We start from the raw sequence: 57,671 nt of genomic DNA on the forward strand, positions 1-57,671 counted from the left end.
TATCAATTCCAATTCCTTTGAAATTAGCGATCGCTTGTGGGTGAAAAATCATCTTGACCCTGATGAGGAAAAACTACGGGTTTCAAGTTAGACGAGGTTTACTCAAGGTTTTTGGTTTTATTTTCATATTCCGCAGTTATTTTTCTGCGCATTTTTACTAAATATTCTGAATATTCCAGAGATAATTTATATTTGCTATTTTCTAGTTCTTGATTGTATAGAAATACTGAATAGCTATTAAATTTATACTCGATTTCAAATACCTGATTACTCCAAGAATAGTCAGGAAATATTGTCTTGAAATTAACAATTATACTTTTATCAAAGTCTGCTTTTTTTTGTTTGTTAGCAATGGAAGAACGATATTTAATAAAGAAATCTTTAAAAAAATAAATTAATTTAGCAATTATACTTTTCCCATTAGCCTGGGAACCAATAATAATATTTATTTTTGATAAATTAAGTTCAATTTCATTGAGGTTTAAAAAGTTTTTTACTAATAGTTTTTCCATAAAATAACTGTTGCGTTGTATAGTACACGAGTATTATACATTTATAAACCAACAATATATTTTACATGATAATTTAACTCTTTTGAATAAAAAGTTAGTTTTGGATTTTTATACCGAACAATTAAATAAATACTCAAAAATACTCGTCAGATCAATTAATAAGTTGTGATTTATCAAATAAGTATGCTAGGACAATTCAAAGTACGTTAATAAATATTTTGAATTATGTATAAATAAAATAATTTTATACAAAGACATAAAATGTTTAAGCTTTTACACCTTTGTATAAAATTTTTATCCCTTCAGACAGCAATATCTAAATAATTCCAAACACCGAACCGACAGTAGACTTGATTGAATCTCTCGCATCTTTTAAAGTCTGGGCAATCGGATGTTTGGTTTGTAAAAACACCCTAGCACAATTGCGTCCCGGCATCCCAGAAATTGAACCACCGGGATGTGTTCCCGCACCAGTTAAAAATAGATTATCAATAGGTGTTTTGTAGTTGGCTATTTCTGGTAATGGACGGAAAAATACCATTTGATCTAAAGACATATCAACGTGGTAATAATTCCCCTTGTAAGCACCTAATCTTTCTCCTAATTCTGCTGGGCTTTCTACACGCCGAGCAATAATTGAATTTTTCACATTTGGTGCATAGGTTGCTAACTTATCCACAACCCTATCTGCAACTTGATTTTTTAATTCATCTGTCCAACCTGTACCTTTTAAACCTGTACCTTCTGCACCTGCAATTTGGTAAGGAGCAAAAAATTCAATCCACACCGTATGTTTACCCGGCGGTGCTAAAGTTGGATCTAAAGCACTGGGCATAACAACATACATTGATGGGTCAGAATCAGGAATTTCTCCTAAAGTGCATTTACTATGAGCTTGTTCTACATGAGCAACAGAATCGGCAATCAAAATAGAACCGATTAGATATTCATCTTTATGTGCATGGTAAGGAAAGCGTAATGGTTCATCTAAAGCTAAATCTATTTTGAGAATAGTTTCGTTGTTGTTGACAATTCGCCGCTCTAATCTTTCCCATAAATCTGGATCGACTGCATCAATATCACTTTTATCAGTCATTTGTAAGAATAATCGCTTGGCATCAATATTAGAAATAACGCCATATTTAGCTCGATATTCTTTACCACCAGCAACCCGCACACCTACTGCTTTTTTATCATCAATCAACACTTTTTCTACATGTTGATCTGTGAGAATTACGCCACCTTTACTAGTAACTAAATTAACCAAAGCTTTAACAAGTGCGCCAGTACCACCGCGAGGTCTCGCCATACCAGGATTGTGACGCATTGCCATCATAATTGCACCAATAGCAATAGTTTTTTGTGATGGTGGTGCGCCGAGTTCAGCCGCTAATCTTGCTAGGGGTGCTTTGAGAAATTCTTCATCAAACCACTCGTTTAGTAAATCTTCGGCGCTGGTTAACATGGTGCGAATAAAATCCAGCGTTTTATTAGGCGAACCAATGACAGAAAATAAATCTTTGAGTTTTGTAATATCGTAGTTACCAAGGATATCTATAATTGACTTTGGTGGCGCATTAAACATGGGAATCATTGCCCCTAATGCCCGTTGCCAATAGTCTGTAAATTCGGCGTATTTTTTCGCATCACGTTCGTTGTAACGTGCAATTTCTGCACAAGTTTTTTCTAGAGATTTGTGTGCCAAAAAATATTTACCATCAGGATGAGGACAGAAAACTACTGGATCGCATTCCAGATATTCTAAACCGTATTTTTCGAGTTCTAATTCTTCTACAACTGGCCCTAAATGAATAAATTCGTGATCGATAGCACACAAATTAAATTTAAATCCTGGTGCTTCTTGGGGTAAACATTCTTCTGTGGTAGCGGCTCCACCAGGAACAGAACGCTTTTCTAGTAGTAATACACTATAGCCAGCTTTCAGTAAATACGCAGCACAAACTAGACCGTTATGTCCTGCGCCAATAATTACAACATCGTATTCTTGCATATTTGGAAATTAGAGATGAGTAGGTTTGATAGTTTAGAAAATTCAGGAAATTTACAGCCAAAATAGTAAGTAAATTTTGATTGTTTGTCTGCAAAGCTTACTTACTTAAAGGTAGGTTTTCTGTAGAAGGAATTTGCTTTACATGGGCTTCTACTAAAAGTATGAGATTATCTTTTTGAACCTCTACATCTTTGATGCGTAATAACATATCTTCCCATGCAAAGTAAGATGATTGGAGCAATTCTTTCAGCTTACGCATTAAAGCTGTAATTAGAGGGACTGAAACTCCTTCTCCCTGAGTACAGTTAAAACTTTCTAACATCAAGGGCTGTGAATTTGTAGGTGGGCTAACCCTTGCAGTAAAACTTAACGGACGGCTTTGTCCCTTTTCTTCTAGCAACACATTGCCGATAAATTCCATTTTACCGCTACCTGGTAGGAATACCTGGATTTGTTGCAGATGAAAACTAATAAATTCACCATCTACATCGAATTGCCAAATTTGTGCTTGGCGTTGAACTAAATCTGAGGACAGGGCATGATTAATATCAACCTCTGTCATGACTATACGCGCGATCGCATTTACTGGCTCATTGAGTTCTATTTGCCCAAAAATCGCACTTAAAGGATTGACAGCAATGCTATCTGTTTTGACTTTGATTTCTTGTACGCGGATATCTTTTTGCAGCACCAGACCCTTCCCAGTTAGGGAAACTTCTTCCACTTGTCCCTGGGCGACTTTCAACAGGTCTGTGCGCACATCTACGTCTATTTGTTCTACTTCATCCAGTCGGTTGGCTAAGGTATTTTCTGCTGCTTGTGATATTATTTGCTCCTCCAGCCTTTGCTTATCTGGCATGAGTTTCTATACTCCTAGTATCCGCTTACCTACTCAATTTAGTCTTTGAAGGCTCAGGATGGTATCTATAGCATGGTATATGTAACTGGGAAGATAGAAACTAATATCAAGATTGCTATTTGATTTTTGAATAACAGGTAGGGTTTGTTACCGCGAAGTGTAACGCACCGTCAAAACAAATAGATTCGTTAGATAAATAATTTGATGCAAGCTCAAAATTAACCAGATATCTTTCTAGTCTGGTTTTCAGCTAATTCTCTGGCAAAAATACATAAAATTGTAGGGTGGTCGCAAAACCACCCTATTTCCCCTCATATTTAGAATTTACTTGCAGCACCCTTAGTGAAAAATATAATTACTCAGTAATATTAACCAAACTTTCAACTGGAGAAGCAGCCAATGTTGGAGCTTTCAACAAACGAGAGTAGAGACTGGATGGTTGCTGATGAGCAACAACTGGTAGAACTTGGCGTGCATGAGCAGCTAATTCTACTGCTTTGACATCATAAGTTTGGGTGATTAACTTGGGATATAAACCAATACCGATGATGGGAACTAAAAGACAAGCGGTGATAAACAATTCACGGGGTCTAACATCAGGAATAAATTTATCGAGTTGTAACTCTTCGTTTTGCTTACCGTAGAATACTTGACGCAACATCGACAGTAAGTAAATCGGAGTCAAAATTACGCCGACTGCGGAGAGTAATACCACTACAACTTTGAAGTTAGAACTGTAAACATCACTGCTAGAAATACCCAGGAATACCATCAATTCACCGACAAATCCGCTCATTCCTGGTAAAGCGAGGGAAGCCATTGAACCTACTGTAAACAGAGCAAAAGTACGGGGCATTACTTTACCCATACCGCCCATTTTGTCCATCATCAAGGTGTGGGTACGTTCGTAAGTTACACCAGAGAGGAAGAACAAGCTAGCAGCAATTAAACCGTGAGAAACCATCTGGAGAACAGCGCCGCTGATCCCAATTTCTGTATAGGAAGCAATCCCAATTAATACAAACCCCATGTGGGCAATTGAAGAGTAAGCCAAACGACGTTTGAGGTTAGTTTGAGCAAAGGCGCAGCAAGCACCGTAGACAATATTTACGACACCCAAGATTGCCAACACTGGGGCAAAGGTCACATGGGCATTAGGTAACATTTCAATATTAAAACGGATGAGTGCATAGCCACCCATTTTCAGCAATACACCAGCCAAAATCATGGAACCAGGTGCAGAGGCTTCACCATGAGCATCAGGTAACCAAGTGTGTAGAGGGAAAATTGGCATTTTCACGCCGAAGGCAATTAAGAAACCTGCGTAAACTAATAGTTCAAGTGCTGTAGAATAATCTTTCATCCCTAGAGCCGCCATGTCGAATGTGACGGTATCTCCAGAGAATGCCATTGCAAAACCAGCTACCAAAATAAATATTGATGCAGCGGCGGTGTAGAGAATAAATTTAGTTGCAGCGTAGCGGCGGTTTTGTCCACCCCAAATTGAAATCAGCAAGTATACAGGTACTAACTCGATTTCCCACATTAAGAAGAACAATAGTAAATCCTGGGCAACAAACACGCCAAGCTGGGCGCTGTACATCACCAGCATTAATGCATAAAATAAACGCGGCTTGTTGGTTACTTTCCAAGCCGCGAAGATTGCTAGGGTGTTAATTAAGCCGGTTAGTAACACTAGAGGCATTGATAAACCGTCTACTGCTACAGACCAGTTCAATCCTAACTGTGGTACCCAAGAATATTTTTCTACTAGTTGGAAGCCGGAGTTTTGGAAGTCGTAGTGATGCCAAAAGGCATAAATCATGAGGGCAAAGTCTGCTAGTGCTACTCCCAAACCATACCAGCGAACGGTTTTACCTTCTTTGTCGGGAATCAGTGGGATGGCTAGGGATGCCATCAGGGGCAAGAGTATTATGGCTGTTAGCCAAGGGACTTGAATAAGACTCATCACTTTTGACAATCGATTTACAATTTTCTTTTGATTACAGTATATGAACGAGCTTGTAGATTTGTAAACGTAATTTATCCCTACGAGAGTAAATCTTAAGATTTAGATAGAGATAAATACTCATCTTTTTGCCGTTCACCATTCTAATTGTAAAGTTTTGCAACGTCAATGTGTGGTCTTTTTTTGTGTTAATTTCAGACAGAGATTTTGCTTAGGGGCTGGAAGCTAGTCAGTGATAGGCTTATAGCAAAAGTTAAATTTAGAAATTTGCTGGAAGAAACAATCAATTCTTTGTAACTCAATTGGTAAAGCTTTGTTGTGAGTGATTACTCGCGCCATTATTAAGGGGGTAATTTTGATTGAAGATAGCTGCTAATCCGATATAACGCCCACAGGCTGTAAGCCTGGGGCTATCATTACAAAGCCCACTGTTGTGGGCTGAATGTTGTAGTAGCACTATATATATAGTGATGGCGGCTGAGGTTAAACAATACGGTTGACAATTGTCCACACATCACCATCTGAGCGGATGTGTGGAACGGAGATTGTCTTGAAGCCGGTAATGAAGGGTTTGTAATAAACTTGCCAATACAAGGGACTTAGCTCATCGGCGCAAGATTTCAGCAGACGGATTTCGGTTGCTAGTTCGCCAGCGAGTTGATTAATGCGTTGCGCATGAACTTGGGCGACGCTTCTGGCTTCTTCTAACTGCTGCTGGAGGGTGAGTTGTTTGGAGTTAATTTGCCAATTTGCGAGTTCGGCTTGTTTTTGTTGTAGCTGAAGTTCCAAGGCGGCGATCGCATCATCAATACCTTTGATTTCTACAGCTACTTGGGCATTTTCTCTAGCAAAGCGACGGTAAGCTTCGGCGATCGCGCTGGGTGAATTATGCTCGCTGGGCACTATCTTATTTACAGTGAAACTAGCGCGTTCTTGTTCGAGAGCTTGAATTTGCTGGCGAATGGCTGCTATTTCTGAGACAATTTGCTGCATAATTCCTGTTTATCCTTGTTTAACGCTTCTCGCGCCTTGGTTATCCAGAGAAAGCGATCGCACTACAGCTGTAATTCCTTCTGCTTGCCAAGCCGTTCGCATCGCTGTTTCTACAGCTTGAGCATGTTCTGCATCGGCTAAAGCTAATAATGTCGGCCCTGCACCACTAATTACCATGCCATAAGCACCAGCAGCCACAGCCGCCATATTCACGGCATCGTAACCACGAATCAAAGCTTTACGATAGGGCTGATGTAATTTATCTTGCAAAGCTGTCTTTAACCATTCTCCCTTACCGGTTGCCAAACCTCGCAGCAATAATCCTAAATGGGCGGTATTGAAAATGGCATCAGCACGACTAAATTCAGTGGGGAGAACTCGCCGCGCTTCGGAAGTAGAAAGTTCAAAATCAGGAATCGCCACTACTGGAACAATATTTTCCTGCCAAGGTACATCACAAATTTCCCAAGCTGCACCATTGCTAGCAGCCAGACGACATCCGCCTAATAAAGCCGGGACGACATTATCCGGATGTCCTTCCATTGCGATCGCTAATTCCATTACTTGCAGCTGCGAAAGAGGTTCCCCAGCTAGTTGATTCGCTGCAACCAAACCCCCGACAATAGCAGTAGCCGAACTACCCAAACCCCGCGCCAACGGCACACCTAGCTGAATTTCGATTTTTACATTCGGCGGTATCTGCTCTATATATTGATATAACTTCACAAAAGCTTGATAGAGCAGATTACTCTCATCAGTTTGTACCCTTTCAGCTTCCTCACCCGTGACATGAATAATTAACCCGCCTTCATCCAGACGACTGAAATTAAACACGTTGTACAGCGTTAAAGCTGCACCGATGCAGTCAAAACCAGGCCCCAAATTAGCAGTGGTGGCGGGAACAGTAACAGTTACACCAGAAACAACAGACATCTGCAAATCTCACTAATCAATCAACCAGCATCCCATGTAAATGATTGATTTGCGCATTTTTTGTGATTTGTTATTGGGTATGGGGTATGGGATATTAATGATTTCTCCTTTGCCCCCTACTACTGTACTTAATGCAGGTATCTACAAATGTTTGAGATAATGCACGATCGCCTCTGCGGTTGGTAAATTAGTTGCTAGAAGAACTTGGTTAATGTTACAGCTTCTTAAGAATGCTTCTTCATTAGCTTGACCAGGCTGAGGTACGAGAAAATCTCTGAGGAAGATTACTGCTAAAACCTCTCCTGAATTTACCAAAGAATTAATAGTTTGATATCCTCCAGATGTGGCTGCTGGAATTTGTTGACTAACAGTTACACCTGCTTCTTGATTTAACACTTCACTGATAGATGGCCAAGCAACAGTCAGACTTTGTGAGAAAAAATCTTTGTGTTTATTCACAAAATCAGCTAGTTCCGATTTTTTGCTGTCGTGAGCTATAAGAACTATATTTTTTTGATCGATCATTGGCTGCGGCTCACTTACAGGTACTTGTTCGGCTATTTCATCAGATAGTGTTTTTTCTGTGCCAAAAATTGCTTCCAACCTTTGACTAATTGCCTCTGAGTTTTGATTACTTACTAATTCTGGCATTATTTCATCTTCTAATTCTTCGGTCTCAGAATTAGAAATAGCAGCTAATTCTTCTGATTTTTCTAAAGACTCAATATTAGTTAATTCCTCAACTTCGTTGACTGTTGAATACAGAACTTCCATATCTTGTGCAGTTTCTAAATCTCCAATATCTGGACTAATTTCTTCGGTGTTTTCTGCACTTACATCAACTTCTTGATTGCTGATTTCTGGCACTGGAGGTGTTTCAACTATTGCTGTATCATCAACACTGATGTCAGTATCTTCACTGAGCATATCCGGTGGAGCGCTAACAACATAGCCTGACACAATCAGTACATCTTCTGTAAATGTATCTTCATCATCATGACTAAATTCTGGAGTAAAGTTATCAACAAATTCTGGTGCTTCTACTGGTGCAATATCTACCTTAATTTCATCTACATCATCTTCATTACTAATACTTTCACTCGGCTCGCTAACTGACTCAAATGGTAGATTTACATTACGTGGTTGGATAATAGTGAAATCTTGGAGAATTTCCGCCACATCTGCGGGAACTTTACTGATTAATTCTGGTGTTTGGCTAAGAATATCTCGCGGTTGTACATTAGTCAGTTCTTGGAGACTTTCCTCATTCGCAGCAATATTCTCTTCACTGATATCTGTAGGAATTTCATTCACCATCTGAGATGGTTGGATAACAATATCTCGTGGTTGAACTATAGTAAACTCCCGCGGAATTTCTGCATCCCAATCAATATCTTGCTCGTTAATATCTCCTGGAATTTCATTTACTGAAACTTCTTCTGATGTGGGTGTCGCAACAATTTCTTCATTGATAACTGAAGAAGTTTCACTTACTGCTTCTGCGGTGGAGGTAATTACATCTTCTGGTTGGATAAAGGGAATTTCTTCTGATGTGGATGTCGCAACAATTTCTTCATTGATAACTGAAGAAGTTTCACTTACTGCTTCTGCTGTGGGGGTAATTACATTTTCTGGTTGTATCAGGGTGACTTCTTCTGATGTGGGTGTCGCAACAATTTCTTCATTTATAACTGAAGGAGTTTCATTTACCGCTTCTAAAGTTTGGATAAAGGGAACTTCTTCTGATGTGGGTGTCGCAACAATTTCTTCATTTATGACTGAAGGAGTTTCATTTACTACTTCTGGTGTGGGGGTAATTATATCTTCTGGTTGTATAAGGGTGACTTCTTCTGCTGTCGGTGTAATTACATCTTCTGGTTGTATAAGAGTGACTTCTTCTGATGTGGGTGTCGCAACAATTTCTTCATTAATAGTTGGGGTAACTTCGCTTACCGCTTCTGGTGTTGGCGTAATCACATCTTGGGGTTGTATAAAGGTAGCTTGTTCGACTATTGGCGTAGCTACATCAGCTTGTTGTTCGCCAGTTTCTTCAGGAGTTTCTAAGATACTTTCTAGGGCGTTGATTGCTTCTTCTAATTCTGAGGCTTCCACTTCGCTTTGCAGCTGGCTAAGTTCAGGCGCAGATTCTGAACTCAGCTGTTGTGGAACTTCACTGACTACCTCTGGAGTTTGATTAGGAAGATTGCTAACACTGTCATTGCTAAGTCGCCCAGAAAATATTGCTGGATCTATAGTTCTAAATACTGTTTCTGCCAATTGTTCTGACACTGGAATTATGTCTTCCACTATCATCATGTAATCGCCAATGCGAATAATGTCTTTGTCCTTTAATAAGAATGGTCTATTTTTTTCGGCTATTTTACCGTTAATTATGGAGCCATTTCTACTACCAAGGTCGCAAAAATAGTAATTTCCACTTTGAATAAAGAATTTGCCATGTACCCTACTAACATCTGGACTGTCCAACACTACATCAGAATCTGGAGAACGGCCGATAATGCATTCTCCTTTTGGTGTAGTTGCTAATGCTAAATCAAGTTCGTTAACTTCATTCAGCGTTGGTGAGTAGTTAACTTTTATTTTCATAATAATTTTTGATTAATTTTATTAATTTCTGTAACCCAGCGTTGACGGGTTTTATGTTCTAAATTAAAAATATCATCTTGTGACCAGTGGAAGTGATAAGCGATAAAAGCTACCTCCTCATATAAGGTATCAGAGGGGTAGCTGACTACTCCCCCGCGAGTTTTAGTTCGACGGAATATTGAGTATTGCAATGAGGACATTGTGTAGGTATCTCCACATTTCCTTGTTGATTAATACGATTATAAAATTCTCTCAGATAAGCAATATCATGCAAGAGTAGACCTTCTAATAAATCGGGACTAACAGAGTTTAAGCTGCCTAAGCGGGTAATAACTCGTGCTAGCATGACCAAAGCACCATAGGCTGGATTTTCCTGAACTTTGCGTTCTTGTTGTACCAAAATTTCATCTTTGGCGGTAGCTAAACGCATCACTCCATGACGATGAACTCGATTTTGGCTATCAATCAATCCTCTAGGAAGAATGAAGCTAAATTCACTGATAAGATTATCTTGCTTACGACCCATACCAATTTTAGTTTTAGATTATAGATTCTATAGATTCTAAGCAGTTAAGGCAAAGTCCCGGCTTCTTTTTTAGACCAAGGTAGAAGTCGGGAATTTAAGATGGTCATTTGTCATTGACTATTGACTATTAACTAAATCTGCTGCTGGAGAATTTCCACTTTCTAAACCGTTGACTTGACGATAAAAATCTTGGAGGTAATTTAAATCTTGGGAAAAAAAGTTTTCCACAATTGCAGGAGTTACTTCCGAGAGAGCGCCCAAGCGAGTAATGACGCGCGACAAAATAATAATTGTAGCGTAAGCTTCATTAGCTTTAACTCGTGGATCGCGCAATGGTGCGATTTCGTCTATCGCTGTTGATAAGCGCATGATACCTTTGCGGTGGAGGTTACCTTCTGCGTCTAGATACCCCTTGGGTAATGTAAATTCAAACTCTGTCGGGAACATAATTCTCCTGATTACTTCACTCGTTTAAATTCCTCGAAAGCAATCTCCAGTTCTTCAATATGTAAGTCGGTGCTGCGGGCGTTTAAATCGGCTATTTTATAACTAGCAGGCCAAGCACCTGCTAATTCAAATCTCGCTTCTTCTTGACTGGCTTGATTATAAATAGATAAAGCCATGAGTTTTCTTTGATTTGCCCATTTACCATTTTGTACTTCTTCAAACCATTTCCAGAAAACCATAGAGTTAGCAATTGTCCCTCTCTTGAGAGTGAGATTGCCACTTTTGACATTTCCCGGTATTTTAGTTCTGACTACTAAACCTTTAGCTGCTACTCCCCATTTATTAGGGGTAACTTCAGAGACTTCAATTGCATCTTGGGTTCTTTTAAAACCTTGACATTCCAAAAAGTAGCAATCACTATTATCTTTTTGACCGTCTAATGCTAATCCTAAATAAAATCTATGGGCAGCAAGAATTTCTGGAAGTTTTTCAGTTGCTTGAGCCACTTTTTTTTACCAAATCAAGACAGAGGACAGGGAGTAATACCAATTCAAAATTCAAAATTCAAAATTCAGAAATCCATATTTTGCTATGGTTCCTGGATTTGGATCTGTTTCATGATTTTAGTGAATTGGTGTAAAATACAGTAGTTTATTTTCTCCCTGTCAAAACTGACTTTTCACGCTTCTTTAGAAAACCTCAATAGTCAGGTTTCACAAAGATTGTAAATAGCCCTGAATCAGAAACGATGAATTAGGGAAATTTTATTTAACACGTTTAACACCTTCATGAACTAATTCAACTGTTTCTGTAGCCATATCACCACTAGAAGCTGTTAGTGTTGGGCCTGTATATTTTACAGGATAGCAATTGACAATATTCCAGCGCGCCACTTCTGTGAGTTGTTGATTATAGGCAACTACAGAAGCTGATTTCCGATTTTGATTCCACTGCCGAGGTGTACCCATATCCTCGTTACACTTTTGGTACCATTGATAAAGGTCTACATCAGCGGTGGCAATTACTTTTAGGGTAATATTCGTAAATTTGGTAACGGTAGGAGTTGCTTGTCGCCAAATTTTACCGCCTTTTGTAGAGCCATGTACTTCTTGAGCAGGGGTATTTTCTACACCTAAACCGCTAATTTCTTTAATAGATTTCTCTGTAACTCCATCTGCTTCAAAATAAAACAGACAAGCAGCTAATAACTCTTGTTGACCTGGCATAACTTAACTCCTGATTGTGATTGTAGTTTGTAGATTTAAGCGGGAATTGATACCGAATTTTAGATAGTAAATTTGAGATTGATAATTTCTTCCATCCAAGAATCTAAAATTCGGTGAAATTGGAAATACTATTCTTCGTCTTCAATGCCGTTCCATTGGCTAATTCGGAAGATGACAAACTCTGCTGGTCTGACTGGACAAACACCGACTTCTACATACAAACGGCCTAAAATTCTGGTTTCGGGTGGGTTGAGTTCTTCGTCACATTTGACATAAAATGCTTGTTCTGGAGAAGCACCAAACAAAGCACCTTCACGCCAAATTCTTTCTAAGAAGTTACTGACTGTGCGTTTAACTCTAGCCCACAAATCTTCATCGTTGGGTTCAAAAACTACCCATTGAGTACCTAATTCGATGGATTTTTCAATATAACTAATTAAGCGGCGGACGCTGATGTAACGCCACTCGGTTTTATCTGGTTCTACTAGTGTTCTTGCGCCCCAGATGCGGATACCACGGTTGGGGAAGGTGCGTATACAGTTAATTCCTAAGGGGTTTAACAGTTCCTGTTCGCGGAAGTTGGTTTCATAGCCTAGACCAATGACGCCTCTAGGGACTTCGTTGGCTGGTGCTTTGTAAACGCCTCTGGTTTCATCGGTACGCGCCCACACACCCATGACATGTCCGCAAGGAGGGATGAGGATGGGATTACCGCGATCGCGTGGGTTGGGTACTTTAATCCAAGGATAGTACAGCGCCGCAAACATGGAACGGCGGTTAAATCTGTTCAACCACTCCACTACCTGTTGGGGTTTGGTTTGTTCTGGAGGTGGATCGAGTAAAACCATGCGGTTGGGTGGGTTAGGAACGTCGCCACTAGCAGAACCCTCACACATACTAATCATCAGTTCCATGATCCCGTGGACTTGATCTAGATTCATCACTTCTGCTTGAAGCGCCCGCATTAAGTCGGGACAGGCTAGCATGGTGATTTCATCGATTTCAAAAATCCCTCTTACCCCTGTGCGATCGTCGCGTACCCCTTCAAAATCTCGCGAAAATCTATCGACTGTTTGGGCGACAATAGGGGGCGCTAGTTCATACTGGCCATTAGTCGGACGCCGAGATAAAGGCTGTCCAGCTTGAGAAATATCTTCGACGTTGATATACATCGAGTTTCTCAAGGCCGCGATCGCATAAGTTGCTACTTGGGCGGGAACTTCGCGATTCATGGTTAAGTTCTCATATTGTTCGAGAACTTCATCACCTCGACGGATTTGGACTGTAAAGTATTCCCCTGTATTTGGTGGTGGTTCGCCTTCTGTACCTTCAGGTAATGCACGAGGGCCGCTATCACTAATGAAGATATTAATCGCACCACCGGCTGCTTGTTCGGGGCGTAAAGTCAATCGGAGGGTGGGACGGTTACCGCGACCGCTAATCCGAATGTTGGCTGGTTCTGGATTTGGTGGTTTGGGCGCGCCTGGTAATTGTGTACCGATACTAGTTACCCAACAGCGACCGCCACCATTCATAAAGTAGCCATAAACGGCGAAGGGTAAATAAGCGTTGAAATCGGTGAAGCCATCAGAGTTAGGACGGGCAAAGTAGTTGAGATATTGCGTCCAATTGGTGATCAACATGGGCTTAAATAGTTCAGCCCCATCACGAATATCTTCGGTAAAACCAACAAACCCACCTACTGCGGTGCTGACACCCTCTATTGGTCTACTACCTCGGTCTATTTCTTCAACATAGACACCAGGCGCAAAGTAATCTAGTCTAGCCATGAAATTCTCTCCAAGTCAGTTAAATGTATTTATTCAGGAGTTAGTAAGATTTCTTTGAAGCTATAACTTTGGCTATCCACCAAGACATTGACATTTTGGGGTAAATAGCCGGGACAGTTGACTGTCAAGACATAATTACCCAGACGAATGTCTTCAAAAAAGAACAGCCCTTCTTGATTGCTTATCGCTGATTTTTTAGTTCTTTGTATAGTTACTTCTGCTGTAGTTAAGGGTAAATTAGTAACTGCACTTTTCACCATACCTGCGATCGCTACTCGCCTGGTAACTACTGTGCCGTTACCATTCTCACTCAATTGGTTTTGCAAATTGAAAATCCGTTCGTAAACTAGCGGTACGAGGGTGGTTTGTGGTTCAACTGGAATCATGGCTGTGATATACAAGGCGGAACGCAATGGTACATTCAGCGCACTCCACAATGAACCAATCTCGATTGGTGGATCTAAAGCCACTGTCAGAGATAAATTCCCATAACCCCGCAGTTCTGGAACTAAATAGTCTTCTTGCAAAGACCGATGACGCAGCAGTACTGTTAAGGCTTCGCTGAGTAAATGATGTTCGCCTAAGGCGGTTCTATCCCAAGCTGTTAATAGCATAGAGACATCAAACCAATTAGGTGACCAACCTACAGATGTGGGTTGTAAACTCCGTGAAGCTTTACGTTCCACTTGTCTACCAGATTGTTGAAACTGCTTACTCTCACGAATGTCATAAACGTACAAATTGAGAGTTGGCCCTGCACCCTCTTCCCGTCGATTACTGGGATGACTAAAGTCAATTTGCTCTGTACTGGTGAGTGAGGTTCCTCCAGCTAGAATTTCTGCTAAAGTTTGAAGAACGAAGATAAGCATGAAGGTAGTTGGCTGGTAGCGAATCCAGATGTATCTAGACTATCTGTACCTACCAGAGGAAGTTAATTAGACTTTTGTCGAGATTTTTATCAGCCACATAGTTTCAACAAGCTGGATTTTTCCCACGCCATTGCTTGATAAAAAAAGTGGCAATTGTGTTTTGTTAGCGAACTATTACCAATTTACTTGGTAAATTTGCGGTGTATTGGTAGTATTTTACCAACCATAAACTATGTAACAAAACCGCGATCGCAGTTTGACTATGAACAGAAGATCCATTCTCGCCTTGATTGGTACGGCATTAGCTAGCTGCTTGTTAGCAATTAGTTTACCAATGTTTGCACCCTCGCCTGTAGTTGCCCAATCTAATACCAACCTGCTCGTATCGGCGGCTGCTAGTTTGAAAGATGCCTTAGAGGAAATTAAACTTCAATACCAACAAAGTCAACCAAATGTCAATATTAGTTATAATTTTGGGGCTTCTGGCGCTTTACAGCAACAAATTGAGCAAGGCGCACCCGCAGACATATTTATCTCCGCTGCTAATAGACAAGTTGATGCTTTAGAACAAAAAGGATTGCTACTTCCAGGTACCCGCAGTATTTTGGCGAAAAACCGCTTAGTCTTGATTGTGCCTAAAAATACTGTAGGCATCACTAGTTTCTACAATCTCAAAGACGCCAAAATTAAAAAAATTGCCATTGGTGAACCCAGGAGTGTACCCGCCGGACAATATGGCGAACAAGTGCTGCAAAAGTTAAAAATTTTGTCTCATGTAAAGTCGAAATTTGTCTACGCTAACAATGTCCGCCAAGTTTTGGCGGCAGTAGAAAGTGGTAACGCCGATGCGGGTTTAGTTTATATCACTGATGCCAAAATTTCTGACAAAGTAAAAATCGTTGTGGCGGCTGATGAAAAATATCATTCGGCGATAGTGTATCCAATAGCAGTGCTTAAAGCTAGTAAAAACACTGGAGCAGCGAAAGCTTTTGCCCAGTATTTAACTGGTAATCAAGCTAAGGCTGTACTGAAGAGATTTGGTTTTATTTTGCCTTAATTAATTATTATTGACTCCGGGTCATGCGATCGCTCCCACAACGATCGCATGACAATTTCACCCCTTCTGCTGTCTTCTGCCTTATTTTCAATAAAAGATTATTTGGTTATTATACTAATTAGTTATTAAATATTTGATGCGCTGAAGATGCAACCTCCTATGCCAAAACCGAAGCCATCTCAGACCGATCCAGCAGTAATCATGGCAATTGCTGACTATTTTAAGGTTTTATCAGAAATCAGCCGACTACAAATATTAATGTGTTTAAAGTCAGGGCCGATGAATGTGATGGATATTGCAGAGGCTACTGGTTTAGGACAGGCAAATCTCTCCAAGCATCTGAAAGTATTAACTCAAGCAGGGTTGGTATCTCGTCAAACTAAAGGTACTAGTGCCTTTTACACAATTACTGACCCAATGATTTTTGAACTTTGCGATTTAGCGTGCGATCGCATTAGCCAACACATGTTACAGCAAACCGAGAGCCTGAAAGCACTGCGAGATAATACAGCAGTATTTTCCAACACATCCCCGCACTAAGTTGAAAATGGGCATTGGGCATTGGGCAGTATCCTCGTAGGAGCAGGTTAGTTCGCCCCTAAAATTTGGCATAATTTATCTTTTGGAGTTCCTTTACCAATGACTAATTAAGTTATACAAACTCATCCGCGATTTGAGTTACATTGGGGTGATAAAATTACTCCTCAGTTATTTAGTTAATTAATGCGTAAGTCTGTTATGACCGATGTCCTCTTGCCGCTGCGGATTGGCAAACATCTTGCCCGCTATCCCATAGTTCAAGGTGCAATGGCTGTGCGGGTTGCTGGTGCCAACCTAGCTGGAGCTGTTGCCAATGCTGGAGGAATCGGTACGATCGCCTCAATGGGATTGGGGTTATCTTCTCCTTATTTTGACCAACGCAAACGCAGTAGTTTTTTTAAGGCTAATCGCTTGGCTTTGATTGATGAATTAACTAAAGCACGCCAAATAAGCCCAGATGGCATTATTGGTGTAAATGTATTAGTTGCTACTAGAGATTATGCGATATTGGCACAAACGGCTGCGGCTAATGGTGCCAATCTGATTGTTACTGGAGCAGGATTACCTTTATCTTTACCAGAATACATTGCAGACTATCCAGATGTAGCACTTATACCAAGTGTAGCCAACCTGTACTCAGCACAGTTAATCTGCCAAACTTGGCAACAGAAATACAACCGCCTACCTGATGCTTTAATTGTGGAAAATTGCCAGTTTGTCGGCGGACATTTTACCGAATGCGATCGCGTGAATTTACCAGGATTTTCCGTTGCTACGGTGCTTTACGAATTGCGGCATTATTGCCAAGAGAAGTTAGGGGTGAAGATTCCGTTAATTGTTACAGGAGGAATTAGCGATCGCAGTGATATCGATTTGATGATGGCTCTGGGAGCAGATGGGGTACAAATCGGTACTCGCTTCATTACCACAGAAGAATGCGATGCTGACAGCCATTATAAAGAATATCATCTCAATTCCTTTCGAGAAGATGTTGTCACTGTACCTAGTCCAGTAGGCAAAATGACTCGCGCTTTATGTAATACCTTTGCCCAAGAAGTCATTGACGGCTCCTTGAGCAAAGAACAGCGCTGCATTGCTAACTGTTTAGAGACATGTTTATTTAGAGATACAGGCAAAACCTATTGCATTCTCCAAGCACTAGCTAACGCTGCAAATGGAGATGTTGAGAATGGTTTAATTTTTTCTGGGGCGAATGTTAGGTACACTGAGCGAATCATGTCAATTGCAGAACTGATGGCAGAATTAACCCAGCCTTGTACTATTCCGGTTTAAGGTTGCTACAGATGGCTAACAGGGGATGCGATCGCGCTCCAGTTGTCAATCAAAAGTCGAGTAATTTATGGATGTGGATGAAATTCTCAAACGTTATGCTGCTGGAGAACGTAGTTTTCCGCGAGTTAATTTACAAGAAGCAGAACTGACAAATGCAGTTTTAACAGGTGCCGATTTTAGTTATGCAGATTTACGTCAGACGCGCTTAGGCAAAACTAACTTGAGCAAAGCCGATCTCAGACAAGCAGACTTAAGTGAAGCGCTGCTCTGGGGTACAGATTTGAGTGATGCAGACTTATCTCGTGCTTTGCTGCGAGAAGCAGACTTAACCAGTGCAAAACTACTTCAGGCTAATTTAACAGAAGCTAACTTAATTAAAGCTAGTTTATGTGGTGCTAATTTAACTGGTGCTACACTCTCCCGTTCTTTGCTATTCCAAGCCGACTTGCGTCCTAGTTCCGATCAGCGCACAGATTTAGGATATGCGATTTTAACCGAGGCTGATTTGAGCTACGCTGATTTGCGAGCCGCGATTATGCATCATGCAAAATTAGATAAAGCCAAATTGTGTCGCGCCAATTTAAGCCCAAGACTTCAATGGGGTGATCTGTCTACAGATTTATCTGGAGCCAGTTTACAAGGAGCAGATCTCAGCTACGCAAATCTTGATGGTGCAATTTTGCGCAACGCGAATTTGCAAGGAGCAGACTTAACCGGAGCGAGTCTTGATGATGTTGACTTCCAAGGAGCAATTATGCCTGACGGTACAATTCATGATTAAGAATCGTTGCTCTGTGTAAATCAATTTTTGATTTTAGCCGTTGACAGTTGACAGTTGACAGTTGACAGTTGACAGTTGACAGTTGACTGTTAACAACCTTTATTAGTAGTTTTGCAATTTAGATGCGTATTAGCTTATAGATATGTTGAGATTTCAAATTTTGCATTTTCAATCCCAAATTTAAAGTCTAAAATCTCAAATTCAGTGAATTACCCCACCCCACAAAGGGGATGGGGCTTCTTATCTTAAAGACAGATACTAATTTAGACACTTTACTTTGCTTGCTGGATCTACGTCTTCTATCCAATTAGTCCAAAAATCGTCAAATTAGCCATCATGAACTGCTGACATCAGAACAGATGAAAAAACTTGCTTCCCAGTTAACCGTGAACCGTCAACCGTTAACATAATTTGCAAGTCAGTTCTCTAGATACAGAAAATTGTCAGATAAGAAAAATTCATTAGTCATAAAAGTTATCTATTCTTAAATCCCGCCAAATTTCCGAAACTTGCCAGCCTGAATTACCCACAGATTGAACTAGAGGATTGTCTCGCACGGGAATATAGTTAGGCTCTTGATAATTGATATCAAGTACTGGCGGCTGCTGAATCATAGGTTCTTGAATCTCAACAGTATCGGCTGTTAAAGTCGGCTGTGATAAATCTTCTTGTGTTTCTGGCTTTGGCAGAATGGGCTTTTCAATTCTTTTGACGAGTTGGATATCCATTGAGGTTTCAATTGTATGATTTGACAAAAAAATAATTCTCTGAACGAGAATTAAGAACAGCACAATCTAGTCTTTCCCAAACTAACAGATAAATCCGTAAAAAGTTTTTGTAAAGTTTGGTTTTGAAAATTACTTAAGCTAGTCTAGGATACAACAAAATCATCCCTGAGGAAATCATAACTTAGGTATAGCCAAAGGTAACCACTAGATTTTTTGACTAGCGATCGCACTAATTTTATCGTCAAACCTAGAAAATGGACGATGGAGCATAATTATCACAACTATTGCGATCGCATTCCCAAATCCGAGCTAATGTAAAAATTATGATACAACTGTAAACAACTGGCTTGTGGAAACCCAGAAAGTTGAAGTCTCTAATAGTCCGGCTTGCTACTTCCCGTTAATGAATGGACGCTACGAAGTCAAACCAGGAATGATGGCGTTGGATTCCTGTTTGGGTAACGGTGAAGTTGATAAACAGGTATTTCAAATCGATCAAAATTTTGCTGATTACCGCCAGGCTAAACTTATAGCCCGTGGCGAACGGTTAAGTAAATACTATCAGACTTATAAATATACTAATGCTGTGGCAGGTGCGATCGCTCGTTTGATAGTTGAGCGTCTCACGCAAGATTATCCACAATATTTTAGCTACCAACAATCAACGGCTAATACTTTGATATTTCATAGCCAACTTACCAGAGAAACCCTTTATTTTAATGCAGACTGGCAATTACAGCGAGTCGAAAATAGTGCAGTTTTTCCCGCTTACACTTCTAGCATCGATGCTTTAGCAGCCCAGATACAAGAAGACTTGACAGTTATTTGTCGTGGTAGCGATGGTTGCAATTGGTTGAGTGCGGTTCATTTATGTTATCCCAATCATTGGGCGGCTGAGGAAAAAATCGGTAAAGATTTTGCGGCGATACATCAACCTGTAGCAGGTATGGAAAAAATTAATCGTCGGGGAGATGCGATCGTCAATACAATGATTGCTAGAAAACCAATGGTGCGCTTTGCGTGGGGTTTGAGTACCGACATGCGCCTAAACCACCATCCCCAACCACCTGCTAATTTATCAGTTAGCCAATGGGAGGGTAGAAGCTTCGATCCTCAAAATCCCCAGCTTTACTTGCGAATTGAACGACAAGTAATTTGGGGATTACCAGAATATGAAACCGCATTATTTACTATTCGTACTTATTTTAGAGATTGTCGCTTAATCAAAAAAGATTCACTGTTAAGAGATAAGTTGTGTACTGCAATTGCATCTATGTCACCAGAATCCCTATTTTATAAGGGATTAGCAGAAAGTAAAGTTAGTATTTTACATTGGCTCAACGCAGTTTAACTAATTAGCAAATGCGGAATTTTAGTCAATTTTAAAATTGCGATCGCCTGATAATTCATCATATAATTTATTCCCATTATCTGCTAAAAATTTTCATAATTTGTGCTGCTGCATTCACACCGGAAATTGCAGCGCCTTCCATAAAACCTTGCCATTCATAGAATGAGTTAGTATGTTCTCCAGCAAAGTAAATATTATCTACTGATTTGCCTTCATAACCAGCAATTGTTGTAAAGTAACCAGGTTGATTACAGGTATAACTTCCTTTAGTTAATGGATTTAATGACCAATTTTCTAAATACCCTAGATATGCATTATTTTTAATCCGCACATCGGAAATATCTGCACCAGGAAAGACAAACTTTAAGTCATTGATAAATCTAGCAATTTCCTGTTGTAAATTTTTTGGGTTAATTCCTGCACCTAAATTACCACCAGTATAATTTGTTAATACTGCCTGGTTATTTGTAGCTTTGCTAGGGTTAGTTTCCCAAGTACCTTGAATATTGGGTAGATTAGCATAGGCACTACCATTACTACCAAGGTTAACCCAAGGACGATTATTAAAACCTACCTGCAATTTTGAGTTAGTTCCATAAACTAAATTATTGATTGCATTTAATTTCCACTGGGGAAGTTTGAGTCCTTTTAAATCTACTTCTCGCAAAATGGAGAAAGGTAGAGAAAATACAACTGCATCAAATTTTTCACTCCAACCATTGTTGAAATTTAGTTCAATTTTACCAGCACTATCTTTTCTCGCAGCAATTAACTTTTTACCATACTGAATCTGCCCTAATAAACGCTTACCTAATTCTTCAACAATCTGTTGATTACCGCCGATTACATGATAACGCTCATCGCTAAATACACCAAAAGGGCGAAATTTTGAACGTTTATCCGCATGAATAAATAGTAGAAAACTCAAACAACTTTGTTGGTTAATTTCTCGACCATATTCACCAATGTATGCCGATTGAATTACATTCTTGAGTAATGTTCCTGCACTACGACTATCAAGATAATCTTCGAGATTGATAAAGTCTAATAGTCGCTCATGGGGAGTGAAATTATCCGCAGTAGGTTGTGCAATACTGCGTAAATCAGTTTGCATAGCGCTAACAAAAGCGCGGTACTCATCAACTACTGCTGATTCAGCATAACGTTGACCGTTAAAGTAATAAAATACTTCTCCAGGTTCCTTTGATAAATCTTCTACTTGTAACTTAAATTCCTTGACATATCCCAACATTGTCTTGTGGAGATTGTCTATAAATTCGCCGCCTATTTCAGCAACTTGATTAGGGAATAAACCACTCAGTGAGTAGCAGCGTCCCCCTACTCGGTCGCTAGCTTCGTAAATAGTCGCTTTAATTCCTTGACGTTGGAGTTCGTAGCCACAAGCGAGTCCTGATAAACCAGCGCCAACAATAGCTATCTTGGCATCTATGGAAGCAGGTGCAGCTAAAGTACGATGAACATAACCCGACCCTACACCAATTGTGCCACCAACTATTGTCAATTTCCCTACATCAGTCAGAAATTGTCGTCGCTTAGTCCTACGCAATGATATCAGTTCTTCAAGTTGACTAATGCGTTCAATACCCTCACTGGTAGAAATATTATGCTGTTGACAATAGCGGACAATCCCCAAGGTGCGGGCTAGTCTTCTAAATATTGGTGAATGGCTCATTACTGAGTTTTTTTGGTATAAATATCTTTGTAAGTATAGTTCTAATCCAAGTGTATTGGGTACTATATCTGAGTCAAAATCAGTATATGCAAGCCTAAAGCCAAAAATAATTTTTATTAAATTTGTTGTAAATAATACAATTATATCTATGCAAAATTGAGTTGACTGGGTCACTTTAGTGCGGGGAGTGTCAACTTCGCCTTTTGCGACTCGCAAATTAAGTTTTTGACTCGCAAACTAAGTTTCTGACTCGCAAACTAAGTTTCTGACTCGCAAATTAAGTTTTTGACTCGCAAATTAAGTTTTTGACTCGCAAACTAAGTTTTTGACTCGCAAACTAAGTTTCTGACTCGCAAACTAAGTTTCTGACTCGCAAACTAAGTTTTTGACTCGCAAATTAAGTTTTTGATTCATATATCAGCTTCACAACTTATAAACCAGTTTTTCTGAACTTATTTCAGCAAATCTATCCGTATTTATCCAGATTGCTAATACTCACGCCTTGAAAGTTCTGTAACTTCACTCAGGCTGGTGCATCTGCTAGTTGCGTATCGTAATGATATCTCAATAACTCTGTTGAAAATCCAAACAGGAAAACTTTATGGCGCAACGCAAACGCAACTCCCCCGCACTTACTAAAGCTGAACGACGGATTGAAGGAATGGAGATGATTCATCCTAAATTAGACTTTGGTAATGGCTTATCAATCGCTACTTACAACGCCAAAGTTCGGGAGATCCGAGAAAAGCTAGCCGCCTACAATCAAGCACGAGCGCTGGTAGATAAGACACAAAATGCATTAGTAGAAGCAGAACGTGAGTTAAATACTTTCACCGAACAAATGCTGCTGAGTGTTGCATCTCGCTATGGCAAAAGTAGTGATGAGTATGGGATGGCTGGTGGAACCCGCAAGTTAGATCGAAGGAAAACACGTTCGTCAGTAAATCAAACAGCGATATCTGCACAGTGATTGTGAAAACAAATTATTGATTGGCGTTAAAAGCGATCGCCTGATTATATTTAATAGTGCGATCGCTTATCTATGTCAACAAATAACAACAATAGCTAAATCTGCTAACAGTGAATTACAAAAGTAAAGTTGCATGACTCGCTAAACTCAGACAGCTTCTTACTTAAGGTAGATAAAATTATTACAGCTCACTCTCTTGTGATAGATAGAAAATTCTCGTATTTACCTCATAATAGCTTTGTGTGTAATACATCATCTTAGGGCTTGAAGTCACTCCAAAAACTCCTTGGAGTGGCATTTTTATGTACTAATAAAATAGAAGCTAGAGTATCAAATTTACATTCTGCTTCATTTGCCTTGTCTGGATTTAACTATAAGATTCTGTAATACACTCAGCATCATCAAAATATAACTACTAAGAATAGCTATACTTAAAGTAAAAAATGTAGGTAAATTATATGCCTCAACTAAATCTACCAGCATATTTTTGGCTGCAATACTAAAAGTTAGACTAGCTATAAAAGCTATAATGTTCTTGATCAAAGCATTATCCTAAATATATTAGATGCAGGCTGATTTAATTAATAAAAGATAAACTTAGCTCAAGACTGTAATCGCCGTTACCTAATAAATTGCCAAGCTTGTTATTTGGATTCGTTTTATATTTTATTTGAGAATGCTCGCTGCTTTAACTATTAAACTTGTTACCAATACTTATTAAGTAATAATTAACCCGCTCTCATCAATTGTAAGGATTTCAGCCAACAATGGCAGTTTTATAAAGGATAAATAATTAAAAAAATAACCAATTTGTTGAGGTGTGAGAAAATAATAAAATCACGACATTCTCAATATTTAGGAATAAAGCAATTTTTCAACTCTGTTAGATGAGCGCTCTTAGGGACTTCCAACTAAAAAAATATGCCATCACTGTGTAGGCAGGGGGCAGGGGAAAAAAATAGTTGTGTTGAGTCCAGACATTGGAATTATGTACAGCAGATTGCCAGTTGATGAGGTACAGATTATCGTTGATTGTAGGGGCACTGGCACTGCCATGCCCCGAAGTGTGTACCTCATTTACCTGAAATATACTGTATTGTTTGGAGTTCCCTTAAATAAGCTAAATAATACCAATTCAAATAATGTTTGCGATACATCAATATATTCTAGAGGGCAAGGCATTGCCTTGCCCCTACAATCTGTCGCATTCTTTTTTCAAATTGGTATAACTTATCTTAATTGAGCTAGGACTTACGTAAGTTACAAAAAATCAAAATCTTTTCTCTGTATTCAGTGACTTTCTATGCGTAAGTCCTAACTTGTTACAAATGCTCAAACACCGAATTAAATTTAAACCGTGCTACGAATTACTTCGCTAATAGTTTTACCAACTAATTTATTATCCCAATAGCTACCATGCGCTTCGCCACCCCATAATAATGGTAGTAGTTTCTGTCTAAAAGGCATGTTAAATACATTGCCTTTATCGGTGATGACATCTTTTATATCTACATAGTCCTTGCTGCTGGCTAAAAGCATGGGCTTGAGTCCTTCTAAGGGGTAAGCAATGGGATCGCCGGGATGAGCAAAATTGCACCAAGCTAGGGGTTTTTGTCGCAAGTTATATAAGTTGGCTAACAGGGTGCTGAGTTCGGGTGTGAGATCGTGAGTACTAACGCCGTTAACGTTACCGCTAATATTCAGTAGGCTAAATAATGCCAATGGCGAACCCATTGTATGAACACTAGCGATGGGAATTCCGCTTTGAGGATTGGGATCTAAACCAAAAAGAATGTTACGCAGTGCTTTGACGCTGTTTCGCACCGACTCATCTAGAATGGGATCTTCCCAACGACGCGCGAAGAGAATGTCAAATAAGATAACTGTACCCCAACTATGGGTAATGAGATGTAAGCGATCGCTTGTTTGCACATTTGTCAGTTGACTTAAAGCTTGCTGTTGAAATCTTTGCACTACCTGTGTACCTACATGGCGACTCAAGTAAAGTGCTGCATCCCCGACAAATTCAAGTATTTGTTCTGTGCGAAAATCTTTAAACCAAAATTCATTCCACTTGGAAGAAGCTTCTATTCTGGTGACTAATTCCTGTTGTGCGGGTAAATTTAAATCTCCCCAGAAAAAGAAAATTGGCTTAATCGTCCGCGACTTATCGGTAATTGACTCCTGAATGCCCTTCACTAAAAGCCGGCATAATTCTTCAAATACCTTTTGATCGTAAACTTTAACACCATGAACAAACAAAATGTAATCGGTAGGCATTTTATTTAGTCCTCACAACGACTTTATATAGAATCCAACTTGTGAGCTAAAAAATGCGGACGCGATCGCAAAATATCACAAAATGGGCATGGGGCATTGGGCATTGATAATTTTCCTGCTTCTTTTCTCAGCTAATGCGCATCTAAATCCCATAAGAACCGTCAACCGTCAACCGTCAACAACCCTCACAATAGATTGTGCAACTTAAAAGCAGATTAGCCTATCCCAATCCTTCGGCATAATAGGCAAGGTAAACTGTTGAAACTGGCTGTTTTGCAAAAGAATGTCCTATGCCGAATTTTTTATTAGAAGTTGGTACAGAAGAACTACCCGCAGGCTTTCTCGGTGGGGCGTTGGCACAATGGCGATCGCTAATTCCCCAAAGTCTGTCTACAAATAGCCTCACTAGCGATGCGGTGGAAGTTTACGGTACTCCCCGACGATTGGCGGTATTAATCAAAGATTTACCTTCCCAGCAACCAGACAGGGAAGAGGAAATTAAAGGCCCTCCCGCCCAAGCTGCTTTTAAAGATGGACAACCCACACCCGCAGCTTTGGGTTTTGCGAAAAAGCAAGGTGTGGAAATCGCGGCGCTGCAAATTCGCCCTACAGATAAAGGGGATTTTGTCTTTGTCAACAAAAGTATTCCTGGTCGTCCGGTAGCGGAAATCTTAACAGAACTGGTTCCCCAATGGATTTTGGGGTTAGAAGGTAAGCGATTAATGCGCTGGGGTGATGGGGATGTGCGATTTTCGCGCCCGATTCGCTGGCTGGTGGCGTTGTTGGATGCGGCGGTATTGCCGATTGAATTGGTGAATGCTTCTAAGGTGGTGAAGAGCGATCGCATTTCTCGGGGTCATCGTGTCTTACATCCGGAAACGGTCACAATTTCCCAAGCTACAGATTATGTTACCACGCTTCGCTTGGCTTCTGTGGTAGTTAATGCCGAGGAACGCGCGAAAACAATTCAAGAACAAGTGCAAGTATCAGCCGCTAATTTAAGTGGAACTACGGAAATTTACCCGGATTTATTAGCAGAAGTTACAAATTTAGTCGAGTATCCCTCAACAGTTGTGGGTAACTTTGAAGCCGAATTTTTGAACTTACCTACTGAGGTGATTACCACTGTCATGGTAAGTCACCAGCGTTATTTCCCGGTTTTCCAGGATGAAAAGCAGCAAGCATTATTACCTAACTTCATCACAATTTCTAACGGCGATCCCGGCAAAGCCGATATTATTGCGGTAGGTAATGAAAGGGTAATCAGAGCGAGACTGGCAGATGGGCAATTTTTCTACAAAACTGATTTAGCCAAGCCCTTAGAAAGCTTTTTACCACAGTTAGAAAAAGTCACTTTTCAAGAAGATTTAGGTTCCCTACGCCTGAAGGTAGAACGCATCGTTAAAATCGCCGCCCAAATCGCCAGCCAGCTACAATTACCAGAAAATCAAAGCCAGCATATCCAAAGAGCCGCCTTGCTCTGTAAAGCTGACCTAGTAACCCAAATGGTCTATGAATTCCCCGAATTACAGGGAGTAATGGGCGAACAGTATGCTTTAGCTAGTGGAGAAACGCCAGAAGTTGCCAAAGCGATTTTTGAGCATTATTTACCCAGGGGAGCCGATGATATTTTACCTGCAACTCTTACCGGGCAAATTGTCGGTTTAGCCGATAGATTAGATACTTTAGTCAGTATTTTTGGCTTAGGTTTAATTCCTAGCGGTTCCTCCGATCCCTTTGCTTTACGGCGGGCAGCAAATGCGGTAATTAATATTACCTGGTCGGCAAATTTAGGGATTAATTTAGCTGATTTACTAGAGCAAATCACCGCAGATTTTGTTGCCAAATATAACAAAGATAAAACTCAATTAATCGCCAATCTGCGAGAATTTTTCTTACAGCGTATCCGTACCTTATTGCAAGAAGAAAAACAGATTGATTACGACTTAGTCAATGCAGTTTTAGGCGAGAATGACCCCGAATATACCGAACGGGCGCTACAGGATTTATTAGATGTACGCGATCGCGCCTTATACCTGCAACAAATTCGTCGTGATGGTACTTTAGATACCATCTATGAAACTGTTAACCGTTCCACACGTTTAGCAGCACAAGGCGATTTAGATACAGAACAATTAGACCCCACAACCTTAGTGCGTGAGGAACTCTTTCAAAAGTCTTCCGAAGCAGCTTTTTACAAAGCCTTAGTCGAATTAGTGCCGCAAACACAAGCCGCCGAGCGATCGCGCAATTATCAACTGTTAGTCACCGCGTTAGGGAAAATTGCTCCTACTGTGAGTAGCTTTTTTGATGGTGCAGATAGTGTTTTAGTGATGGATTCCGATCCAGCGATTAAGCGCAATCGGTTAAATTTGTTAGGACTTCTTCGCAATCACGCCCGTGTTTTAGCTGACTTTGGTGCGATCGTCAAAAATTTGTAGCCAAAATGTACAAAAACTAGGTGTAATTTTTGCTCAGAAACGCTACCATTATTAATGCTTAACCAGGGAACGGTGCTATACACAATCTATGCCTAGAGCCTCTATCATTGGATTAGGAAAATCCGGGATTGCTGCGGCGAGATTGTTGCAAAGGGAAGGCTGGGAGGTGGAGCTAAGCGATCGCAACACCTCCGAAACCCTCCTTAAACAACAACAAGAACTTGCTACAGAAAACATCACAGTAAAACTAGGGCATTCCCTAGAATTAAATGATGTCGATTTACCGCAATTAATAGTTGTTAGTCCTGGTGTCCCCTGGGATATTCCGGTATTAATCAAAGCCAGAGAATTAAGTATTGAAACTATTGGGGAAATGGAACTGGCTTGGCGATATTTGCAAACTAAACCTTGGGTAGGTATTACTGGTACAAATGGGAAAACTACCACCACAGCTTTAATCGCCGCCATTTTTCAAGCTGCTGGCTTAGATGCGCCTGCCTGCGGTAACATTGGCTACGCTGCTTGTGAAGTAGCTTTAGCAGAAAAATTACCAGATTGGGTGATTGGCGAAATTAGCAGTTATCAAATTGAATCTTCCATTACCCTAGCGCCCCGCATTGGCGTCTGGACAACATTCACCCCAGATCACCTCAGCCGTCACAAAACTTTAGAAAATTACTACAACATCAAAGCCAAACTATTGCAGAATTCGCAATTGCAAGTATTTAATGGCGATGATGCCTACTTAAACAAAGTCGGCTTAAGTCAATGGCCTGATGCCTATTGGACAAGCGTTAAAGGTAAAGAACACCTCATCAGCGATAAAGGCTTTTATATAGAAGATGGCTGGGTATACGAGAAATTAACCGCCACCGCCACACCCCAACCAATTGTAGAAGTCTCAGCTTTGCGGATGGTAGGAGAACATAACCAGCAAAATCTCCTCATGGCTGTTGCAACTGCGCGGTTAGGAGGAATCGAAATTGAGGCAATTTCTCGCGCTATTCGTGAATTTCCTGGCGTTCCCCATCGCTTAGAACATATCTGCACTTGGGAAGGAATTGATTTTATTAACGACAGCAAAGCCACCAACTACGACGCCGCAGAAGTGGGTTTAGCATCTGTGCAAAGTCCCGCAATTTTGATTGCTGGTGGTGAAGCCAAAGCCGGCGATGATACAGGCTGGTTAGCCAAAATCCAAGCCCAAGCCGCCGCCGTATTATTAATAGGTAACGCCGCCCCAGCCTTTGCTCAAAGGTTGCAAGAGGTGGGTTATGATAATTACGAAATTGTCGAAACAATGGAAAATGCCGTCCCCAAATCGGCAGAATTAGCGCAGAAATATCAAGCTTCGGTAGTTTTACTCTCTCCCGCTTGTGCTAGTTTTGACCAATATCCCAACTTTGAAGTACGCGGCGAACATTTCCGTCAGCTTTGTTTAGATTGGGTAGTTAATCGTTAGAGCCGGGTGAACTTGCCCCGACAATTTGGTATAAATTATCATTTTGTATCGTGTGAAAATGCGATCGCCTAGAGAATCAATCCATCCCACCGCCTAACAATACAATTGTAGGGGCATGGCAATGCCATGCCCCCATCCGCATCCATAATGAACGCGAAATACCCTATATCTGGCATCACAACGCAAAAATTGCCTAATTATTACCTAAAATTGCCTAGACTTGTCGTAAACATCGCATCCACAAACAATATCATCCCACCGCCCGACAATATGATTGTAGGGGCATGGCAATGCCATGCCCCCCATCCGCATCCATAATGAACGCGAAATACCCTATATTTGGCATCACAACGCAAAAACTGCCTAATTATTCCCTGAAATTGGGTAGATTTGTCGTCAACATTGCATCCGCAAACAATATCATTCCATCACATACATAATTGACACCAAATACCCTGTATCTGGTATCACAATGCGAAATTGCCTAATTATTGCCTGAAATTGGGTAGACGCGGGGGGCATGGCATTGCCATGCCCCTACATCCATAATTGACGCGAAATACCCTATATCTGGCATCACAACGCAAAAATTGCCTAATTATTACCTGAAATTGCGTAGATTTGTCGTAAACATCGCATCCGCAAACAATATCATCCCACCGCCCGCATCCATAATTAACGCGCAATACCCTGTATCTGACATCACAACGCAAAAATTACATAAGTACTCGCCCACCAAAGATATATATGAAAAAAGCGAGGAAAAACACCCATGAGCAGACAATATATTTTGCATTTGTTGCCAAAACTGAAACCAGCCTCAGCCAATATTCACCCAAGCTTTAAACTAAATCCCATCTAGCTCAGTATATATTCTGAAAAGAACTTAATAATCCCAATTATCCCCAATCCAGACACAGATTCACACCCAAACGCCTGGATAACTTGTCTACCTCCCGATTACAAATACGGTAGGGGCGGGTTTACAGATATCCTTGCTGATTAACGATGATCCGAATAAACCCGCCCCTACAAATTACGAATGACAAATGACAAATGACAAATTATGCTTAAGCTTTACACTTTAACCTGCTTGCTGAGTGTGGTTTTATTATCCGAGTCAGTGGGAGCAAACGCCACATTTAAACAGACGCAAATAGCCCAACAGCCAGCCACAATACAGCAAGATGCAAACCGCGACGCAGCACAAAAAGCCTTTGATGAAGGGATGGCACTTTACGAACAAGGTACAGCAGAATCACGGAGACAGGCGATAGAAAAATGGCAACAAGCGCTGATATTGTGGCGTAAAGCCGGGGATAAAAAAGGGGAAGCTGTTACATTTCTTGGGATTGGCAGAGTTTACGACGATTTAGGGGAAAAGCAGAAGGCATTGGAATATTACAACAATGCACTCCCACTGTGGCGGGCGGTGGGCAACAGGGGTGGGGAAGCTACTACCTTAAATAATATCGGGGGAGTTTACTCCGCATTAGGGGAACAGCAGAAAGCATTGGAATTTTACAACAATGCACTCCCACTGATTCGGGCAGTGGGCGACAGGGGTGGGGAAGCTACTACCTTGGTTAGTATTGGCGCAGTTTACAACGCATTAGGGGAACAGCAGAAAGCATTGGAATATTACAACAATGCACTCCCACTGATTCGGGCGGTGGGCGACAGGGGTGGGGAAGCTATCACCCTCAATAATATCGGCGCAGTTTACAACGCATTAGGGGAAAACCAGAAAGCATTGGAATATTACAACAATGCACTCCCACTGATTCGGGCGGTGGGCGACAGGGGTGGGGAAGCTATCACCCTCAATAATATCGGCGCAGTTTACAACGCATTAGGGGAAAACCAGAAAGCATTGGAATATTACAACAATGCACTCCCACTGATTCGGGCGGTGGGCGACAGGGGTGGGGAAGCTATCACCCTCAATAATATCGGCGCAGTTTACAACGAATTAGGGGAAAGCCAGAAAGCATTGGAATATTACAACAATGCACTCCCTCTGAGGCGGGCGGTGGGCGACAGGGGTGGGGAAGCTTCTACCCTGAATAATATCGGGGGAGTTTACAACGAATTAGGGGAAAGCCAGAAAGCATTGGAATATTACAACAATGCACTCCCACTGATTCGGGCGGTGGGCGACAGGGGTGGGGAAGCTTCTACTTTGAATAATCTCGGGCTAGTTTACTCCGCATTAGGGGAAAACCAGAAAGCATTGGAATTTTATAACAATGCACTCCCACTGTGGCGGGCGGTGGGCGACAGGGGTGGGGAAGCTACTACTTTGAATAATATCGGGCTAGTTTACTCCGCATTAGGGGAAAACCAGAAAGCATTGGAATTTTATAACAATGCACTCCCACTGCTGCGTGCAGTGGGCGACAGGGGTAACGAAGCTAATCTCCTTGGTAATATCGCCTACGTAGAACGCAGTCGCGGAAATCTCCAAGCAGCCCGCACCAACGTAGAAGCCGCTATCAAAATTATCGAACAATTACGCACCAAAATTGACAGCAAAGATCTTCGCACATCTTACTTCGCCACCCAGCAAGGTGTTTACAAATTCTACATCGACTTGCTGATGGAACTGCACAAAAAATCCCCATCACAAGGATACGCTGCATTAGCTCTACACTACAGCGAACGCTCCCGCGCCCGCAGCCTCATCGAATTATTAAACGAAGCCAACGCCAAAATTCTCAAAGGCGCAAACCCAGAATTATTAGCACAAGAACAAGATTTACGTCAGCAAATTGATGCTAAAGATACCCTGCGCATAAATTTACAAAGTTCAGCCAATAAAAACGATCCCATCACCAAAGCAGCAATTCAAAAACTGACTACAGAAATAGAAAATCTCCTCAACCAATACCAAGAAATCCAAGCAAAAATTCGTACTTCTAACCCAGCATACGCGAAGTTAAAAAACCCAGATCCAGACAAAGACATTCTCAAATTACCGCAAATTCAACAACAACTAGATCAAGACACCTTACTTTTACAATATTCCTTAGGAGAAGAGCGCAGCTTTTTGTGGGTGGTAAGTTCAAATTCCCTCGATACTTACGAACTTCCTAAACAACAAGATATCGAAAAAAGCGCCATCAATTTATTTTGTTTAATTAGTCAAAACAGTTCTAAACCACCTTCTGCAACTGATAACGAAAATCCTTGCACTAATCTCAAAACGCCGCAGATTAATGTCGCTGCTAAAGAACTCACGCAATTAATTCTCTCACCCGCAAAAGATAAACTCGGTAAAAAACGCTTAGTGATTGTCGCTGATGGTGCTTTACAATATATTCCCTTTGCAGCGTTGACTGATTTAAATGCTCCCCAAAGTTCCACACCGCCTAAAGCCGAACCAGAAAAACCAAAGGAAGTTGAATGTTCTAATGCTGGTGGTATTCGTATTTGTTCGCAAGTTAAACCGCAGAATTGGAATTATCAACCGCTAGTAGTCAACCATGAAATTGTTAGTCTACCTTCGGCATCAAGCATAGCCTTTCAACGTCAACAACTCGCTAACCGTCAACCTGCATCTAAAGCTTTAGCTATCCTCGCAGACCCAGTATACAGCGTTGACGATCCGCGATTAAAAGCCACATCAACAAAATCAACAAAATCAGACAAATCTCAATCAAATTTAGAATTAGAACTCGAACGTTCCGCCTTAGAACGTTCCGCTAGAAGTTTAAACCGCAATGGTTGGCAAAGGCTCGTCAATACCGCCACGGAAGCTAAGGAAATTTTAAAATTCATCCCAGCCGGAAGCAGTTTAGAAGCTTTAAATTTTGATGCTAACTACAATTGGGCAACAAGTAAAGCTTTAAATCAATTCCGTATTTTACATTTTGCTACTCACGGTTTTGTCAATCAAGACCAACCAGCCTTATCAGGCATTGTACTGTCTTTAGTTAATCAACAAGGTCAAGCCATTAGCGGTTACTTGCGGTTAGCAGATTTGTTTAACCAAGATTACCCCGCAGAGTTGATTGTCTTGAGTGCTTGCGAAACTGGGTTAGGTAAAAATATTAATGGTGAGGGATTAGTAGGCTTGACACGGGGCTTAATGTATGCAGGTGCGGCAAGGGTAGCGGTATCGCTGTGGCAAGTTAGCGATCGCGGTACGTCAATATTAATGCAGGAGTTTTATAAGCAGATGTTACAGCAAAATAAAAAACCTGCGGAAGCCTTACGTGCAGCACAGTTGAAGTTATGGCAAGAGGGGAGAAGTCCCTATGAATGGGCGGCGTTTACGTTGCAGGGGGAATGGCGGTAGCGCCTCGACTCCGCTCGGCGACTGGGGGACAAGGGGGACAAATGAAAATTGTACAGACAAGGGTTCATCGCGTCTCTAACAAATGACAATTGACACAACTTCTACCCCCTGAGTAGGTAGGAGCGATCGCAATTTTTTGGTAAATCGAATAATATACTCAACCAAAAATAAATTATCTGGCAGCCTCTTTGTAGTCCACAATTTTAATAGACCACAAAGGCAAGAAGAACTCATAAGCTAATACGCATCTAAATTGCATAACTACAAATAAGGACAATCAACCATCAACCGTCAACCATCAACAGCCCTCACAATGGATTGTGCAACTTAAAAGCAGATTAGCTTAAAGCCAACTTTTGCAATCAAAGCAAGCGTATGTAATGGCTAAACCAATGGTTTCCCGAAAAAAACTCCGCAAACGGTTCATGCGCTGGTTGTTGGAAGAAAACAGAAGACAGAAGCCAGGGCCCTACCGCAAGGAAGAACCACATCATCAGCATCCCTGGTGGCAAGTTATGTGCTTGACTGGTGTGGATTATTTTTCGACTCTGGGCTATCAACCAGGAATTGCGGCATTAGCAGCAGGTGCGCTTTCGCCTATAGCAACGCTGGTTTTAGTTTTGCTGACATTGTTTGGGGCTTTGCCTATCTACCGCCGCATTGCTGGCAAAAGCCCGCATGGTGAAGGCTCAATTGCCATCCTGGAACACTTGCTGTCTTGGTGGCAAGGTAAAATTCTCGTGCTGTGTTTACTCGGTTTTGTCGCTACAGACTTTATTATCACCATTACCCTATCGGCTGCTGATGCTACAGCCCATATTATTGAAAATCCCCTAACACCACATATACTGCACAGTCAGGCGATCGCTATTACGTTAGTGTTAATTGCATTATTAGGGGCAGTTTTTCTTCGGGGTTTCCAAGAAGCAATTGGTATTGCAGTATTTTTGGTAGCCGCTTATCTGCTATTAAATTTAATTGTGATTGGCGTTGGTGGATATCAAATTCTCATTAATCCTAGCGCGATCGCTAATTGGCAAACTGCACTATTCGCCCAAAATTCTAACCCCTTATTAATGCTCGGTGCTGCTATGTTGTTATTCCCTCGTCTAGCACTGGGATTATCCGGCTTTGAAACTGGGGTAACTGTCATGCCCCTTGTCCAAGGTAGCAGCAGCGATACTCCAGAATACCCCAGAGGACGGATTCGCAATACGCGCAAGTTACTGACATCTGCGGCTTTAATTATGAGCTTCTTTTTGCTCACCAGCAGCTTGATTACTACTGTACTTATTCCGGCCGCAGAATTTGCTTCTGGTGGTAAAGCCAACGGTAGGGCTTTGGCTTACCTAGCACATCAGTATTTAGGTAACAGCTTTGGCACAATTTACGATTTAAGTACAATTTCCATTCTCTGGTTTGCCGGAGCCTCAGCAATGGCAGGATTGCTGAATATCGTACCGCGTTACTTGCCCCGCTATGGCATGGCTCCCGATTGGGCGAGAGTCGCCCGACCTTTAGTCCTAGTCTATATAGCGATCGCTTTTATTGTCACAATTATCTTTCGGGCAAATGTCGAAGCCCAAGGTGGAGCTTACGCCACTGGCGTACTAGTGTTAATTACCTCCGCTGCCTTTGCTGTTACCTTATCACTCCGTCGTCAGGGATTGCAAAGAGGAACTTTTATTTCTGCAATTATCACTTTAGTATTTATATATACTACTGTTGTCAATATAATTGAAAGACCAGAAGGGATTAGAATTGCTGGTTTCTTCATCGGTACTATCATTATTACTTCCCTAATTTCTCGTGTCTGGCGTTCCACAGAACTGCGTGTAGAGCAGATTGAAATCGACGATCGCGCCCGCGAATTTATTGCCGAAGAAAGCCAAGGCGCAATCAGGATTATAGCCAATCGCTTGAATGCAGGCGACGTAGCAGAATATGAGGCGAAAGAAAAAGAGGTACGGGAAGATAACCATATTCCTGCCCCAGATCCCGTCCTGTTTTTGGAAATTATGATATCTGATGCCTCGGAATTTACGGATATAATTAAAGTTAAAGGTATCCAAGTAGGCGATTATCGCATCCTTCGTGCGGAGAGTGCAGCCGTACCAAATGCGATCGCGGCTTTACTGCTGCATATTCGCGATCAAACAGGTAAAATTCCCCATGCTTACTTCGGCTGGGCTGAAGGAAACCCCATACAATACTTACTGCGGTTCATTTTGTTTGGCGAAGGTGATATTGCTGTAGTCACCAGAGAAGTATTGCGTCGCGCGGAAAAGAATCCGCATAAGCGTCCTGGGGTGCATGTGGGAGGATAAGTAGAAAATTCAAAATTCGCGCATTAAGAAATTCTATTGTCTATTGACTATGACCTTATGACTTCTATTTTGCCAAAAACCCTGACTTTCGGGGATTTTATCGCCCATTACCAAGAAAATCCTCGTTATGAACTGGTAGACGGAGAAATAATTGATATGGAACCTACAGGCCCTCATGAAACAGTGAGTGGTAAACTGGCAACACAAATAGGGATACACCTAGTTGCAGAAAAACTTCCTTGGTTTATTCCCCGCACTTGTTTAATTTACCCCTTTGCAGATGCAGCTACAGTCCGTCGTCCTGATATCGTAGTTCTCGATGAAACTGTTCTCGCTCGCGAACCTCTCTGGGAACGAGAACCTGTAATTACATTAGGACGATCGATTAAATTGGTGGTAGAAGTAGTTAGCACCAACTGGGAAACTGACTATGCACGCAAAGTTGAAGAATATGCACTTTTAGGGATTCCTGAGTATTGGATTATAGATTATCGCGGATTGGGTGGTATAGCATTTATTGGTAAACCTAAACAACCTACTTTTACAGTTTGTCAATTGGTTGAAGATACATATACTCAACAACAATATAGGCTAAATCAACCAATTAATTCACCGCTTTTACCAGGGTTTCATATTCGCTTAGATGATATTCTTCCTCGTTAATCTAAAATCCAAAATCTAAAATCCAAAATTGACATGACTCATCACATTTTAAAAGCCACCAAAGATACAGTTCATCTTGGTGGTTTTTCTCATGCATTAACACCAGTATTAACTGTTGATTCGGGTGACACAATCGAGGTAGAAACTTATAGCGGGTATTATGTCTACGACAAAGCCCCACCTGAGTTTATGACACCGGAATTTCTCGATATCTGCCAAAATTTACCGCCAGAACGAAAAATTGCTGGCGGGCCGCATTTACTCACAGGGCCTATTTATGTGCGAGATGCCAAACCAGGTGATGTTTTAGAAGTAGAATTAAATGCGATCGCACCCAGTTTACCTGTAGGCTTTAATGCCATTCGTACAGGATGGGGCGCTTTACCACAAAAATTTAATCAACCAGCCTTAAGATTTATTTCCCTCGATTTAGAAAATAACATCGCTGAATTTCCCCAAGGAACTGGGATTAAAATTCCCCTTAAACCATTTTTTGGTATTCTTGGTGTTGCTACCCCAGAAACATCGCGAAATTCTATTCCGCCAGGAGCTTACGGCGGTAATATCGATAATCGAGAACTACAACCAGGCTCGCGCATATTTTTACCGATTTTTGTTCCTGGTGCATTATTTTCGATTGGTGATGGACATGCAGCCCAAGGAGATGGAGAAGTTAATGTCACTGCCATTGAAACTTCCATGAATGGTACAATCAAGCTCAAAGTTCGTCAAGGCTGGAATTTAACCACACCAATTGCCGAAACTCCTACCGATATCATCACAATGGGCTTTGGTGAAACTTTAGATGCAGCTTTAGAATTAGCCCTGAAAAATATGATTGAATTTCTGGAAGGTTTCGCTGATTTATCACCAGAGGATGCATATGTGCTATGTAGTTTAGCAGTCAATTTTCGGATTACTCAAGTTGTCAACAGTCCGCAAAAAGGAGTGCATGGTATGCTTCCTAAATCAATTTTTTCCCAGAATATCAGTTTGTAATTTCACATCTCAAGACTATTAATTATGTCTAATATTCTCATTCAATTGTTGATCATCGGGTTAGTCGCTGGTGTCGCTGGCGGAATGTTTGGTATTGGTGGCGGAGCAATTATGGTACCGGCAATGGTATTAATAATGGGTATGGATCAAAAGTTTGCTACAGGTACTTCAATTGCTGCCCAAATATTACCAATTGGTATTTTAGGAGCAGCAGTTTACTATCGCAATGGTCAACTCAATATTAAATATGCGGTAATTATTGCGGCTGGTTTAGTAGTGGGTAATTTATTTGGGGCATTATTTGCCAATCAGCCTTTTATTAGTAGTGAAACCATGAAAAAGCTCTATGGCATTTTCTTACTAGTTTTAGGTGCGCGCTATTTAATTGGTCGCTAATTCACACTCCCCGGTCTCAAGACACGGGGATTCTAAATTTAGAGACCAATGACCACTAACTAACCTATATGATATCGACTCTTACCAAATGATTTCGCCTGATACATTGCTGCATCTGCTTTGCGTAACAACTCCTCAGGTGATTTTTCTGTGTTGGAAATCATTGATATGCCAATGCTCGCTGAACAAGAAATTATCTGACCATTCACTAACAGCGGCTGTTTGAGTGCAGTAATTACTTGATTAGCTATGCGGGTAGCATAACGAAAATTCTGCACATCCTCTAGGAGAACTACAAATTCATCACCACCAAAGCGGGCAATAAAATCTCCCCATCTGAGTATAGCTTTGAGTCTTTGACTAATTTTAATCAGTAATTGATCTCCCGCAGCGTGACCGAAATTGTCATTAATTGCTTTAAATCCATCTAAATCTAAAAAAAGTATATAAGAACAAGAATCAGGATGATATTGCTGACAGGCGATCGCATAATCCAATTGCTGCATAAAGTATGCTCTGTTGGGTAACCCTGTGAGCGGATCGTGCATTGCAATTCGGCGTAAATCTTCTTCAATTTGTTTACGATCCGTAATATCACGAACAACATTCAGTAAATAAGTTTTACCGAACCATTCTAAAAGCTTTACAGATAACAAACCTATCCGTTTTTCACCAGATTTTAAACAAAATTCAATTTCTAAATTTTGCAGAGAATCTTGTGTTTTCAACTTTTTTTGAATTTGGGCGTAATTGGCAATAGTTAACCCCATATCTAAGACTGTAATTGGTGAGCCAATTACGTTTTCTCGGCTGTAACCAGTAATATCTAAAAATGCTTGATTAATTTCTACGCAATAGCCTTTTCCTAAAGTAGTTAATAAAATCAAGTCAGGATAAGCATTAAAAATATTGACAAAGTTTTCTTGATAATTAGTTGCTATCAAGTTATGTCTTTCTGATGTAAATATACCAGCTTTACAACTAATTTCTGTAAACTTCATAATTTAAATATATGGTATTATATAAATATCGATAATTTTATTAATACCTATAAGATTGAATATTAGTTATTTGAGAAATTCTCTTAATCGAAGTTTTACAGAAACATAGGAATTGGATTAAGCTGAGTTTCTTGTGTTGCTGCTGTTAACCATCCCAAGTTGATCGGTACTTGATACAAGCGACCAGGAGCAAACTGTGCCCAAAAGTGACGCAGTCCAGGAACAACAACTTTCACTACAGACATGCCAATATCTGAGCGTGTTTGCTCTAGAACCAAGATTTCCAGTCCATGTTTACTAGCTAAATTCACACAAGCGATCGCATCTTGTTGCAAGTCATGACTGTGATAAGGAGAATAATCTGCGTACATTTTCGACGTAGCATTGACATCAGGAACTAAGTAGGGTTGGTTTGCTAATGTGGCAGTTTGACACCAATGCTGTATATCTTGACGGCTGAATTTAGCACAAGTATGAGGATTTCCACCATTGGACAGAAATACCATCTGATTCATCTCGGTAACAGCACGTAATAGAGCAACTTTGGCATCAAAGTGACTGCCAAATCCAAATAAAATGTCTTCTGGTTGCTGATTGTAGCGGCGGGAAATTGCCGCAAAGGTGGGAATATTTAAATCTGTAGTTAGGTCTAATACCCAAAAATCACGACCGATCAATTTATAGTATGTTGTTAATTTATCCAGGTAAGGGTCATCAAAACTATCAAGATTAACCCCAGGTCTACATAGACGGTTATACCACCAAATAGCTACTGCATCCCGCTCAACTAATTCCATAAAGCCTTGGAGGATAGCTTCTTCTTTACAAGTTCCTGCGGCTGTCCCATTTGTATCTGCATAACAAAAGCAGTGATTTTCTCTTAGAGGATAGCCATAGTAACAATAGGCTGTTGGTAGATACTTAAATTTTTGTGCGGTGAGTGACCAAATAGGCGACCATTCAATTTCTTGGGTTTCATCAAATGGATCGGGTATCCATTGAATGAGATGGTGTTGCTGATTCCAAGTTTGGCGATCGCGGTACTGATTGGCGCTATAGTGCATACATGCATAGGGATGAATCGCCTGTTCTTGAAGATGGGTGTAGGTAGCTTTTACCCTTGGTTCTTCTCCCGTATAGGTTCCGCAATACCGCTCAATTGCTTCTCCCAAGGCGCTCATTTTCGCCTGGGCGGCTGTTTTTCCCTTACCAAAGCTTTGCTGGCGTAAATCCCCTAACTTTTTACCTTTGTACGGTAAACTGTGGTCAACAACATAGGCATGAATCAGCTCGTTTATTTGGAAAGGTTGAAATAAACTTCTGACTATGCCAGTCACGGGACTAATATGATGTTGGTACTTTTGAAAAGCTTGCTCGCTTAAACAGCTGCGATACCCGCCATCATCACTTAATTGCTTTGGCTGGCTATTCAGTACCAATGCTTGAGGTTGCTGTTGCTGATAGGCTCCTTCGCCACAACAATAGCATTGAGGCCGATGCACTAAAGTATGGCGTTGGAGATTGAGATTGATTAAATCAAAAGTTAATAATGTTCCTTCTAGGAGATGGTTTTCTGGATGACTTAACCATTTGGCAATTTCCGTGGCTGTCAAATTGAGCGCAGTTTGTACAGTTGAAGGTAAAGCAGCGCGGGAAACTGGAAACGGGTTGAGGGTTTGCTTTTGCTCTTGGACAAAAGATTCAACCTCACGATTCATTCTTAAACGCTGTGCTAGACATTCCCAACAACCTGTAGTACCAGGTCGAAAAATGGGGCCAATCCAAATGACACTTCCGACTGGTTTGACTAATAGCCAAGAACGCTGTTGTTGTAATGCTTCGTGGTTAAATTTTGCCAAATCTGGTTGGAGATAGTCATCTGTGAGGACTACAGCCAATTTGCCACTATCTGCAATGGGAATGTTGAGGGATTCTAAAATGTCAGTTAATGGCTGTGATGTCACTCTACCAAAGGTAGCGATCGCAACTTTAGTTGCTGTTAGAGCTTGAGTAACCAATTGAGGATCGCGATTGAGTAGTCCCCAAAAAGCTGATTCCGCAGGTGGTAGGTTATCGGCGTTGGTGATATAACCTTTACGTTGTAACTGTTCTAAAGCATAGTGAATCTCATCACCCGTAGCTTGTCCTTGCAGTTGTTGAATTATTTCCTCTACAGTGGATAGTCCATTAAGTAGGGGCGCTAGGAGGCAGTATAAACGGCCATTCAGGACAAAATGCCCTTTTTCACTTAAAAGAAATACAGTTCTGGGAGGAGATAATTCAACATGAAAATGCTCTAGGAACTTCGGCTGAATGAGCATAATTTTGCCTAAAGGTGGTTTTGCGAAAAAGAGCTTATTGCAGTTTTAAGAGGATTTGCTTTGCATTTCGCTAATTTGTTGACGCAGGCTATTGATTTCTAAATCTTGTGCTTGCAATTTTTGGTAAAGTGCTTGTATTGCCGCCAAAGCTACACCATTGGCATCTACAGCATTAATAAAGCGATCGCTCTCGCCGCAGTTAAAAGTTGCAGCAAAGTCTTGAGCCATCGGGCCTATATGACGAATTGTTTCATCCTGGTGTTTATACTTCCAGCTAGTAATGGGTAAATTAGCAATTCCTTGGAGAATGGCTTGGACATCAACCTCAGCGACGGCTTCTTTAACATAGCGATCGCTCAAGAAACGACGCGAACCATCTGGATCTAAAGACATGTTAGGGTTATCCTCTAACCCATGAGCAATGAGAATGCCGATGTTGGTGATAATTTCTTGTCCCCCTGGATTAATGTAGCCAGTACCACCAACACAACTTGCTAACTCATCATCCGATAATTCTTCAATTAAGCTGGCTGTGGGTACCAGTTCAAGTTCTTGGTTATTAGTGTACATAAGTGTTCTCAAGATTTTGGGCAATGGGATTTGTAAAATAACTGAACCCATCAGTTGTTAGTTAGATGCATTTTTCCCTAACTTGGATAAATTGACACAGATTTCCCAAAGAACTATGGTGATGGAGCAATAAATCAAGCGTGCTATGGATTTAAAATTGGATAAGTACTGGCATCATAGCTATAACTTGAGTTTATTTAGTAATTACTTGTTGCTGTAACTGAAGTAACTGTATTTGCAGTTCTCTAATTTGGGAATCTTTTTGCTGTATCAGTTGATAAAGTGCTTGTATGGCAGCTAAAGCTACACCGTTAGCATCTACAGCATTAATAAAGCGATCGCTTTCACCACAGTTGAATGTTGCGGCAAAGTCTTGAGCCATTGGGCCTATATGACGAATTGTTTCATCTTGGTTTTTATACTTCCATGTAGTAATTGGTAAATCTACAATTCCCTTGAGGATATCGTGGACATCAACCTCAGCTACTGCTTCTTTGACATTGCGATCGCTCAAGAAGCGCCTGGAGCCATTAGGGTCGTAAGTTACTCCTAGATCTAGAGCTAGATCGAGAATGTTGATACATGTATTTACATAGGTATATCCCAATAATTTCGATTCAACTAGTGGGACTGTTAGCAATGCTTGTTCGCCAACCGTAACCTCAAGATCGCAGCCACCCACACAAGCAGCTAATTCTTCATCGTGCAGATCTGCAATTAGACTTTCTGTATTTGTTAAGTTCTCAGGATTTAGCGGCATACATTAAACCTATTTATTTATGAACTCATTTGTCACAACTAAGCAAATTAATCTCTCTGGTAGACTGGAAAGAATATATTTAACTAGTTGTGATTGCTATCAGCAGCCAGTTATGCACTTTTACTGATATTTTGTTGCCTGTATTGGATAAAATCCAACCCAGTACGATTGTTATTTAATCATATTGTTGGCAGAAATTGCCTCGATGTAAATTCTCAATTTTGAAATCAACTTTAAACAAAGCATAGTAATAGTAATGCAAAGGTAATTCTCCGACTTTATCTAATCTTCAAAATCAACTTAATGAAAATCGGTGTATTAAAAATATAATCAGACAGATTACCTATAAAAACAATAAAATTACCAGATTTAAATTGATATCATAGACTGATTTTAGGGAGTAATATCTTTAAAATAAATTCATTTTGACAATTTTCCCTGTATTTTAAATCCGTAAGAATACGGTGATATTAATTTCCTAACTTTATTCAATCTCTAAAAATTTAATTTTTCAGGTAGATGCTGAAGGTGAAGTTGTTATTTGCCTAATTTGAATGACAAGTAACCGGGGTGAATCCAGAACGATGAAGTGAGTTTGCTGGTGCTTGTACTGTTAAAACTAACTCTCCTTGAGGAGTAAATACCAGTCCTTGAGCTTCGATAATTTCATCAGATTTAGGCATTGGTATACTGGCAGAAGTATTACTCTCAAGAGTGCGATCGCTACTAGTCTGAATTGGAACTGTTTGGATATCTTGCAAAGTAGTGTCACCAACCAAAGCTACCTCTGGCTGTGGTGGTAAACCACCCCGTCCGATGACAGTTAAGCGGCTGGATGTTTCTGGATTATTTTGTCTACAGCCTTGAGTAATTAATGTCGAAGCATCATTAGGCTGTACTGCTAAAAAAGTAATTCCCTTGCTGGGATCGACAGCTAAAGTTTTAATTTCTACTGTTCCGTTTAAACCAAACTGAGAACTAGCTGTAATATCACTATTAACAGTCAGTTTAGGACGAAACTCTATACCAAATATGCCTTGAGTTGTAATTTGTACATTCCCACCTTGCCCTGCAATTGCATTTGCTGTAATATCGCTATTTTCCGCACCAACTAATAAACGGGAATTAAGATGAATATCACCACCATTACCTTTACCACCTGTGGCATCAGTGGTAATTTTGCTGCCATTACGCATTAATAAAATATCTTGAATAAGTAATGTAATATTACCTCCTTCACCAGATTTAGTTGTGGCTTGAATTCCTCCTGAATCTGGTTGCGGGTTTCCTCTATTATCCAGAACTATTGAATTAGCTTGAATATTAATGTTGCCACCCTTACCTAAGCCTTCATTATCAACACTTAACCTAGCACCTTCTCGGACTAATAACTTATTGGTGAAAATTTCTAAATTCCCGGCTTGATTATTATTTTGCTGATCTAAAACGCTGGCAGATAAACTACTAAATGTTGGTATTAATCTGCTAGTATCTAAAGGATTTTCTCTAAGAGGGCCTTGCCCTAATAATTGAATAGAGTCAGTGGCATTAATTGTTAATACCCCTCCCTGACCAAAACCAAGAGTTTCAACAGCAATATTGCCTCCTGCTTCCACTGTTAATTGCCTAGTATTAATTGTGATATTACCTGCATCACCAGTAGTATCTGGATTTGTCCCGCTGAAAACACCACCGGGAATTCGATAAATTGGTGATATACCTTTAACATTGACAGAATCTATAGCATTAATAATTATGTTGCCACTATTTCCATCTGCCGTAGTCCCAGCAAAGATTTGTGCCCCATCATTAATAATTAAGTTCTTTGTATTAATTATTAAATCTCCACCTTGTCCATTACCTTCTTGAACTGCGGTAAACAAACCACTGCTTAAAGAATCAGAAGCTGTGACTCCGATTAATTCCACACTTTTAGTTGCATTAATTGTTAAGGTTCCACCACTGGCATCTGAGAAGGTTGCAGCGGATATTTGTGCTCCATGATGCACCCATAATCGCTTGGTATTGAGGGTTAAATTTCCACCAGCACCCGTACCGTAAGTATCTGTTAATAACCCAGTAAATAAAAAGAATTGTTCTGAATCAACACCACTTAATTCAATTGCTTCTTTAGTATTAATAGTTAAATCTCCTCCTTTCCCTGCGGAACCAGGTAAAGCGGCGGTAGATATGCGAGATTCACCTTTAACCTGAAGATTGCTAGTATTGATTGTGATGCCTAAGCTATCGCCACTACCACTATTGGTAGCAAATAATCCATCGGCAAAAAGCCCGGTTTTTCTGTTGCTTGATACGATAATTGAATCTGAAGCATTTAATCTTAAATTTGCGCCAGAGATATCACCTAATGTCTCTGCTTTTATCCAGGAATTTTCAATTGTTAGCTGTTTTCCTGTGAGTTGAATACTCCCGCCACCATCACCACTGGTTGTAACCAAAGAATTATCTGTGATTGATATATTAGCTCTAGCAAAATTTGCTGGGAAATTGAATTGTGACTGACTCCTAATTAAGGAAATTCCTACTGTACCTGCATCGGCTATTCCCCCTAGTTCAATATGTCCGCTAGCGGCAGTTAATTGAGCATTATTAATATTAACATCACCTCCAATTAAGGCTAGGGTTTGATTGATTGGGACTGTCAAATTAGCTGTTTGTACTTGGATAGGTTTTGATTTTCTAGTAAATTGTAATCCTATAGGAACATTGATGCTTAATAAAGGGGTAGTTTTATCTAAAGATGTATGGAACTCTTTACCATCTGCAAATTGCAAACTATTAGCAGTAGTTGCAAAAAATGAGCCGCCAATATTTAATTGGGCATTAGGGCCAAAGATAATTCCATTGGGATTAATTAAGAATAAATTGGCAGAACCAAGAGTATGAATTTTGCCATTGATATAGGATGGCAGCAGTCCTGTGACTCGACTGATAATATTTTGAATAACCGAAGCATGGCTAAAATTGGCAGAACCACCATTGGGAACAGAGAATTGGCTAAAGCTATGAAACAGATTACCGCCTGCTTGAGTACCACCTGTAATTGAGAAATTTACACCATCATCAGAGGTAACGCTTGTGGGGAGACTACCATCTGGAGCGATCGCCTGAGGGTAACTAGGTTGAGTATATATCAGATGTGTAGTCGCAAATAGTCCAGCAATAGTGAGAATAGAGGGCAAATTCATATGATTCCGATTACCCCATTTTGGCGATTCGTCTTTATTTGAGTATTCCCGCAATCGCTGTCAGGATTACTTTTCAGTAAATCTGACTTCCCTGAACTCTGCTGAAATTAATCCACATAATTATGCCCAAAATGCGATCGCACTTTGGGCATAATAGATAAACTTTAATTTACTAACAATTTATCCTTGGCTGGCGTTACTAGAGGGTGGCATAATGACTTTTTTAGCTAACCCTAAAGTTTTCAGCGCTTGGATACTCCACCAAGTAATATCGATTTCCCACCAAGCAAATCCTGATTTGGCTACATGAGGGTAAGTATGATGGTTGTTGTGCCATCCTTCGCCATAAGTTACCAAGGATACCCACCAAAGATTGCGCGAATCATCTGTATGATCGAAGGTACGATAGCCCCATTTGTGAGTTGCTGAGTTGACAAACCAAGTGGAGTGCCATAATAAGACGGCGCGGACAAACATCCCATAGATTACGAAAGACCAACCGCCTAAAGCATATAACAACACACCCAAGGGTATTTGCAATAGCAGGAAGTAGCGATCTAACCAACGGTAATATGGTTGACGGGCTAAATCTGGGGCATATTTTTGATAAACTTCCGCATCAAAAAATTCTGCACGGGGGTAAAAAATCCATAACATGTGACTCCACCAAAACCCTTTTGTGGCAGAGTAAGGATCTAAGTTGATATCTTCAGTATGGGCGTGATGCTGACGATGTCCACCTACCCAGAAAATCGGCCCGCCTTGTAATGCTAAAGCGCCAATTGTAGCGATCGCATATTCTAACCACTTCGGTACTTGGAAACTCCGATGGCTCAACAGTCGGTGATATCCCAAACAAATCCCAATGCTTCCGAATAACCAGTGCAAAAACAGCAGTAAACCTAATGCTGACCAAGAGAAAAACCAAGGAGCTAAGAGCGCTAACAGATGAACTGTACCAAAAAACAATACGTTCGTCCAACTGAGCTTTGACGTTCCTTGTTCAGGGGTAAACGTCAGAGATTTTGCAGTCATAAAAATTCCTGTTGATGATTAATTAAGCGATCTGCTTTTTGCGGATGTACTCTTGCATTGGTGACAAGGGAATTACCCGTTCTGTATAAAGTGGTTACAGTAAAGTAGAGCAAGTATCACTTACATTTGTATCTTAACAACTTCCTTCCTTATATGCAAGCGTTACTTGCATTATTGATTTTTATGGCATCTCCCACCCATTCAGCTCGTCAACGTCTGATTCAAGCAGCGCTGGAACTATTTACGGCGCAAGGAGTCAGCAGTACTACGACTCGCCAAATTGCCGAAAGAGCAGAAGTGAACGAAGTCACATTATTTCGCCACTTTGGCAATAAACATGGACTGCTGTTAGCTGTTTTGGAAGAATCTGCGGCTTTTAAAAATTTAGGAGAATCCTTGGTACGTCGCGCCAGCCCCCCAGGTAGCGTTTATCAAGCTCTCAAAGATTATGCAAGTGATAGCTTGCTTGCACTAGAGCGAGTACCAGAGTTTGTCAGATCTGTAGTTGGTGAAGCGGATCAATACCCTGCGGAAAACCGCCGTGCTTTGGGAAGGGGTTTAACCGAAGCTAACCGCTATGTTGCTCAATACTTAGCTACGGTAATTCAGCAAGGACATTTAAATACCTATCTACCGGCAGAAAAATTAGCCAGTTTGCTGAATGGGATGCTGTTAGGCTACGCCGTTATTGAATTTACGAGTGAATTCCACGAACTCTGGGAAGATAGAGATGATTTTTTAGAGAACTTGGTGGAATTGTTTTTACGTGGTGCGATGTCACCTTCACCAGAATTAGCAATTAATCATGCTGTAGAACATGATGTCAGCATAGAGGTGGCTGATTTACCTGCGGCTTTAGTCCACGAAATTTTGCGCAAAGCTAGGAGATTAGGACTACAAGATTCTGCTTTGGCTTATATATTATTTGCTGCTGGCTTATTCCCTACAGAAATAGTTAACTTACAGCGATCGCATCAAGTCTACGACGATCAAGGGCATTTTTTGCAAATTACCACTCCTGGTTTAGCCCGCCAAGTGCCTGTAAATCAATGGATTTTAGGGAAACAGTATGGCTCTTATACAAACAATCCCCTAACTAAATGGCTGAAAAGTCGTAAAGATAATCAAACGGCGATGTTTCTCAACAGTGTAGGCGAAGAAATTTCCGAGTCAGAAATTAACAGTCGTTGGGAAATCTGGACTGAAGGAATGTTAACACCCCAAGGACAACCACCAGCGATCGCCCAAGCACAACACACCTGGCGCGTAGAAATGTTAATGCGCGGAATCACCTTAGAGAACTTAAGCATCCTCACTGGTTGCGATCGCACTCAATTACAACCCTACGCCCGCAGATCCAAAGAAAAAGCCGCATTAGAGCAAGCTACCCGGTTGGATCATAAACCGAATTGAGGAGGCAGTGGTTCGGCTTCGCTCACCACCCGGTAGGAGGTAGAAAGAAGTAGAGGAAGACAAGGGAAGGGAGACAAGGGTGACAACTGACAACTGACTATTGACTAATGACCCTTGACCATTGACGATAGTTCATTAATTTATGCTTTGAAAAAGTTCCTCTCTTATGCCTTGTTCTGCCACTTTAAATCAACTGGTTGAAATTCTTTTAGCACAGCCTGTAAACTTATCAGCCGCAGCTTTAGCACAATTGGGTAGCGGTATCCAAACAGACACTCGTATCCTCAAGCCAGGTGAGGTGTTTGTGGCTTTGCGAGGGGAAAAGTTTGATGGACATGAGTTTGTTTCAGCTGCTATTGCTAAAGGTGCGATCGCAGCTATTGTTGATTTTGAATATGAAAATCCTGGATTACCAGTATTACAAGTAAAAAATACTCTTGAGGCTTATCAAAAAATTGCCCGTTGGTGGCGCGATCGCTTTAACATCCCGGTAATTGGGGTTACTGGTTCTGTCGGTAAAACTACTACTAAAGAACTGATCGCCGCAGTTTTAGCCACTCAAGGACGAGTCCATAAAACTTACGGAAATTACAATAACGAAATCGGTGTCCCCAAAACTCTTTTAGAACTCAGCCCAGAGCATGATTTCGCTGTGATTGAAATGGCAATGCGGGGTAAGGGACAAATTGCTGAACTCACCCACATCGCGAATCCCACCATCGGTGTCATTACTAACGTCGGGACGGCACATATTGAATTACTTGGTTCGGAAGCAGCGATCGCTGAAGCTAAATGTGAGTTATTAGCCGAAATGCCCAAAGATAGCGTCGCTATTCTCAATCACGATCATCCCCTATTAATGTCCACCGCCGCTCAAATTTGGCAAGGACAAGTCATCACTTACGGCTTATCTGGTGGCGATCTTCAAGGACAGGTAATGGATAACCAAACTGTAACAGTAGGCGGAATGCAGCTACCCCTACCTTTACCCGGTCGTCATAATGCCACAAATTTCTTAGCCGCTTTGGCGGTTGCTCAGGTTGTGGGTATTGATTGGACTACCTTGCAATCTGGTGTTAAGGTTGACATGCCTACCGGGCGATCGCAGCGTTTTGCTTTACCCAATGATGTAGTAATCTTAGATGAAACATACAATGCCGCACCGGAAGCTATGCTTGCAGCCTTGCAATTATTAGCAGATACACCAGGAAAGCGAAAAATTGCGGTGCTAGGAGCCATGAAAGAATTAGGAGAGCGATCGCCGCAATTGCACCAGCGAGTTGGCGAAACGGTACAGAAATTGCAATTAGATGGGTTATTAGTGTTGGTAGATGGCACTGATGCCGAAGCGATCGCTAAAAGTGCCCCAGCTATCCCCTCAGAATGCTTTGCCACCCATGCAGAACTAGTGGCGAGATTAAAGACATTTGTGCAAGCAGGCGATCGTTTATTGTTCAAAGCTGCCCATTCCGTGGGATTGGATCAAGTTGTTAACCAGTTACGTGCGGAATTCGCTAACTGAGATTTGTAGTCACCAACAATGGGTTATAGGTAATGAAAAATTGCTAATGACTAAAGGTGCAAATTAGTCATTAGCTTTTTACTTGTAATTTGTTATCTCTATTTTTTCTCTGGACAAAATTAAACCGTATACTATCCCTGTGTGAAAGTATACGGTGTGATTAATGTTATACTTGATAAAATACTGTTAACAGTATATAATAATGCACTTCAGCAGGCATTATTACTTACTGAAGTTTTTCATTCAAGTTTTCTGTTATGGGAGTTATTTGCTGTTCGTAGTTTGTGTTTTGTTGGGTAACAGCGATCGTGCCCAAGAGCATCATACTTCCCACAGCAAGAGCGATCGCCGGACGCTTCAGGAAGAGGAAATCTCGAACCAGCCTAGCTAAAGGACTGCTTTGACGACGCAGTTCGGCAGAAATCATCATTTGCTTAATAGTAAATGGATCGCGGACGTAATGACCGCTGGGACAAACTACAAGTTTTTCTTGGCAATATGGACAACTAAATAAGCCAATGCACGACTTTAGTGGTTTAGGCGTGGCATTTCTTTGGCAAATTGGGCAAGTAACATAATGATTATCAAATATGTGTGTATTCATCTAATTTATCCGCCTAGTCCCTTGACTCGCTCTCTAAACAATAGCTATAGTAAATTCCCGCTTAACACTTAATAGACTCACCTGTGTGGTCTAGCATTAGTTTTTAATTACACATACAGTTTTGTTTTACTCAGGTTAGTTCGATGACAGCAACACGAGTATAGCTAGATTTAGCAAAGGATGACTCTAGTGTGATTGTTTGCCTAGAAGTACAAGCATCACGACTACCCATACTGTATGCGCTTTCCAGTGTTGGACTTTATACTAAATTACACTTGATCGCTGCTGGTTTACCATTAACTATAATAATTCTCTCCCATTTAATCATTCTCCCCATCAAAATTTTGCACAGTGGAATTTTTTTTAACTGAAACTTTGCAAATCTGGCCAATCTAGCATACTTGTCTGGTTGCTAAATCATGGCTCACAATGAGAAGTAACGGATAAAAATTTAAATTTTTTCTTACATTTACCTCGCCTCTCAATGACTCTCTTGCCGCCCAAAGAACTGAGGAAGGTGACGGAACCACCTGCTTTTCCTTCTCTTTCCACTCGCTTAGCTCGCTTAATTAACCGTTTTCAACCATCTTTAGAAACCGTTGTGCTGCTTTTAGCCATATTAATTGGCGGTGGTACGGGTATGGGTGTAGTTACTTTTCATTATTTAATCCAGCTGATTCACGATCTGATGCTGGAAGATTTAATGGGCGTGATTGGTGTCTGGGGTGCATGGACTTTAGCCTGCGTTCCTATTTTCGGTGGCTTAATTGTGGGATTAATGCGCTGGCGCACCCAAGACTTTGGCCCTGGACTAGCTTCTTTAATTGCTGCTTCTCAGGGTAAAGAAATTAAGCAGCCACTGCGCCCAGTCACGAAGATGTTAGCAGCTTCGGTGTCTTTGGGAAGTGGTGCTTCTTTGGGGCCAGAAGGGCCTAGTGTCGAAATTGGTGCCAATTTCGGGATGTTGTTGTCTTTGGTGCTGCAAGTATCTCAAGAACAACAGCGGTTGCTTTTAGGTGCAGGTGCGGCGGCGGGATTAGCAGCAGGCTTTAATGCGCCCATCGCAGGGGTGTTTTTTGCCCTAGAGGTGGTAATGGGAGTTACTTCTTTTGCGACTTCGGCGGTGAGTGTAGTGCTATTAGCAGCTGTAGTTGCAGCGTTAATTGCGCAAATTGGTTTGGGTGCACAACCTGCTTTTGCGTTACCTGTATATCAAGTCCGCAGTCCTTTAGAATTGCCAATTTATTTGGGATTAGGCTTAGGTGCGAGTTTAGTGGCTCTTACTTATAAAGAGTCAATTCGCTTAGCGAAAGCCTGCTTTGCTGGACAAGTTCCTGTTTTGGCATTTTTGGGGCGAATTCCTAAGTATATCCATCCAATTATTGGCGGTGCGATCGTTGGTGTAACAGCTTTATATTATCCGCAGATTTTGGGTATTGGTTATGGCACTGTACAAGCCATGCTGCAAGATGTGGAGTTTTCTTTGCCCTTGCTGGTTGTACTGTTACTGCTCAAACTGCTAATGACGGCGATTAGTAGTGGTAGTGGTTTTGTTGGCGGGTTGTTTGCACCAGCAATGTTTTTAGGTGCTTCTTTTGGTTCCGCTTATGCAAAAATCGTTGCTTTAATTTCTCCAAGCATTGGCGCACAAATGGCGGCTCCCCCGGCTTATGCAATGGTAGGAATGGCAGCAGTTTTGGCGGCTAGTGTCAGAGCACCGCTAACAGCAATTATCATGCTCTTTGAACTAACCCGCGATTACCGCATTGTTTTACCTTTAATGGCGGCAGTGGGTTTAAGTGTTTGGTTGATAGAACGAATTAAGCCAAACTCTAATTCTAATTCTAATCTGCAACAGATTGGGCTTTCGGAATTAAAAGATGAGAAGACAGAGATGTTGCAGCGAATTTTAGTAAAAGATGCAATACTAACTTGTCCAAAAAAATTAGCGGCAACAATAGGGGTGTTAGAAGCAGCTAAGGAAATGATCCGCGATCGCTGCCATAATGCTTTAGTAATTAATGAAGCCGAGCAATTAGTAGGGATTATTTCATTAGAAGATATTAACCGCACTCTTCGCTTGGGGCAAAACTATCAGAATTTACCCATCGAAATCCATAGCGATCTAGCCGGCAAATCTCTGCTAGATATTTGCACCACAGAAATTCTTTATGCTTGGATGGATGAACCCTTATCTGAAGCTTTAGACCGCATGGCACTTAGAGGTTTACATCAATTACCTGTGGTAGAACGAGACAACCATGAGCGCATTTTAGGCCTGCTTGAGAAGGAACAAATTGCATTGACTTGTAGTTTAGCAGTAACAAATCAGGCAATTCACCAGTATCTATCCATGCAACTTTTATAAAGATGTGGTTACTAGTCATTAGTCAATGGTCAATAGCCAACAGTCAACGGTCAATGGTCAAGCTATTGTTAACTCTAGACTATGGACTTTGAACTTTTGACTATGGACTATGGACGCTTGACTTTTGACTATTTATTAAGCTGTGGCTTCTATATCTTCAGCATCTTCTCTATCTTCTGGATCTACTTGCCGCAGACGAATGTGCTTTTTACCTAAAGTGATGAGAAACTCATCTCCTGGTTTGAGATTCATCTGTTTTGTATAAGCCGAACCTATCAGCAAGTTGCCGTTCGATTGCACACTAATTCTATAGCTGGCACTCCGTCCACCACGCCCATTAGCACTAGGTGTACTGTCTAATTGAATGCCTTCAGCATCAATTAAGGCGTTTAAGAACTTCATCATATTGACGCGCTCTATACCATTTTTAGTAACGGTATAGTAGCCGCACTTCTTAGCTTTCTCTTCTTTGCTCTCGTTCTCTAGCTCTTTGACTTTTCTGAGCAGATCTTCACCGACTAGTGGTTCAATTTTTTTCTGTTTAGCCATCAACTTAGGTCGAAAACGAATGTTTCAAGTCTTTGAATCGATTTTATTTTAGCTGACATTGAGCTAGTAGGAACAAAATCCTTTAGTTTTTATTTCAGCCTTGCCAAGTATATTACATTCATTGGCAGAATTGTTACTAGATTTTCAATATTGTCACGACAATCTATTCTGTAGAATGCGAGCAATAGTGATAACTATATAGATGTTGTGAATTACTGCTAGACTATACTTGTTTAAGTTTTCTAAAGTAGCGCGAGAAAAGTTGTCTAGTTGCTGATATGGAAAATTGGGGTAGAGAATGATAAGCAAAACTGATCCTTAGTTGCTAAGGGAGGGTTTTGCAAAATATCCATTTGGTAATGAGAGATATTGGTTAAACCCACCCGTACATGAGTGCAAAGTCCAAAGTTTTTTGACCATTGAGCATTGACTATCGACTAATTAACAAAGCTGCGAAGAATGAAACTAACAACGAGAGGACAATACAGTGTAAAGGCCTTGCTAGATTTAAGTTTACAGCCAAAGTATGGCCCTGTATCTGTCAGAGCAATTGCCAATCGCCAAGATATTCCTGCTCCTTACCTAGAAAAATTATTAATAGAAATGCGTCGAGCTGGATTGGTAAAATCAATTCGTGGTAGTGTTGGTGGCTACCAATTGGCACGAGAACCTGTAAAAATCTCTATAGGACAAATTTTAGAGTCAGTGGGTGAAACGATCGCTTATTTACCCGATCGGGCCCCAAAATCAGCACAAGCTGAAGATTGGGTAACATTTACACTTTGGCAAAGACTCAACCAAAAATTAAAAGAAGCTATATACAGTATTACCTTAGCCGATCTCTATTACGATGCTCGGAGTTGGCAGGCTTCATTGGGAGAAGAAGCAAATTTTGTTGTTTAGTCAAAAGTCCAAAGTCAAAAAAGTCAATAGTCAAAAGTCAGTCTACGGTTAAGAATTTCTTGACCACTGACCATTGACTAATAACCATTGACTAATAACCACTGACTAATAAAGATTGACTAATGACCATTGACCATTGACTAATGACTAATAATATCTATATATTGATCTTTGCAGCAATTTTAGATTATATAATTGGCGATCCTTGGGGTTGGCCTCATCCAGTACAAGTGATGGGATGGGGGATTTCTCTGTTTACTAAAGTAGCTGGGAAATATTTTCACCATTCTCTCAGCCAAAGAATAGCTGGAATTTTTCTGAGTATCGTCTTAATAATTGGTAGTGCAGTTGTCGGCTGGTTAATAATTTACATTGCTAGATGGCTGCATCCAGTATTGGCAATTGTCCTAGAAAGCATAATTTTAGCTAGTTGTTTTGCTCTTAAAAGTTTGCGAATAGCTGCAATTAATGTGTTAAAACCTTTAACCGCAGGAAACTTAACAGAAGCTCGTGATACTTTAAGTAATTATGTTGGTCGCGATACTAAAGACCTTTCTGAAGCAGAAGTTTTGCGAGCAATTTTAGAAACTGTAACAGAGAATGCTACTGATGGGGTAATGGCTCCGTTGTTTTATGCAATTGTCGGCGCATTCATTCCCTTTGTAGGGGCGGCACCATTGGCTTTAGCATATAAAGCTAGTAGTACTCTTGATTCAATGGTGGGCTATAAAGAAGCACCTTATACTTATTTGGGTTGGTTTAGCGCGCGGTTAGAAGATTATTTAACTTGGGTTCCTTGTCGCTTAACTGTCATCACGCTAGCGCTATTATCTGGTAAACCTCTGCATGTTTGGCATATTTGTAGCCGAGATGGTGTAAAAGATCCTAGCCCCAATTCGGGTTGGAGTGAGTGCGCCTATGCGGCGATTTTGGGGGTGCAGATGGGTGGGACAAATTGGTATCGTGGCGTAGCTAAACATAAACCACTTTTGGGAGATGATATTTATCCCATCACCCCTGATACTATTGAATCTGCTTTGCAATTAACGCGCTATTGTTTTTTAATTTGGTTAGGGGTAGCGATCGCTATATTCTTAATACACCTAAACAGGTAATCATAGATATAGGGCATTGGGCATTGGGCAATTCAATTTTGAATTTTGGATTTGCGATAGCGCAGCGTTAACGAGTCCGCGAGCGTCTTTTGGATTGGGTTTGAATCTAAAATCTAAAATCTAAAATCTAAAATTCCTTGTCTCCCCTGCTCCCTGCGCCTCTGCCTCCCTTCCTTCCTCCAGTCGCTTGGAAATCTGGTATCATGCATTACTCAGGGGTATCGGTTTATGGCTATGTCTGTCAAAGTAGTTGAAATTCTCTCAGCGGAAGAACTTCGTCGTACTGTCAATCGCTTGGCTTCGGAAATTGTGGAGAGGACGCGCGATTTATCTGGGCTAGTTTTGCTAGGTATTTATACTAGGGGTGTGATGTTAGCTGAGTTATTGGCACGTCAAATTGAGATATTGGAAGGCGTGACTGTAGAGGTGGGAGCATTAGATATCACATTTTATCGCGATGATTTAGATCAAATTGGGTTACGGACTCCAGCTAAAACCAATATCCCCTTTGACCTGACAGATAAAACGGTTGTCTTGGTGGATGATGTGATTTTTAAAGGCCGAACAATTCGTGCTGCATTGAATGCGGTCAACGAATACGGTAGACCTGAGGTAATTCGTTTAGCTGTTTTGGTAGATAGGGGTCATCGAGAAGTACCAATTCATCCCGATTTTATTGGTAAACAGCTCCCTACGGCAAAAGAAGAGGTTGTCAAAGTTTATTTACAAGATTGGGATGGAAAAGATGCGGTGGAGTTGATTGGAGATTAGTCAACAGTCAACCACGCAGCTTGGTATAACCGGGGTAATGCTTTACAGGATTTAGGAAAATATTTAGAAGCGATCGCATCTTATGACCAAGCTTAAGTAATTAAACCAGACATACAAAAAGCCTGGAATAATCGAAGATTAGCATTAACTTTGCTACACAGATACCAAGATGCGATCGCATCCTCTGACCAAGCTTTAGCAATTAAACCAGACATACACAAAGCCTGGTATAACAAAGCTTGCTGTTACACCTTACTAGGAAATGGGGAATTAGCAATCGAGAACTGAAAAACAGCGATGAAATCATCCCGATGAATGTCGCCAAATAGTAAAAACTGACGCTGATTTCGACACAATTAGAAACGATCAACCTTTGTGGCTTTAATCTTCCAATGATTTTGTCGTTACTTCAACCGCTGTCACATCAATTGTGCCATCGGGAGTAAAGCGGCGAAAATGGCGATTTTGGACTAACAATTGCTCGCTACAGTTAGGACATTGTAATTGACTATTATTTAACCCTGTAAATTCATATCGGCATACAGGACATTGATCGACAACTAAGTTCCGTTGCAGCCACCAGCGAAAGCCAAAAAAGGCAATTACTGGTGCCAATAGCAACAGTCCGAAAATAAACAGTAGTGAATTCACTAACCAACCCAAGCCTAAAGATGCTAGCAACCAAAAAACGGCTAACAACGTGAGCCAAGGGCGAAGACTTTCAAGCTGTGATGGAAAAGATTTAAGGCTCATTTTTAAAATGTCTTGTTGCTCTCTTTCTAGGATAGCGAGTTTAGTTCATAGTCAATAGTTAATGGTCAACTGTCAAGGGTTCTAAACTGCGTATATTTTAAAACCTAGAATTTGTAAAATCAGAAGAAACAAACCCACTGCCGAAAACGGAAATTCATTGGTGTCAACTTAACGCGAAACCCGCTTTGTAGCAAGGTTTTTACCCTCACCCCCAACCCCTCTCCCACCGGGAGAGGGGAGCAAGAGATTTAATTCCCCTTCTCATGGGGGAGAAGGGGTTAGGGGATGAGGGCGAGGGTTTTTGTACAACACGCGCCGTATATAGCTTTTAGCTTAAGTTGACACCTAAGCCCAATGCCCAATGCCCCATGCCCTTCACAGTAACTCCTGTAACCGTTTTTGCAAAGCATCTATCCCAAAAAGCGCGATCGCTTGTTCTCTGAGCCAATGTCCGTCACAACGTTGGTCAACTCCTGTGAGTATTTCTATACAAGCATTAGCTACAGCTTTGGGGTCACGGTGAGGAACGCGCCAGCCTAAATTACCATCTTGCAAGGGGTCGGCAGAACCATCATCATCACCGGAGAGTACAGGTATACCGCAAGCCATTGCTTCTAAATACACAATACCAAAGCCTTCTTGGGAAGGCATGATGTAGGCGTCAGCTAGGCGGTAATGTGCCATTAATTCTTCTGTGGGGACGAAGCCGGCAAAAATTACGCGATCGCTTACACCTAAATCTTTGGTTAATTGT

General features: G+C 40.9%; 47 protein-coding genes and 1 pseudogene (1 of these 48 running past the window's edge). 21 read left to right on the plus strand and 27 right to left on the minus strand.

The features are described 5' to 3' along the window. Nucleotides 1–98 precede the first annotated feature (98 nt). The 14 genes from H6G41_RS09920 to H6G41_RS09980 all read right to left on the minus strand — a co-directional run bounded on the left by H6G41_RS09920 (nt 99) and on the right by H6G41_RS09980 (nt 14,742). Nucleotides 99–512 carry an AAA family ATPase gene (locus H6G41_RS09920; RefSeq protein WP_190745986.1) on the minus strand — a complete coding sequence of 138 codons (414 nt, stop codon included), beginning with the start codon at nt 510–512 and terminating at the stop codon, nt 99–101. 316 nt (nt 513–828) lie between these two features. Further along, nucleotides 829–2,523, minus strand: coding sequence for a beta-carotene ketolase CrtO (gene crtO, locus H6G41_RS09925; protein ID WP_190745988.1), 1,695 nt, complete (start codon nt 2,521–2,523; stop codon nt 829–831). A 97-nt stretch (nt 2,524–2,620) separates the two neighbouring features. Then, nucleotides 2,621–3,382, minus strand: coding sequence for a DUF2993 domain-containing protein (locus H6G41_RS09930; RefSeq protein WP_190745990.1), 762 nt, complete (start codon nt 3,380–3,382; stop codon nt 2,621–2,623). Nucleotides 3,383–3,737: 355 nt separating this feature from the next. Next, nucleotides 3,738–5,351: an NAD(P)H-quinone oxidoreductase subunit 4 gene (locus tag H6G41_RS09935; RefSeq protein ID WP_190745992.1), complete on the minus strand. Its 1,614-nt coding sequence runs from the start codon at nt 5,349–5,351 to the stop codon at nt 3,738–3,740. 483 nt (nt 5,352–5,834) lie between these two features. Beyond that, entirely contained in the window at nt 5,835–6,344 is a 510-nt protein-coding gene (locus H6G41_RS09940) for a hypothetical protein (RefSeq protein ID WP_190745994.1), read from the minus strand. A gap of 9 nt (nt 6,345–6,353) precedes the next feature. Further along, nucleotides 6,354–7,277, minus strand: a complete 924-nt coding sequence (thrB, locus tag H6G41_RS09945) for a homoserine kinase (RefSeq protein WP_190745996.1) — start codon at nt 7,275–7,277, stop codon at nt 6,354–6,356. Nucleotides 7,278–7,418: 141 nt separating this feature from the next. Then, on the minus strand, nt 7,419–9,884 hold the full coding sequence (locus H6G41_RS09950) for an FHA domain-containing protein (protein WP_190745999.1): 2,466 nt from the start codon (nt 9,882–9,884) through the stop codon (nt 7,419–7,421). Next, a complete protein-coding gene (locus H6G41_RS35980) occupies nt 9,881–10,084 on the minus strand; it encodes a DUF6760 family protein (RefSeq protein ID WP_306790425.1) in 204 nt (67 codons plus the stop codon). The genes H6G41_RS09950 and H6G41_RS35980 overlap by 4 nt, the downstream gene beginning before the upstream one ends. Next, nucleotides 10,030–10,410, minus strand: a complete 381-nt coding sequence (locus H6G41_RS09955; RefSeq protein ID WP_190746002.1) for a phage tail assembly protein — start codon at nt 10,408–10,410, stop codon at nt 10,030–10,032. Before H6G41_RS09955 ends, H6G41_RS35980 begins: the two co-directional genes overlap by 55 nt. 117 nt (nt 10,411–10,527) lie before the next feature. After that, nucleotides 10,528–10,857 carry a hypothetical protein gene (locus H6G41_RS09960; RefSeq protein ID WP_190746003.1) on the minus strand — a complete coding sequence of 110 codons (330 nt, stop codon included), beginning with the start codon at nt 10,855–10,857 and terminating at the stop codon, nt 10,528–10,530. 11 nt (nt 10,858–10,868) lie between these two features. Further along, on the minus strand, nt 10,869–11,363 hold the full coding sequence (locus H6G41_RS09965; protein ID WP_190746005.1) for a phage tail protein: 495 nt from the start codon (nt 11,361–11,363) through the stop codon (nt 10,869–10,871). Between the two features lie 258 nt (nt 11,364–11,621). Then, nucleotides 11,622–12,083 (minus strand): phage tail protein, encoded by a 462-nt coding sequence (locus tag H6G41_RS09970; RefSeq protein WP_096643397.1) that lies wholly within the window; start codon nt 12,081–12,083, stop codon nt 11,622–11,624. A gap of 128 nt (nt 12,084–12,211) precedes the next feature. Then, nucleotides 12,212–13,873 (minus strand): phage tail sheath C-terminal domain-containing protein, encoded by a 1,662-nt coding sequence (locus H6G41_RS09975; protein ID WP_190746007.1) that lies wholly within the window; start codon nt 13,871–13,873, stop codon nt 12,212–12,214. Between the two features lie 29 nt (nt 13,874–13,902). After that, a complete protein-coding gene (locus H6G41_RS09980; RefSeq protein WP_190746009.1) occupies nt 13,903–14,742 on the minus strand; it encodes a Pvc16 family protein in 840 nt (279 codons plus the stop codon). Between the two features lie 262 nt (nt 14,743–15,004). Between H6G41_RS09980 and modA the strand changes: the two genes are divergently transcribed. From modA to hetL, 4 genes are all read left to right on the plus strand, one after another. Further along, nucleotides 15,005–15,799, plus strand: coding sequence for a molybdate ABC transporter substrate-binding protein (gene modA / locus H6G41_RS09985; protein ID WP_190746010.1), 795 nt, complete (start codon nt 15,005–15,007; stop codon nt 15,797–15,799). 159 nt (nt 15,800–15,958) lie between these two features. Continuing rightward, complete coding sequence (locus tag H6G41_RS09990) at nt 15,959–16,339, plus strand: helix-turn-helix transcriptional regulator (RefSeq protein ID WP_190746011.1); 381 nt, start codon at nt 15,959–15,961, stop codon at nt 16,337–16,339. 183 nt (nt 16,340–16,522) lie between these two features. Then, the gene (locus H6G41_RS09995; protein ID WP_199316116.1) at nt 16,523–17,632 is read left to right on the plus strand and encodes a nitronate monooxygenase family protein; all 1,110 of its coding nucleotides are present in this window, start codon (nt 16,523–16,525) and stop codon (nt 17,630–17,632) included. Nucleotides 17,633–17,699: 67 nt separating this feature from the next. Continuing rightward, nucleotides 17,700–18,413 (plus strand): heterocyst differentiation pentapeptide repeat protein HetL, encoded by a 714-nt coding sequence (hetL, locus tag H6G41_RS10000; RefSeq protein WP_190746012.1) that lies wholly within the window; start codon nt 17,700–17,702, stop codon nt 18,411–18,413. Nucleotides 18,414–18,874: 461 nt separating this feature from the next. Here hetL and H6G41_RS10005 read toward each other — a convergent pair whose 3' ends face one another. Beyond that, nucleotides 18,875–19,168 (minus strand): hypothetical protein, encoded by a 294-nt coding sequence (locus H6G41_RS10005; RefSeq protein ID WP_242037867.1) that lies wholly within the window; start codon nt 19,166–19,168, stop codon nt 18,875–18,877. 376 nt (nt 19,169–19,544) lie between these two features. On the opposite strand from H6G41_RS10005, the gene H6G41_RS10010 reads away from it, so the two are divergent. Beyond that, on the plus strand, nt 19,545–20,492 hold the full coding sequence (locus tag H6G41_RS10010; RefSeq protein ID WP_190746149.1) for a DUF3445 domain-containing protein: 948 nt from the start codon (nt 19,545–19,547) through the stop codon (nt 20,490–20,492). 76 nt (nt 20,493–20,568) lie between these two features. Here the strand turns inward: H6G41_RS10010 and H6G41_RS10015 are convergent, their stop codons facing one another. After that, nucleotides 20,569–22,185, minus strand: a complete 1,617-nt coding sequence (locus H6G41_RS10015) for an NAD(P)/FAD-dependent oxidoreductase (protein WP_190746014.1) — start codon at nt 22,183–22,185, stop codon at nt 20,569–20,571. Between the two features lie 601 nt (nt 22,186–22,786). Here H6G41_RS10015 and H6G41_RS10020 point away from each other — a divergent pair. Beyond that, the gene (locus H6G41_RS10020; protein WP_190746016.1) at nt 22,787–23,155 is read left to right on the plus strand and encodes a hypothetical protein; all 369 of its coding nucleotides are present in this window, start codon (nt 22,787–22,789) and stop codon (nt 23,153–23,155) included. 1,350 nt (nt 23,156–24,505) lie between these two features. Here H6G41_RS10020 and H6G41_RS10025 read toward each other — a convergent pair. After that, a complete protein-coding gene (locus H6G41_RS10025; protein WP_190746018.1) occupies nt 24,506–25,435 on the minus strand; it encodes a hypothetical protein in 930 nt (309 codons plus the stop codon). 290 nt (nt 25,436–25,725) lie between these two features. Here H6G41_RS10025 and glyS point away from each other — a divergent pair, with 290 nt between their 5' ends. From glyS to H6G41_RS10060, 7 genes are all read left to right on the plus strand, one after another. Beyond that, nucleotides 25,726–27,876, plus strand: coding sequence for a glycine--tRNA ligase subunit beta (gene glyS / locus H6G41_RS10030; protein WP_190746020.1), 2,151 nt, complete (start codon nt 25,726–25,728; stop codon nt 27,874–27,876). Between the two features lie 88 nt (nt 27,877–27,964). Next, nucleotides 27,965–29,338 carry a UDP-N-acetylmuramoyl-L-alanine--D-glutamate ligase gene (gene murD, locus H6G41_RS10035; protein WP_190746022.1) on the plus strand — a complete coding sequence of 458 codons (1,374 nt, stop codon included), beginning with the start codon at nt 27,965–27,967 and terminating at the stop codon, nt 29,336–29,338. A 1,066-nt stretch (nt 29,339–30,404) separates the two neighbouring features. Continuing rightward, nucleotides 30,405–33,638: a CHAT domain-containing tetratricopeptide repeat protein gene (locus tag H6G41_RS10040; protein WP_190746024.1), complete on the plus strand. Its 3,234-nt coding sequence runs from the start codon at nt 30,405–30,407 to the stop codon at nt 33,636–33,638. Between the two features lie 380 nt (nt 33,639–34,018). Further along, nucleotides 34,019–35,965, plus strand: coding sequence for an APC family permease (locus H6G41_RS10045; RefSeq protein WP_190746026.1), 1,947 nt, complete (start codon nt 34,019–34,021; stop codon nt 35,963–35,965). A gap of 57 nt (nt 35,966–36,022) precedes the next feature. Further along, on the plus strand, nt 36,023–36,628 hold the full coding sequence (locus tag H6G41_RS10050) for a Uma2 family endonuclease (RefSeq protein ID WP_190746028.1): 606 nt from the start codon (nt 36,023–36,025) through the stop codon (nt 36,626–36,628). A gap of 33 nt (nt 36,629–36,661) precedes the next feature. Beyond that, complete coding sequence (locus H6G41_RS10055; RefSeq protein ID WP_190746030.1) at nt 36,662–37,627, plus strand: acetamidase/formamidase family protein; 966 nt, start codon at nt 36,662–36,664, stop codon at nt 37,625–37,627. A 24-nt stretch (nt 37,628–37,651) separates the two neighbouring features. Continuing rightward, nucleotides 37,652–38,023 (plus strand): sulfite exporter TauE/SafE family protein, encoded by a 372-nt coding sequence (locus tag H6G41_RS10060; protein WP_190746033.1) that lies wholly within the window; start codon nt 37,652–37,654, stop codon nt 38,021–38,023. Between the two features lie 59 nt (nt 38,024–38,082). Here the strand turns inward: H6G41_RS10060 and H6G41_RS10065 are convergent, their stop codons facing one another. The 6 genes from H6G41_RS10065 to H6G41_RS10090 form a co-directional block, all read right to left on the minus strand. Beyond that, complete coding sequence (locus tag H6G41_RS10065) at nt 38,083–39,024, minus strand: sensor domain-containing diguanylate cyclase (RefSeq protein ID WP_190746035.1); 942 nt, start codon at nt 39,022–39,024, stop codon at nt 38,083–38,085. A gap of 95 nt (nt 39,025–39,119) precedes the next feature. Beyond that, entirely contained in the window at nt 39,120–41,345 is a 2,226-nt protein-coding gene (locus H6G41_RS10070) for a TOMM precursor leader peptide-binding protein (RefSeq protein ID WP_190746037.1), read from the minus strand. Between the two features lie 45 nt (nt 41,346–41,390). Further along, on the minus strand, nt 41,391–41,915 hold the full coding sequence (locus H6G41_RS10075) for a tail fiber domain-containing protein (RefSeq protein WP_190746039.1): 525 nt from the start codon (nt 41,913–41,915) through the stop codon (nt 41,391–41,393). Nucleotides 41,916–42,108: 193 nt separating this feature from the next. Continuing rightward, nucleotides 42,109–42,675, minus strand: a complete 567-nt coding sequence (locus tag H6G41_RS10080) for a tail fiber domain-containing protein (RefSeq protein WP_190746041.1) — start codon at nt 42,673–42,675, stop codon at nt 42,109–42,111. Nucleotides 42,676–43,220: 545 nt separating this feature from the next. Then, complete coding sequence (locus H6G41_RS10085) at nt 43,221–45,884, minus strand: filamentous hemagglutinin N-terminal domain-containing protein (RefSeq protein WP_190746042.1); 2,664 nt, start codon at nt 45,882–45,884, stop codon at nt 43,221–43,223. 180 nt (nt 45,885–46,064) lie between these two features. Next, complete coding sequence (locus tag H6G41_RS10090) at nt 46,065–46,919, minus strand: fatty acid desaturase (protein WP_190746044.1); 855 nt, start codon at nt 46,917–46,919, stop codon at nt 46,065–46,067. 153 nt (nt 46,920–47,072) lie between these two features. Here H6G41_RS10090 and H6G41_RS10095 point away from each other — a divergent pair, with 153 nt between their 5' ends. Continuing rightward, complete coding sequence (locus H6G41_RS10095) at nt 47,073–48,332, plus strand: TetR/AcrR family transcriptional regulator (RefSeq protein ID WP_374939418.1); 1,260 nt, start codon at nt 47,073–47,075, stop codon at nt 48,330–48,332. Between the two features lie 166 nt (nt 48,333–48,498). Further along, nucleotides 48,499–49,854: a UDP-N-acetylmuramoyl-tripeptide--D-alanyl-D-alanine ligase gene (murF, locus tag H6G41_RS10100; RefSeq protein WP_190746046.1), complete on the plus strand. Its 1,356-nt coding sequence runs from the start codon at nt 48,499–48,501 to the stop codon at nt 49,852–49,854. A 226-nt stretch (nt 49,855–50,080) separates the two neighbouring features. Here murF and H6G41_RS10105 read toward each other — a convergent pair whose 3' ends face one another. Next, nucleotides 50,081–50,458, minus strand: coding sequence for a hypothetical protein (locus tag H6G41_RS10105; RefSeq protein ID WP_190746048.1), 378 nt, complete (start codon nt 50,456–50,458; stop codon nt 50,081–50,083). Between the two features lie 484 nt (nt 50,459–50,942). On the opposite strand from H6G41_RS10105, the gene H6G41_RS10110 reads away from it, so the two are divergent. After that, complete coding sequence (locus H6G41_RS10110) at nt 50,943–52,826, plus strand: chloride channel protein (protein WP_190746050.1); 1,884 nt, start codon at nt 50,943–50,945, stop codon at nt 52,824–52,826. A gap of 135 nt (nt 52,827–52,961) precedes the next feature. On the opposite strand, the gene H6G41_RS10115 is transcribed toward H6G41_RS10110, so the two are convergent. Next, complete coding sequence (locus tag H6G41_RS10115) at nt 52,962–53,375, minus strand: AbrB family transcriptional regulator (RefSeq protein WP_190746052.1); 414 nt, start codon at nt 53,373–53,375, stop codon at nt 52,962–52,964. 459 nt (nt 53,376–53,834) lie between these two features. Here H6G41_RS10115 and H6G41_RS10120 point away from each other — a divergent pair, with 459 nt between their 5' ends. From H6G41_RS10120 to H6G41_RS34620, 5 genes and pseudogenes are all read left to right on the plus strand, one after another. Then, complete coding sequence (locus H6G41_RS10120) at nt 53,835–54,278, plus strand: Rrf2 family transcriptional regulator (RefSeq protein ID WP_190746054.1); 444 nt, start codon at nt 53,835–53,837, stop codon at nt 54,276–54,278. Nucleotides 54,279–54,421: 143 nt separating this feature from the next. Further along, nucleotides 54,422–55,393, plus strand: coding sequence for an adenosylcobinamide-phosphate synthase CbiB (gene cbiB, locus H6G41_RS10125; protein ID WP_190746056.1), 972 nt, complete (start codon nt 54,422–54,424; stop codon nt 55,391–55,393). 228 nt (nt 55,394–55,621) lie between these two features. Continuing rightward, entirely contained in the window at nt 55,622–56,164 is a 543-nt protein-coding gene (gene pyrR / locus H6G41_RS10130; protein ID WP_190746058.1) for a bifunctional pyr operon transcriptional regulator/uracil phosphoribosyltransferase PyrR, read from the plus strand. Nucleotides 56,165–56,215: 51 nt separating this feature from the next. Continuing rightward, nucleotides 56,216–56,260 (plus strand): annotated as a pseudogene (locus H6G41_RS35035) (hypothetical protein); the annotation flags it as partial. A 54-nt stretch (nt 56,261–56,314) separates the two neighbouring features. Next, nucleotides 56,315–56,452 (plus strand): hypothetical protein, encoded by a 138-nt coding sequence (locus tag H6G41_RS34620; protein ID WP_199316117.1) that lies wholly within the window; start codon nt 56,315–56,317, stop codon nt 56,450–56,452. A 93-nt stretch (nt 56,453–56,545) separates the two neighbouring features. Here the strand turns inward: H6G41_RS34620 and H6G41_RS10140 are convergent, their stop codons facing one another. Both H6G41_RS10140 and H6G41_RS10145 read right to left on the minus strand, forming a co-directional pair. Further along, complete coding sequence (locus H6G41_RS10140; protein WP_190746060.1) at nt 56,546–56,917, minus strand: hypothetical protein; 372 nt, start codon at nt 56,915–56,917, stop codon at nt 56,546–56,548. 375 nt (nt 56,918–57,292) lie between these two features. Further along, nucleotides 57,293–57,671, minus strand: the end of a protein-coding gene (locus H6G41_RS10145; RefSeq protein ID WP_190746062.1) for a glycosyltransferase family 4 protein. The gene runs 776 nt beyond the window's last position; only the last 379 of its 1,155 coding nucleotides appear in the window; the start codon falls outside the window, past its right edge; it ends in the stop codon at nt 57,293–57,295.

The sequence above is a fragment of the Tolypothrix sp. FACHB-123 genome (genome assembly GCF_014697075.1).
GTDB lineage: Bacteria > Cyanobacteriota > Cyanobacteriia > Cyanobacteriales > Nostocaceae > Aulosira.

Coding starts and splice junctions, on each gene's coding strand:
- H6G41_RS10040 (WP_190746024.1), top strand. CDS start 30,405: ATGCTTAAGCTTTACACTTTAACCTGCTTGCTGAGTGTGGTTTTATTA.
- modA (WP_190746010.1), top strand. CDS start 15,005: ATGAACAGAAGATCCATTCTCGCCTTGATTGGTACGGCATTAGCTAGC.
- H6G41_RS09920 (WP_190745986.1), bottom strand. CDS start 512: ATGGAAAAACTATTAGTAAAAAACTTTTTAAACCTCAATGAAATTGAA.
- H6G41_RS09950 (WP_190745999.1), bottom strand. CDS start 9,884: ATGAAAATAAAAGTTAACTACTCACCAACGCTGAATGAAGTTAACGAA.
- glyS (WP_190746020.1), top strand. CDS start 25,726: ATGCCGAATTTTTTATTAGAAGTTGGTACAGAAGAACTACCCGCAGGC.
- H6G41_RS10015 (WP_190746014.1), bottom strand. CDS start 22,185: ATGAGCCATTCACCAATATTTAGAAGACTAGCCCGCACCTTGGGGATT.
- H6G41_RS10120 (WP_190746054.1), top strand. CDS start 53,835: ATGAAACTAACAACGAGAGGACAATACAGTGTAAAGGCCTTGCTAGAT.
- H6G41_RS09955 (WP_190746002.1), bottom strand. CDS start 10,410: ATGGGTCGTAAGCAAGATAATCTTATCAGTGAATTTAGCTTCATTCTT.
- H6G41_RS09935 (WP_190745992.1), bottom strand. CDS start 5,351: ATGAGTCTTATTCAAGTCCCTTGGCTAACAGCCATAATACTCTTGCCC.
- H6G41_RS09970 (WP_096643397.1), bottom strand. CDS start 12,083: ATGCCAGGTCAACAAGAGTTATTAGCTGCTTGTCTGTTTTATTTTGAA.
- H6G41_RS10045 (WP_190746026.1), top strand. CDS start 34,019: ATGGCTAAACCAATGGTTTCCCGAAAAAAACTCCGCAAACGGTTCATG.
- H6G41_RS09975 (WP_190746007.1), bottom strand. CDS start 13,873: ATGGCTAGACTAGATTACTTTGCGCCTGGTGTCTATGTTGAAGAAATA.
- H6G41_RS10115 (WP_190746052.1), bottom strand. CDS start 53,375: ATGGCTAAACAGAAAAAAATTGAACCACTAGTCGGTGAAGATCTGCTC.
- H6G41_RS10060 (WP_190746033.1), top strand. CDS start 37,652: ATGTCTAATATTCTCATTCAATTGTTGATCATCGGGTTAGTCGCTGGT.
- H6G41_RS09980 (WP_190746009.1), bottom strand. CDS start 14,742: ATGCTTATCTTCGTTCTTCAAACTTTAGCAGAAATTCTAGCTGGAGGA.
- crtO (WP_190745988.1), bottom strand. CDS start 2,523: ATGCAAGAATACGATGTTGTAATTATTGGCGCAGGACATAACGGTCTA.
- H6G41_RS10065 (WP_190746035.1), bottom strand. CDS start 39,024: ATGAAGTTTACAGAAATTAGTTGTAAAGCTGGTATATTTACATCAGAA.
- H6G41_RS10020 (WP_190746016.1), top strand. CDS start 22,787: ATGGCGCAACGCAAACGCAACTCCCCCGCACTTACTAAAGCTGAACGA.
- H6G41_RS10070 (WP_190746037.1), bottom strand. CDS start 41,345: ATGCTCATTCAGCCGAAGTTCCTAGAGCATTTTCATGTTGAATTATCT.
- H6G41_RS09960 (WP_190746003.1), bottom strand. CDS start 10,857: ATGTTCCCGACAGAGTTTGAATTTACATTACCCAAGGGGTATCTAGAC.
- H6G41_RS09940 (WP_190745994.1), bottom strand. CDS start 6,344: ATGCAGCAAATTGTCTCAGAAATAGCAGCCATTCGCCAGCAAATTCAA.
- H6G41_RS10090 (WP_190746044.1), bottom strand. CDS start 46,919: ATGACTGCAAAATCTCTGACGTTTACCCCTGAACAAGGAACGTCAAAG.
- thrB (WP_190745996.1), bottom strand. CDS start 7,277: ATGTCTGTTGTTTCTGGTGTAACTGTTACTGTTCCCGCCACCACTGCT.
- H6G41_RS10010 (WP_190746149.1), top strand. CDS start 19,545: ATGAATGGACGCTACGAAGTCAAACCAGGAATGATGGCGTTGGATTCC.
- H6G41_RS10075 (WP_190746039.1), bottom strand. CDS start 41,915: ATGTACACTAATAACCAAGAACTTGAACTGGTACCCACAGCCAGCTTA.
- H6G41_RS10105 (WP_190746048.1), bottom strand. CDS start 50,458: ATGAATACACACATATTTGATAATCATTATGTTACTTGCCCAATTTGC.
- H6G41_RS10095 (WP_374939418.1), top strand. CDS start 47,073: ATGCAAGCGTTACTTGCATTATTGATTTTTATGGCATCTCCCACCCAT.
- murF (WP_190746046.1), top strand. CDS start 48,499: ATGCCTTGTTCTGCCACTTTAAATCAACTGGTTGAAATTCTTTTAGCA.
- hetL (WP_190746012.1), top strand. CDS start 17,700: ATGGATGTGGATGAAATTCTCAAACGTTATGCTGCTGGAGAACGTAGT.
- H6G41_RS09995 (WP_199316116.1), top strand. CDS start 16,523: ATGCGTAAGTCTGTTATGACCGATGTCCTCTTGCCGCTGCGGATTGGC.
- H6G41_RS10055 (WP_190746030.1), top strand. CDS start 36,662: ATGACTCATCACATTTTAAAAGCCACCAAAGATACAGTTCATCTTGGT.
- H6G41_RS35980 (WP_306790425.1), bottom strand. CDS start 10,084: ATGTCCTCATTGCAATACTCAATATTCCGTCGAACTAAAACTCGCGGG.
- H6G41_RS10085 (WP_190746042.1), bottom strand. CDS start 45,884: ATGAATTTGCCCTCTATTCTCACTATTGCTGGACTATTTGCGACTACA.
- H6G41_RS10110 (WP_190746050.1), top strand. CDS start 50,943: ATGACTCTCTTGCCGCCCAAAGAACTGAGGAAGGTGACGGAACCACCT.
- H6G41_RS10025 (WP_190746018.1), bottom strand. CDS start 25,435: ATGCCTACCGATTACATTTTGTTTGTTCATGGTGTTAAAGTTTACGAT.
- pyrR (WP_190746058.1), top strand. CDS start 55,622: ATGGCTATGTCTGTCAAAGTAGTTGAAATTCTCTCAGCGGAAGAACTT.
- H6G41_RS10080 (WP_190746041.1), bottom strand. CDS start 42,675: ATGCCGCTAAATCCTGAGAACTTAACAAATACAGAAAGTCTAATTGCA.
- H6G41_RS10050 (WP_190746028.1), top strand. CDS start 36,023: ATGACTTCTATTTTGCCAAAAACCCTGACTTTCGGGGATTTTATCGCC.
- H6G41_RS10140 (WP_190746060.1), bottom strand. CDS start 56,917: ATGAGCCTTAAATCTTTTCCATCACAGCTTGAAAGTCTTCGCCCTTGG.
- cbiB (WP_190746056.1), top strand. CDS start 54,422: ATGACTAATAATATCTATATATTGATCTTTGCAGCAATTTTAGATTAT.
- H6G41_RS09990 (WP_190746011.1), top strand. CDS start 15,959: ATGCCAAAACCGAAGCCATCTCAGACCGATCCAGCAGTAATCATGGCA.
- murD (WP_190746022.1), top strand. CDS start 27,965: ATGCCTAGAGCCTCTATCATTGGATTAGGAAAATCCGGGATTGCTGCG.
- H6G41_RS09930 (WP_190745990.1), bottom strand. CDS start 3,382: ATGCCAGATAAGCAAAGGCTGGAGGAGCAAATAATATCACAAGCAGCA.